Origin of the sequence: Massilia sp. DWR3-1-1, from assembly GCF_049898325.1 — a bacterium.
In the GTDB taxonomy this organism is placed as follows: Bacteria; Pseudomonadota; Gammaproteobacteria; order Burkholderiales; family Burkholderiaceae_D; genus JAFCUW01.
In genome coordinates, this window is sequence record NZ_JAFCXL010000015.1 from 56,877 (window position 1) to 113,185 (window position 56,309).

Genomic DNA, 56,309 nt, shown 5'->3' on the forward strand with positions numbered 1-56,309 from the left:
ATGGCGTCCGAGATCTGGTCGGCGACCTTGTCGGGATGGCCTTCGGAGACGGATTCGGAAGTAAAAAGATAGTCGTTGGACATGGCAATTTCCTGTACTGGATTGAATAAACTGTCGCAGTCAGGGCCTTTGCCTGCGACGCTTTAGCGACATTTATATTCCGCTTCGCAAGTTGTCTAATTAACTCGGCGGTTCCTGCTCGTGGTATTTTACGCTCCTTACGAAATTTTAGCTCGACTAGACGCCCTGTTGCAGGCGCGCCGCACCCCATGCTAGTACTCCTGTTCCGTCTTCTTTCTTTTTTACCATTGCGCCTCTTGCATGCGATGGGCGCCGCGCTCGGCTGGGTCGTGTATGGCCTGTCACCGTCCTACCGGCGGCGCCTGCGCGGCAACCTCGCGCAGGCCGGCTTCGGCGCCGTGCTGCCGCACGCCATCGCCGAGGCGGGCAAGGCCATGTTCGAACTGCCCTTCGTGTGGTGCGCCCGGCCCGAACGGGTAGCGGCCTGCGTCGTCGAAGACAATTACGCCGTGTTCGAGCAAGCGCTGGCGGCCGGCCGCGGGGTGGTGCTGCTCACGCCCCACCTGGGCTGTTTTGAAGTCACCGCCCAGCAGGTGGCGCTGCGCACCCGCTTGACGGTGATGTACCGCCCGCCCAAGCAGGCCGCCCTGAAACCGTTGATCGAAGGCGCGCGCGCGCGCGCCAACCTGCAACTGGCGCCGGCCACCCTGGCGGGCGTGCGGATCCTCGCCCGCAGCCTGAAAAATGGCGAGCCGATCGGCGTGCTGCCCGACCAGGTGCCACAGCACGGTGAAGGTGTGTGGGCGCCGTTTTTCGGTCAGAGCGCCTACACCATGACCTTGCCGGCGAAGCTGGCGCAGATGGGGAAATCGCCGGTGGTGCTGCTGTTCGCCGAGCGCTTGCCAAAAGGACAGGGATACCGGGTGCGCTTTGCCCCGTTCGAAGGCAGCCTCGACGGCACCCCCGCCCAGCAGGCCGCCGCCGTCAACCGTGCCATGGAACAAATGATTGCAAAATGCCCCGCCCAATACAACTGGAGTTATAACCGCTACAAGCAGCCCGACGGCGTGAGCGCCCCGCGGGAGGGCGCATGAGACTGGTCGTTGGCCTGATGTGGCTGCTGCACTGGCTGCCCCTGCCCCTGCTGGGCCGCTTTGGCACACTGGTGGGCACGCTGCTGTTTGCCGTGCTGCGCGCGCGGCGCCGGATCGCCCTGATCAATTTACGCCTGTGCATGCCGGCACTGAGCGAAGACGAACGCATCGCGCTGGCGCGCGGCCATTTTCAGGCCTATGCGCGCAGCATCTTCGAGCGGGCGATCCTGTGGTGGGCGCCACCGGCGCGCTTGCGCCGCCTGATCAAGATCAGCCCCGCGGTGCCGCTGGAACAGATGGCGGCCGGGCCGGTGGTGCTGCTGTGTCCGCACTTTGTGTGCCTCGACGTGGCCGGCGTCGCCGTCGCCATGGTGGCCTCGGCCAGCTCGATGTACGTGGCGCAAAAAAACCGCGTGTTCGACGAGGTCTTGCGCAAGGGACGGTCGCGTTTCATGCCGGTGCGCCTGTTTTCCCGCAAGGACGGTATCAAGCCCATCATGCGCGCCCTGCGCGAGGGCTTGCCCTACTTTATGTTGCCGGACATGGACTTTGGCGACAAGGACGCCCCCTTCGTGCCGTTTTTCGGCGTGCCCGCCGCCACCCTGACCGCCACCGCCCGCATTGCCGCGGCCACGGGCGCGGCCGTGATCCCCGTGGTCGCCACATTCTTGCCCAACTACCAGGGCTGGCAGGTAAAATTCTATCCGGCCTGGGACGATTACCCGGGCGACGACATGCTCGCCGCCACCGGCCGCATGAATGCCTTCATCGAAGAGCGGGTACGCGAAGCGCCGGCCGAATATTTCTGGACCCACAAACGGTTTAAAACACGCCCGCCCGGCGAGACCTCCCCTTACGCCTGACCGACCACGACCATGAAGCTCAAATTCACCAAGATGCACGGCGCCGGCAACGATTTCATCGTCGTCAACGCGATTGACCAGCAGGTCGACCTGTCCGCGGCCCAGTGGGCGCGACTGGCCGACCGCCGCTTCGGCATCGGCGCCGACCAGATCCTGGTGGTGGAACCGGGGCCGGCGCCCGGCATCGATTTTCGTTACCGCATTTTCAATAACGATGGCGGCGAAGTCGAACAATGTGGCAACGGCGCGCGCGCCTTCGTCAAATTCGTCATCGAACAGAAAATGACCAGCAAGCGGGCCATCCGCGTGCAGACCATGAACGGCGTGATCGAGCCGCGCATGGAAGAGAACGGCGCCATCACCGTCGACATGGGCGAGCCCGTGCTCGACGCAGCGCAGGTGCCGTTCGACGCCGCCGGGCTGGTCGCCGTGCCCGAAGGGGCCGACCGCTTGTGGCCCCTGTCGATCGGCCAGCCCGACGGCAGCAGCGCCACCGTGCTGTTTTCGGTCGTCTCGATGGGCAACCCGCATGCCGTCCAGGTGGTCGACGATGTCGACACCGCGCCGGTGCTGGCAACGGGCGCGGCCATCGAACACCACCCGCGCTTCCCCAAGCGGGTCAATGCCGGCTTCATGCAAGTGCTCAACCGCCAGCATGTGCGCCTGCGCGTGTTCGAACGGGGCGCCGGCGAAACGCTCGCCTGCGGCACCGGCGCCTGCGCCGCCGTGGTGGCCGGCATCCGCCGCGGCCTGCTCGACTCGCCCGTGCAGGTCGATGCCCGCGGCGGCACCTTGCAAATCGCCTGGGCCGGCGCCGGCACTGCCGTTTTTTTGAGCGGACCGGCCGAAACGGTCTTCGAAGGCGAAATAACGCTCTAAATTGGTGCAAGCCTGCTGCATTAATGGCATCACTGGTGCATACAATGCACCGCCGCGTTTCATAAAAACAACAGCTTTGTCGGAATTATTGGCTTTCGCCCAAGTGCTTAGCCCATAATTGACCAATCCGGCATTGTTGACGCAGCAAGCATTTAAGGTTCACCACATCGGCGTGCTCAGGAACATGACGCAAGTCGATGATTAAACGGATTCTACCGATTTACTTTTAAAGGATTGATACATGAAAAAATCACTTTTGGCAGTGGCACTTCTGGGCGCATTCGCCGGTGTTGCACAAGCACAAACCGCAGTTCAGATCTACGGCACCGTCGATGCAGGCGTCACCAAGCGTAGCGACCAGACCCTGGCCATCGGCAAACGTGCCAACAACACCCTGGGCTTCAAAGGTACCGAAGACCTGGGCAATGGCCTGAAAGCCCTGTTCCAACTGGAGATTCGTTACGAGCCGGACACCGGCACGATCGAACAAGGCGCCGGTGGCGTTCAGCGCCCCCTGTTCCAGGGCCAGAGCCGCGTTGGCCTGCAAGGCGACTTCGGTATGATCCGTCTGGGCCGTGGCCTGACCGCATTCCAGGAGTCGAGCACCGCCTTCGAACCATGGCACGGTCTGCCAACCCCGGCCGGTTTCCAAACCGACCTGCAAGTGGCTGGCTACACCTCGGACCCACTGGGTTACACCGGCAACTCGACCAACCGTTTCTCGAACGCCGTGTTCTACAACTCGCCTGAGTTCATGGGCTTCCAGGTCAACACCACCATCGGCATGAAAGAAGCCCTGGGCGGTCCTTACGTCGGTCGCGGTACCACCGCTGCACCTCAGTACGCCGCTGGCAAAGAAGCGTCGACCCTGCCATTCTCGGTGTCCGGTACCTACAAAAATGGTCCTGCCGCCCTGATGCTGGCCGCCGAGCGCAACGCCGTCGAAAGCCGCCTGATGTCGATCGCCGGTTCGGTGATGGCCTCGAACGAACTGAAACTGATGGCGTCGTACCAGCGTCAGAACCAGAGCAACACCGTGAACGCCAACCCGATCACCAAAGCATGGATCCTGGGCGCGAACTACACCATGGGCCCAGGCAAGATCCTGGCCGGTTATGGCCAGAAGTCGCCAGACGGCGTCGCCAAGACCAAGCAAGCATCGCTGGGCTATGAGTACAGCCTGTCGAAGCGTACCTACCTGTACGCAGATGCTTCGAAGAAAAAAGGCGGCGTTCAAGTGCCTAGCACCATCAACACCTACTCGCTGGGTGTGAACCACGCTTTCTAATGTGACGCGCGGGTGACCGCGCAGCACGGCGAAGCGACAAGGCGGAGATGAGCAATCATCTCCGCCTTTTTTCATTGGGCGCAATGCTGCACTGCACCGTGTATGTTTTACGCAACCAAGGATGCTCCACTGAATTTGCCGTCTGTACAGGCTTGTGGAACGATGGCATATTGATCTCATACGAATTAGTACGCACGTTCGTTTTATAAAAAATAGACCTATCCTTGGAGACGTAATGAAAACAAAGTTCCTCGCTGTCCTCGTTGCAAGCTGCTTCGCCGTTCCGGCGATGGCCCAGTCCAATGTCTCGATCTACGGGGTGGCAGATGCCGGCCTGATGAAGCAAAGCGGCCAGACCCTGCGCGTGGTCAGCGGCATCGCCGACGGTTCGCGCCTCGGTTTCAAGGGCAGCGAAGATCTGGGCGGTGGCATGCGCGCCATTTTCAACCTGGAAGCGCGCGTCGAACTCGACACCGGCAGCCAGAAGCCCACCCTGCTGTCGGACGAGCAGGGCCTGTACCTGACGCGCGGCATGGGTCCCGGCTTCACCACCGTGCTGGCCCCGCTGGGCGCGACCAATTCGAACGCCCTCTCGGGCGCCCTGCTGCAGCAGATCCGCGGCGGCCTGCAAGTGAAAAACGCGCCGGCCGTCAATCCGGAAGGCGCACTGTTCGACCGTACCGCCTACGTTGGCCTGGTGACCCCGGGCGGCGCCGTCATGCTCGGCCGCATGTACACCCCGGGCTATGAAGTGTTCGCCGCCGCCGATGCCTTCGAAAGTGGCACCGCCGGCACCTGGGGCGGCATCACCGGCGGCACCGCCGGCTTCACCAACCTGGGCGCCGACATCCGCTCGTCGAAATCGATCCAGTACCGCATCGCCACCCCGGCCGGCTTCGGCGGCTCGCTGATGTACGGCGCCAAGGGTTCCGGCTACCTGAACCGCTACAACAAGTTTCTCGGTATTGCCGCCACCTACAAGGCGAACGGCTTCGACGTCGGCGCCGCCCACAACCGCAGCTACGATCAAGGCGACAACGTCAGCCTGGTCACCAGCACCATCGGCGGCTCGTACACGATGGGCGACTTCAAGTTCTTCGCCGGCTACCATGACCAGCGCAACCGCCACTCGGTGCTGATGGCCGACTACACGGCAGCCTACACGACGGCCATCGCGCCGGGTGTGGCGGCCCAGTTGACCGCGGCCGGCTTGCCGGCACCGAACGTGGCTGCGCTCGGTGCGGGTCTGCGCACCGTGTTCCTCAACAATATCGCCGTGAATTCGCAAGTCGATGCCGCCAGCTACCAGCTCGGTCTGCATTACCGCGTGGGCGCCGGTCGCATCATGGCCTCACTGGCGCACCAGAACGACCGCACGGCATCCGACAGCGATGCCAACCTGGCGGCCATCGGCTACGACTACAACTTGTCCAAGCGCACCGACGTCTACGTCGTCTACGCCCACATCAAGAACAACAACGAGGGCCAGTACATCCCGGGTGCGGCCGGTTCGCCGGGCGGCTTTACCAAGACCCCGGGCGAGAGCACCCAGGCCTACCAGATCGGCGTGCGTCACCGCTTCTGATTTTTTCCTCCCGAAAAAAGCCAAGACGCCTTCGGGCGTCTTTTTTTATGCCCCCCGTCGGGTAAAATTGCGCACGAACCACATTCACCAAAGAAATCCCATGATCGACGCCATCGACCCCGCCGCACTTGCCCAGTACCTGGTCGACCATCCGCAGTTTTTCGAACAGCAGGCCGGCCTGCTGGGCAAGGTCAAGCTGTCGAGCCCGCTGACGGGCAAGACCGTGTCGCTGCAGGAACGGCAAATGGAAGTGATGCGCGACAAGTACAAGGCGCTCGAGCTGCAAATGGCCGATCTGATCCGCCTGGCCCAGGAAAACGCCGCCATCGCCAACAAGTTTCATGGCTGGACCCAGGCCCTGCTCAAGGCCCAGCACGGCGCCGACATGCCGCGCGCCCTCATCGATGGCCTGTGCAACCAGTTCAGCGTACCGCAAGCGACCTTGCGCCTGTGGAACCTGGCGCCCGGCCACGGCACCGAGTGGTACGCCCGCGGCATTTCGGACGATGCCCGCCTCTTCGCCAATAGCTTGCTGGCCCCTTACTGCGGCAGCAACCACGACTTCGAAGCGGTGCGCTGGCTCGATGACGCCGGCAGCGTGGCCTCCACCGTGATCTTGCCGCTGCGCAGCGGCGGCACCGCCTTCGGCCTGCTGATCCTGGGCTCGCCCGATCCGCAGCGCTTCCGCGCCGACATGGCCACCGATTTCCTGATCCACATCGGCGAGACGGCCAGCGCCGCGCTGGCCGCCCTGCGCGCCTGAGATGACGGCGCCGGCGCCCTTGCCGCCGGCGTCGGCGGCGCAGCTCGAAGCCTGGCTGGACCAACTGCGCACCCAGCGCAAGATGTCGCCGCTGACGGTGGCCGCCTACGGCCGTGACGTGCGCGAACTGGGCCGGCTGGCCGGCGCCGCCGACTGGGCCGCCATCAGCCACAACGATATCCGCCGCCTGACCGCCGGCCTGCACGGCGGCGGCCTGGGCCCCCGCTCGATCGCCCGCAAGCTCTCGAGCTGGCGCCGCTTCTATGCCTGGCTGTCCACGCAAGTGACGCTGGCGGCCAATCCCGTCGACGGCGTGCGTGCCCCGCGCGCGCCCAAGACCCTGCCCAAAGCCCTGTCGGTCGATGCCGCCGTGCACCTGGTGAGCAGCGTGGCGCCCCAGCGCGCCGCCGAACCTGACGAACTGTGCAACCGCGCCATGTTCGAGCTGATGTATTCGAGCGGCTTGCGGGTGTCGGAACTGGCCGGCCTGGACCTGGCCTACGCGCGCGCACCCGGCGCGCCCGGCCCGCTGGGCTGGCTCGACCGGGCCGCCGGCGAAGTGGTGGTGACGGGCAAGGGCAACAAGATGCGGCGCGTGCCCGTGGGCAGCCACGCCCTGGCCGCCATCGACGCCTGGCTGGCGGTGCGCCCGCCCGCCCGCGACGGCGGCAACGCGCTGTTTCTGTCGAACCGCGCCAGCCGCGTCTCGGCGCGCGTGATCCAGCTGCGCCTGGCCCGCCACGGCGCCGCCAGCGGCACCACCGTCAAGGTCCACCCGCACGTGCTGCGCCACTCGTTCGCCTCGCACGTGCTGCAGTCCTCGGGCGACCTGCGCGCCGTGCAGGACATGCTGGGCCACGCCAGCATCACCTCCACCCAGGTCTACACGGCGCTCGATTTTCAGCACTTGTCGGCCGTGTATGACGCGGCCCATCCGCGCGCCAAGCCAAAGTGAGGTGCTCAGTGTTTGATCCTGATCAATCACAACCATGGTATCCGGATGCATTTTAAGAAATACGGCATAATCGCTCGATTCTTTTCCGACTCCGGCAAGGCGTTTTTTGTAGCGCACTAATTAGGCACACCATGGCATTGATACCCACCACCATCCTGACGGGCTTTCTGGGCGCCGGCAAGACCACCCTGCTCAACCGTATCCTGCAAGAGGATCACGGCATGCGCATCGCCGTCATCGAAAACGAATTCGGTGAAGAGAACATCGACAACGAGATCCTGGTCGAGCGCAGCACCGAGCACATCGTCGAGATGAACAACGGCTGCATCTGCTGCACCGTGCGGGGCGACCTGATCGAAGCGCTGTCGAGCCTGGCGCGCAAGCGCGATGCGGGCGAAATCGCCTTCGACCGGGTGGTCATCGAAACGACGGGACTGGCCAATCCGGGCCCGGTGGCGCAGACCTTCTTTGTCGACGAGGAAGTGGGCGTCCATTACCGGCTCGACGCCGTCGTCACCGTCGTCGACGCGCGCCACGCCATGGCCCAGCTCGACGAACACGAGGAAGCCCAGCGCCAGGTGGGTTTTGCCGACAAGATTCTCATTTCCAAGACCGACCTGGTCGATGCTGCCCAGCTGGCCGCCCTGAGCGCACGCCTGATGCGCATCAACCCGCGCGCCTCGATCGGCCGCTCCGACTTCGGCAAGGCGCCCCTGACGGACGTGCTCGATCTGCACGGCTTCAATTTGAACGACAAACTCGAGATCGACCCCGATTTCCTGGCCACCGAAGAGGCCCACGTGCACGGCCCCGACTGCGGCCACGAGCATGGCCACCACGACCACCACGATCACCACCATGGCCACCACAGCGACGACATCGCCGCCTTCGTGTTCAAGAGCGGGCGCCCGTTTCATCCGGAGCGCCTGGAAAATTTCCTCAACAGCATGGTCAACGTGTTCGGTCCCCGCATGTTGCGTTACAAGGGTGTGCTACTGATGGACGGCGCCGACCGCAAGGTGGTATTTCAGGGCGTGCACCAGATCATGGGCAGCGATCTGGGCGCCAAATGGGGCGAGGCCGAAGAACGTGGCAGCAAAATGGTTTTTATTGGCAAAGATTTACCGAAAGACGTGTTTATCCGCGGCCTGGAGCAATGTTTGGTATAAACTATCCCGGCTTTACGACGCGGCGCGACCAGCAATGCGTATGTCGAACCGGCCAGCTAATTGGCCAGCGCTGCCAGCGCGGCTGCGTGGGCTCCCGGAACACGGGACGGTGCAGCCGGGTTAGCTGATAAATGAAACCTCTGTCGTATCGAAGGTAAGCTAAGTCATGACTAAAACAACGAAATCCACTGCCGCGACTGCGGATACGCCTCTCCTGACCGACGATCAAATCCGGGCGATGGGTGAGAAAGACTACATGAACGCGGCGCAGATGGCCTTTTTCAAGTCCAAGCTGCAGCAGCTCGAAAAAGACCTGCTCAAAAACGCCGGGGAAACCACCGAGCACCTGCGCGAAACCGTGCTGGTGCCCGATCCGGCCGACCGCGCCACCATCGAAGAAGAACATGCGCTCGAACTGCGCACGCGCGACCGCGAGCGCAAGCTGCTCAAAAAAGTCCAGCAGTCGATCGCCGCCATCGATGCGGGCGATTACGGCTGGTGCGAAGAGACGGGCGAGCCGATCGGCATCCCCCGCCTGATCGCCCGCCCCACCGCCACCCTGTCGCTGGAAGCGCAGCAGCGCCGCGAACTCAAACAGAAGCTGTACGGCGACTGATTCGGCGGCCCGCCGGCTGCTTTAAAAAAAGCATGCGTTCGCGCATGCTTTTTTTTCGTCGCCGCCCCGCCCATTTGGGGAATATTTTCCGTTGGGATACACTGTACGGCCGCACCCGCGCTTTGACGCCGCGCACGTGTGCGTGCTCCGGCGCCGACGCCAGCGTGCTAACGTCATGCTTCGGCCGTAAAACGCTTACAGGATGGGCATGGGACTGTTCGGCTTTCTGAAGAAAAAAGAGCGTGCACGCGAGACCGGCGCCGGCCCCGCCACGCGCACGGGCGAACCGTCGCGCCTGGACACCGAGGCCGAACGGGCGCGCCAGCGCGAAATCGCGCGCGCCACCACGGCCAAGATCGACGCCATCGAGTCGGCCATGGCGCACGACATTTTCAATGAACCCGAACCGGCCTGGGGCGCCAGCCTGCGCCGCCCCGCCCGCACCAGCGCGCAACTGGCGGCCGATGCCGGCGCCGGCGCCACCTTGCCGATGCTCGAACTGGCCACCACCGAGCTGCTCAGCGACGACGCCCCCGCCCTGCCAGGCGCCGAGGCCGACGCCGACAGCGCGCCCGTGGTCGACGAAATCGCCATCACGTTCGCCAACGGCGAAGTCGATAGCGCCCGCCAGATGCTGCGCGACAGTCTCGCCGGCGACGGCGGCGCCGACCGCACCGTCTGGTGGATGCTGTTCGACCTGTACCAGACCGGCGCGCACCAGGCCGCCTTCGAGGATTTGTCGATCGACTACGCCAGCCGCTTTGAAACCTCGCCGCCCACCTGGGCGCCGCTGGCCCCGGGCAAGGCCGCCGGCAGCAAGCCGTTCGCGGGCGTCACGCCGACCGAGGCCTTCGGCCCCCTGCTCGACGAGGCCATCGCCCCGCAACTGGCGCGGCTGCTGGCGCTGGCACCCGGCGGCGCCCCCAGCCGCCTCGAATTCGGCCGGGTACAGGCCGTCACCGCCGAAGGTTGCGCGCGCCTGCTGCAAGCCTTGATCGTCCTGCGCGGTGGCGGGCGCGAGCTGATCGTCGCCGGCGCCGCCGACCTGGCCGAGATCGTCCGCGCCAGCCTGGCCATGGGCGAGCGCACGGCGCCGGAAGCGCCCTGGCTGCTGCTGCTCGAATTGCTGCAGCTGATGAACCGCGAGAAAGACTTCGAAGAAGCGGCGATGGATTATTGCGTCACCTACGAGCTGTCGCCGCCCCAGTTCGAAGCGCCGGCCAACGTCGCCACCGCCGCCACCGCGCACCTGCCCTCGCGCGCCGACCGCTTCATGCTGCCGGCCCTGATCGACGGCGACGCCGGCGCCCTGTTCGACGCCATCGACGCCTACGCCGCCCACACCGACCTGGTGGTGCTCGACGGCTCGCGCCTGGGCCGCATCGAGTACGCCGCCGCCACCGTCCTGATCGGGCGCCTGCGCGCGCTGGCCGCCCAGGACAAGGTGATCGAATTGCGCGATATCAATCACCTGGCGACGGTGCTGTTCAAACTGCTCGGCTACGCCGACGTGGCCCGGCTCTATCCGCACAAGTACTGAGCACCGGTTTCATCAGGGTCCGCCATCGTTTAAACGCTTGTGATTTCTCTTATCGTCCCCAGTTTCTGAAAGTTAGAACGTTAAGAGGCAGAACATGGAACAATTTCACGGCACCACCATCCTGTGCGTGCGTCAGGGCCGCCAGGTAGCCCTGGGCGGCGACGGCCAGGTCACCCTTGGCAACATCGTCATGAAGGGCACCGCCCGCAAGGTCCGTAAGCTCTACCAGGGCAAGGTGCTGTGCGGCTTCGCCGGCGGCACCGCCGACGCGTTCACCTTGCTGGACCGCTTCGAAGGCAAGCTGGAAAAGCACCAGGGCAATTTGTTGCGCGCCTCCGTCGAACTGGCCAAGGACTGGCGCACCGACCGCGTGCTGCGCCGCCTGGAAGCGATGCTGCTGGTGGCCGACGCCGAGTCGACCTTGGTGATCACGGGCAATGGTGACGTGCTCGAGCCCGAAGACGGCATCGGCGCCATCGGCTCGGGCGGCATCTATGCCCAGTCGGCCGCCAAGGCCCTGCAGGAAAACACCGCGCTGACGCCGGCCGAAGTGGTCAAGAAATCGCTGACCATCGCCGCCGAGCTGTGCATCTACACGAATATGAACCACATCATCGAAACCCTCGACTGAGCGCCATGAACCTGACTCCTCTGGAAATTGTGTCCGAACTGGACAAGCACGTGGTGGGCCAGGCCAAGGCCAAGCGCGCCGTCGCCATCGCCCTGCGCAACCGCTGGCGCCGCCAGCAGGTGGCCGAGCCCCTGCGCCATGAAATCACGCCGAAGAACATCCTCATGATCGGCCCCACCGGGGTCGGCAAGACGGAAATTGCGCGCCGCCTGGCGCGCCTGGCCGATGCGCCATTCATTAAAATCGAGGCCACCAAGTTCACCGAAGTGGGCTACGTCGGCCGCGACGTCGACACCATCATCCGTGACCTGATCGACATCGGCATCAAGCAAACCCGCGCCAGCGAAGCGGCCAAGGTGCGCCAGCGCGCCGAGGAAGCGGCCGAGGAGCGCATCATCGACATCCTGGTGCCGCCGGCGCGCGACTTCGGTTTCAATGTCGCCGCAGCCAGCACTGACAGCAAGGACGGCGACAGCACCCGCCAGACCTTCCGCAAGCGCCTGCGCGAAGGCACGCTCGACGATCGCGAAATCGAGATCGATGTGGCCGACGCGGGTCCGCAAATGGAAATCATGGCGCCGCCGGGCATGGAAGAAATGACGGAGCAGATCAAGGGCATGTTCTCCGGCATGGCGGGCGCCCGCAAGAAGCCGAAAAAGCTCAAGATCAAGGACGCCATCAAGCTGCTGGTGGACGAAGAAGCGGGCAAGCTGATCAACGAAGACGAGCTCAAGCAGAAGGCCATCGCCAACGTCGAGCAGAACGGCATCGTGTTCCTCGACGAAATCGACAAGATCGCCTCCCGTTCCGAGCACGGCGGCGCCGAAGTGTCGCGCGCCGGCGTGCAGCGCGACCTGCTGCCGCTGGTCGAAGGCACCACCGTCAACACCAAATACGGCATGATCAAGACCGATCACATCCTGTTCATCGCCTCCGGCGCCTTTCACCTGGCCAAGCCGTCCGACCTGATTCCCGAACTGCAAGGACGCTTTCCCATCCGGGTTGAACTCGAATCGCTGTCGATTGCCGACTTCGAACGCATCCTCACCAGCACCGATGCCTGCCTGACGACCCAGTACGCCGCCCTGCTGGCAACCGAAAACGTGCAGGTCGCCTTCGAGCCGGAAGGCATCACCCGGCTGGCCGAGATCGCCTTTGCCGTCAACGAGCGCACGGAAAATATCGGCGCCCGCCGCCTCTACACGGTGATGGAAAAACTGCTCGAGGAAGTCTCGTTCACGGCCAGCGAATCGGGTGGCCAGCAGGTGACCATCGATGCCGCCTACGTCAACGAACGGCTCGACGCCCTGGCCGAAAACGAAGACTTGTCGCGCTACGTGCTGTAAGGAGCGGGGCGATGGCGACAAAGGCACTGCACCCAACGCGGCTGACCGTGGCGCCGTCGCAGCAATTGGGCAAGGTCAGGAACCCGGTGGCGGTCGCCGCCAAGCTGCGCGCGGCAGGCCCGCACAAGAAAGGCGCCACTGCCGCCCGCCAGGCGGAAAAGCGGGCGCTGGCCAAGGCCAAACTGGTGGTGGACGACTGATTGCCGCCCTCCCCTGCAGCAAACAAAAGCCGGCGTCCGCCGGCTTTTGTTATATGGGGTATGGTCGATGGCGGACGCTTATTTGCGTTGCCAGCCCGCATCGGCAGGCGGACAGGTCACTTCGCGCGCCTTGCTGCTGTCGTGCAAGATGCCCGGCACATAATTATGCGTGCTGCTGGTGATGCAATAACTCTTGCCACCGTAGCTCACCCGTTCGATGGTGACGCCGTCGGGCGAGCGGTATTGGTCGATCACGCGGCTGTTCGAGCGGTCGATGTAGGCGCCGCTGGCCACCTTATCGAAGCGCTCGAGGGGCGTTTCGGCGCCGCCGCCGAACACGGGCGCCGGCGCGGTCGGCTGGGGCTGCGCGGCGCGGCGGTCCTTGTCCGCCTCCACCGCCTCGCGCTTGGCTTTTTCGAGGTCGGCCACGCCCTTGGCGGTGGGCGCGACCGGCACGCCCTGGCGGGCGGTGGCAGGGATGAGCACGGCGGCAAGGCACGCGCACAGGATCAGCGAGGGGAGGTTTTTCATGGTGATTTCATCATAGCACCTGGCAGCGCCAGCGCCGGGCCGCCTGCGGGCGCCGCAGCGGCGCCCGCGATCTGGCCATCTGGTAACAGACTGTTCGGGTGGCGCCTCCAGGGCGCCCATGCGAAGCAGTGTCGTCGTTTCCGCCATGGGCGGCCAGATGCTTCGTTCAAGCACCGCCAGGCGCACCGGCTGGTAGCGCCCCGCGCCACCAATGCCCTTAAATGAGGTCGCCTTCGCCCAGCGCGGCGCGCACGCTGCCCGCATGCTGTTCGAGCAGTGCGGTGGCGGCGGCGCTGTCGATGCCCTGGCGAATCATGACGATGGCCACCTTGACGTTGTGGCCGCATGCGGCCAGCGCCGCCGATGCCACCGCCTCGCTGGCGCCGGTGGCGTGACGTGTCAGCGCCACCGTACGGGCGAGCAACTTGACGTTGGTGGGCCGCACGTCGACCATCAGGTTGCCGTAGACCTTGTTCAGGCACACCATCAGGGTGCTGGAAAAGGTGTTCAGGGCGATTTTCTGGGCGGTGCCCGCCTTCAGCCGGGTGCTGCCCGAGATGACTTCGGGCCCCGTGTCGAGGGTGATGCCGATGTCGGCGCCGGCGGTGACGGCCGCGCCCGGGTTGTTGGCCAGGCCGATGGTGAGCGCGCCGGCCAGCCGCGCCGCCTGCAGGGCGCCCAGCACGTAAGGGGTGGCGCCGGAGGCGGCGATCAGCAGCACGACGTCGGCGGCGCCGACGCCACTGGCGGCGAGGTCGCTGGCGCCGTTGGCGTGGCTGTCCTCGGCGCCTTCGACGGCGTCGAAGACGGCGCCCTTGCCGCCGGCCAGGATGCCGATGGCGCGCTCGCGCGGCCAGGAAAAGGTGGGGTGCAGTTCGGCGCTGTCGAGCACGCCCAGGCGCCCCGAGGTGCCGGCGCCCACGTAGATCAGGCGCCCGCCGCGGGCAATCCGCGGCAAGGCGGCGTCGACGGCGGCGGCGATGTCGTCACCGGCGGCGGCCACCGCTTCAGCGGCGCCCTGCTGGTCGGTAATGAAGGCCGCCGTCATGGCCCGGGTGGAATAACGATCGAGCGAGGGATGAAGGGGACTGGGTATTTCGGTGCGCAACATGGACAGGTCCTTTTCGGGGGAACGTTAGCTGGGCAAGGAAATCTTGCCCATCGTGACGGACGGCACGCCCAGGCGCTGACCGAAATCGGCAGTGCCGCCGGCCACGGTTTCATTGGCCAGCACGGCGAACAGCACCGCTTCCTTGGCGTCGCCCAGGATGCCCAGCACATCGGTCGAATGGAAGCGGTAGGGCAGCAACTCGGCCAGCATGCGCACCAGCAGCGGGTTGTGGGTGCCGCCGCCCGACATATACACGTCGAACGGGGCCGCGCCCGGTTCCGCGCTGGCCGCGCCGGTGGCCGCCAGCACTGCGGCGGCGATGGTTTCGGCGGAGAATCGCGTCAGCGTGGCCAGCACATCCTCGGGCGCCAGCTCGGCGGTGTTGCTGGCGGCCTGGGCGTCGAGCACATACTCGACATTGAACAGTTCAGGGCCCGTGGTTTTCGGGAACGGTTCGCGGAAGAACGCGTTGCCCAGCAAGGCCTGCAACAACGCCGGGCTGACCGTCCCGCGCGTGGCGATGGCGGCGTCGCGGTCGAAATCGAGCGCCGGATAAAAACGCCGGGTGAAGGCGTCGAGCAAGGTATTGCCCGGTCCCGTGTCGGTGACGAACACCGCGTGCGGGTCCATGCTGGCGGGCAGAAAGGTGAAATTGGCGATGCCGCCCATATTCATCAGGATGCGGTTCTCGCCCGCCTTGCCGAGAATGTAGTAATCGCCGTACACGGCCAGCGGCGCGCCCTCGCCGCCGCCGGCGATGTGTTTCTGGCGGAAGTCGGCGATGGTGATGATGCCCGTCCTGACGGCGATCTGGTCGCCGTCGCCGATCTGCAAGGTGGCGTTGCCGTAACCGGGGCGCCCGTGCAGGGCCTTGGGCGCGTGCATGACGGTCTGGCCGTGCGAGGCGATCAGGTCGACCTCGGCGGGGGCAATGCCCCACTCGGCCAGGGTTGCCACGACCATGTCGGCGTGCAACTGGCCGATCCATTCGTTGAGCATGGCCAGCAGGGGGAAATCGACTTGCGGCTTGGCGAACACGGCGCGCACGCGCGCCTTCACCTCGGCATCGTAGGGCACGGTGGTGAACTTGAGCACGGCCACGCGGGTGGCGCTGCCGCTGCCGGCCAGCTCGCACAGGGCGATGTCGAGGCCGTCGAGCGAGGTGCCCGACATCAGGCCGACAATGCGGCGCACGGGCTTGGCGGCGATGCGGTACAGGTTTTCTATATTCTTATTCATGGTCTTCTCCGCAATACGGGCCGTCCGCTTCGCCATCGCGGGTCATCTCGGCCACAAAATCAAAATATTCACTGAGGCAGTACGACGAGGTCAGCTCGACGGCCGCGCCGCTTTGCAGGTAGCCGACCCGGCGAATGAAAAACAGGGCATGGCCCAGCGGCACGCCCAGCTTGGCGGCTACGTCGGCGCTGGCGTTGACAGCCTTGAAATGCTGCAGCGCGCGCACGGGGCGGTGGCCGCCCTGGGCCAGGTATTTGTACATCGAGTCTTCGATATCGAGCGGCTGCGGGATGAAACGCGCCGGCACCACGCTCAATTCATAGCTGACCGCCACCGCGTCGTGCATGCGGATGCGTTCGAGCCGCGCCACTTTTTCGCCCGAGGACAGGCCCAGCGCCATCTGCTCGTCGACGCGGGTCTTGTCGAGCGTGCGCGAGAGCCAGCGCGAACTGGGCTGGTAACCGCGCTTGCTCAAATCTTCCGAAAAGCCCGACAGGCGCGACAGCGGCATCTCCAGCGGGGCGATGTAATTGCCCGACCCGCGCACCCGGTTCACCATGCCGTTGCCGGCCAGGTGGGCCAGCGCCTTGCGGGCGGTCACGCGCGACACCCCCAGCGCCTCGGCCAGGGTGCGCTCGGACGGCAGCGCATCATTGACCCGGTAGTGGCCGGCCCGCACGGCGTCGCTCAGGTGACGCGAAATTTGCAGGTACAGGGGGGTGGCGTCAACCGGGTCGAGCTGGAACGGCAGCAGCGGCGGGCACTTCATGGCGCCACCGCGGATGCCGGCGCCGCGCGCGGCGTGCTGATGGCCACCAGGCCCAGCCAGGTGAGCGCGCCATTGATGGCCAGCATTTCCAGGCCGATGCGGTAGGTGCCGAACAGCTGCGCCTGGTACTGATCGAGCACAAAGCACAGCAGCGGCACGCTCAGCACCACCAGCGGCACCTTGCGGTCGGCCACCGTGCGCCGGCTCAACACGGCAAAACAGAACAGCCCCAGCAGCGGCCCGTAGGTGATCGCCGCCAGGCGCAGGATCAGGTTGACGATGCTGTTGCTGTCGATCAGTTTTAACACCACCAGCAGCAGGAACAGCATCACCGCGAAGGCCAGTTGCACCTTGCGCCGAAACGCCAGGCGCTGCGCTTCGCTCCAGCTGTGGCGCTGGTCGAGGCGGGCGATATCGATGCAGTAGCTGGCCGTGAGCGCCGTCAGGGCGCCGTCGGCGCTGGGAAACAGGGCCGAAATGAGGGCGATGACGAACACCAGTTGCAGCGCTTCGGGCATGTGCTGGAAGACGATGGCGGGAAAGATGCGGTCGCCGCCCAGTTGCAGGCCGTGGCTGTCCGCAAACAGGCGCAGCAGGCCGCCCAGGAACAGGAACACGAACACGACGGCGGTCATGGCCAGCGCCATGCTGATGATGTTTTTCTGCGAGTCGCGCAGGGATTTCACTGAAATATTCTTCTGCATCATCTCTTGGTCCATGCCCGTCATCGCCACCGAGATCAGCATGCCGGCCAGCAATTGCTTGGGCCAGAAATAACTGCTGTCGACATCGTGCGAGAAGATACGGGCCAGTCCCGCGCTGTGCATCTGGCGGTAGCTGTCGGCCACCGACAGGTCGAGCGCGTGCAGTAGGTAGGCGGCAGCAGCCACCAGGCCCGTGAGCATTAGCGCCGTTTGCAGCAAATCGGTCCAGATGATGGTCTTGACCCCACCCTGGTAAGTGTACAGCACGATCAGGGCGATGGCGGCGGCGGCGCTGAACCAGTACGACACCCCCAGCGCACCGAGGATCGACTCCTGCAGGATGATGATGACCAGGTACAGGCGGGCGGCGGCGCCGATGCAGCGCGACACCAGGAACAGCCAGGCGCCGCAGGCGCGCGAGACGGGGCCCATGCGGATGCCCAGCACGGCGTAAATCGACACCAGCTTGAGGCGGTAAAACACGGGCAGCAGCACGAAAGCGACCACGAGGTAGCCGATCAATTGCCCCAGCAACAGCTGAAAATACAGGAAGCCGCTCTCGCCCACCAGCCCGGGCACGCTGACGAAAGTAACGCCGCTGAGCGAAGTGCCGATCATGCCGATGGCGACGACGACCCAGTTGCTGTTTTTGTTACCGTTGAAAAATGATTCGCTGGTGGCATTGCGCGAGGCTAGCCGGGCCACCGTCAGCAGCACGCCGAAGTAGGCGAGCACGACGAAAAACAGCAGGGTGGGAGACATGCGGAACCCGGTCGTAAGCGTGGAGGAACCGGGCGGCACAGGCCGCCCGGTTGTTTACCCAGGGTGGATCAGAGCTTGTAGTTGACGCTAAAGCCGATCGCCCGGCCCAGCACGTTGTAGGTGTCCGGGTAGGTGTTGAAGATCGACGCATTGGTCGGCGTCGGCGGTTGCTTGTCGAACAGATTGTCGATACCGACGTTGACGGTCAGGCCGGCAATGGCGGGACGGAACGCGAAGTTCAGCTCGAAATAATCCTGCGCGGCGATCGATTCCTTGCTGCCGACGGTGCTGTCCTTGACCTTGCCCACGCGTTTCCAGCCCAGCTGGGCGGTGACCTTGTCGAAGTCCCAGGCCAGCGTGGCGCGGTGGCGGTAAGCGGGCGCCACCAGCGAGACCGCATCCGACGAGCAGCGGAAGCCATACGTGCCCTTGCAGTCGATGGGATCGAGCACGGGGTTTTTCTGGATCGTGTAGCTCTTGACGATGGCCGCCTGGTAGCCCCAGTTGAGTTTCTTGCCTGGCAGGCCGAACGGCACGTTCTGGCGGTAGCTGGCGTCGACATCGAAGCCGGACTGGCGAATTTCAGCCAGGTTGCGGTCGACCGGGTAGGCGTCCTTGATGCGGCCGGTGGCCGGATCGCGGGTGACGGCCTGGCACAGGGGATTGTCGGCGCGCGGGTCGGTGATGTAGCAGCTGGTGAGGGCGTCGACGGGCTGCACCTGGCCGACCGCATCCTTCAGCTTGATGTCGTAGTAATCGACGGTGATCGACAGGCCCTTGGCGAACGCGGGCGTGAGGACCAGGCCGAGGGTGCGGGTATCGCCCTTTTCGGCGCGGATGGCGGGATTGCCGCCGTAGTAGTAACCGCCCGTGAGCAGCGCCGGATCGAGTGAATTGTAGGAGCCGGCGGCCGGCGCGCCGAAGCGGGCGCACTGGGCCTTGTCGCCCGTGCCCAGCGCGCACGGATCGCCCTGGTAGCGCGGCTGCAGGCGCGCCGTCGTCACCAGCGCATTAAATGGCAGCGAGAACACGGGATTGGCGTACTCGCCCATGTTCGGCTCGCGGATCACGCTTTGCTTGGTGGCGCGCAGACGCAGTTGCTCGTCGACCGCCCACGAGGCGCCCAGCTTGTCGGTGGTGTAGGCGTTGTCGCCGCCCAGCGACTTGCTGTAGAAGGAACGGCGCACTGCCCCTTCGACCGACAGGTTGTGGATCAGCGGCAGATTGCGCAGCACCGGCACCAGCACCTCGGCATAGATTTCCTTGGCGCGGAACGACGGCGGCGCGGCGGGGCCGGCCACGGTGGCCTGGTTGAACGACTGCGCCAGCGACGGGCTGTACGAGAATTCGCCCGTTTCGCGACGCGCCTCGGCGCCCACGGCGAAGCCGAGCGGGCCGGCCGGCAGCTTGAAGACGTCGCTGCTGTCGCCCGACAGGGTGGCGGCGGTGACGACCTGCTTGCGCACCCGGTCGCCGTAGTCGAACGGCCGGGCGATCGAGGAAACGTCGGCACCTGGCCCGAAGATATTGGTGGCGTTGACGAGCGCGGCGGCGCCGGCCTTGCTGGCGTCGCCGTTGACGATCAGCGACTCGGACGAGCGTCCGCTCTGCACATACACGTCCCAGTTGATATGGCTGGTGAGGGGCCCGCGCAAGCCGGCCTGCAACTGGTAGGTGTCGCGCTTGTTGTCGATGGTGATGACGCCCAGTTCGCCCAGCGAACGGTCGACCTGGACGCGGGCGACGCCGTTGACGAACGTGAGCTGATTGCGCACGGCGGCCGGGATGTACGGGTTGTTTTGGTTGATGGCAAACACGCCCGAGAGCACCGGCGGGGCCTGGCCCGTGGTGGGCGCGCCGGTGGTGTTGGTCCGCGAGAACATCGCGCGGCCGTAGGCTTCCACGCCCTCGCTCAGTTCGTAGGTGAAGAACGACGAGGCATTGAAACGCTTGAGCGGCTGAATCAGCGTGTAGTCGGGCGTGTAGTCGGTGGTCTGCTTGGTGCTGCTCAGTTGCCCGCCATCGGTGTACGAAAAGGCGCGGCCGCTGGCGACATCGACGAAGTTGCCGCCGGCGCCAGGGCGCAGCGTGGGCTTGACGCGGGCAAAATCACGGTCGCCCGCCATCAGGCCGTCGCGCCTGGTCAATTCCAGGTAGCCGACGATGTGGCCTTTCTCGCCCAGCGCGGTGCCGCCGGTCACGTTGACGCCCTTCTGGGCGCCGCCGTCGGCGCCGGTGCGGTAGTTGGTCGACGCTTGCAAGCCATCGAAACGGTCGTTGATGATGAAGTTGACCACCCCGGCGATGGCGTCGGCGCCATACACGGCGGCGGCGCCGCCGGTGAGCACATCGACCCGCTTGAGCAGGGGCGCGGGAATGAAGTTGACATCGACGGCGTTACGGAAGCCGAACGGCACGGCGCGGGTGCCGTTGATCAGCACCAGGGTGCGGCTCTGGCCCAGGTTGCGCAGGTCCAGCGTCTGCGCGCCGAAACCGTCGCTGCCGGCCGAGGTGCCGTTGACGCCACCGGCCAGCTGCGGCACCTTGACGGAGAAATCTTCCACCGTGATGGCGCGGCCAATGGCAATGTCGGCGGCGCTGTACTGGCTCACCGGGCTCGTTGCGGTCAGGGCGGCGGCGCGGATGCGGGTGCCGGTCACGGCCACCTGTTGCATCGGGCCGCTGTCGGCGGCCGCCGCGGGGGCGGCAGGTGCTTCGGCCTGCTGGGCCTGGGCAATACCGTGGGCCAGCGCGAGCACCGCCAGGCAGATCGTCGTCCGTGAGGTACGGCACACCGTTGCGTTCATTGTTTGTCCCTTGCTTATTAAATAGTCTGACTACTTGAATGCGATCACATCAACCCGCCGCCCACGATTACTGGCATCTTTTTGGTATGCATCAGGTCTGACAAGAAACATACCGTATGCAGCACACCCCCGGCAATGGGAATCCGGGTCCGTCCGGCAGCGATGGTGACGCAAGCGGGGGGCTGATGAGACCACTTTGCACACGCTGCCGTCAAGCGCGCGAATTGGTATTACAAATAAAATGGCGCCGGGCGCCGCCGCCGTCGGGTTTACGCCACAACTGCCGCCCGGCCCCCGCCGCTTGTGCCCGGTACGAAATCACGGTACATTCGGTAGCGTATTTCGATACGTCTCCCCTTCGCCACCACAAGGACTTCGATGAGCTCACCCGAGCTGGTATTACAAGTGTTGCGCGCCGAACTGCGCGCAGCCAACATCACCTACAAAACCCTGGCCGAGCGCATCGCCATGAGCGAGTCGAGCGTCAAGCGCATGTTCGGCCAGAAAGACATGACGCTGTCGCGCCTGGCCCAGATCTGCAGCGCCAGCGGGATTGCGCTGGAAGACGTGCTGCGCCGCGCCGCCGACGTCCAGCCGCACGCCGACACCCTCAGCGCGGCGCAGGAAAAAGCCCTGATCGCCAAGCCGAAACTGCTGCTGGTGGCGATCTGCTGCCTGGGCCACTGGAGCATGGAGCAGATCCTCGAGACCTATGCCATCAGCGAAACCGAATGTATCGGCTTTCTGGCCGAGCTCGACCGCCTGGGCGTGATCGAACTCAAGCCCATGAACCGCTACAGCCTGCGGGTGTCGAACGCGTTTCACTGGCTGGGCGACGGCCCCGTGCAGCAGTACGTGCGCCAGCACGTGGTGGGCGATTATTTCAGCGGGCACTTCGACGGCCCCGGCGAGACCTTGATGTGCCTGCCGGCGCGCCTGTCGCTGCCCAGCGCGCGCGAACTGGTGCAAAAAATCCAGCAGCTGGCGGCCGAACTGGCCCGCCTGCACCAGCACGACCGGCGCTTGCCGACGGCGGACAAGGATGGCTTTACCTTGCTGCTGGGGTTCAGGTCGTGGGAGTTTGCCGCGTTCACGGAGATGCGCCGGCAAGCGCCGGGCTGAGACCCTACCAGATGGGGCCGAGGAACAGGTACAAGGTGCGGTTGCCGTCGCGGGTGGCGCCGGCGCCCAGGTAGGCGGGGCCGAAGCGGGTGTCGACCGCCAGGAAGGCGCTGCCGGCCTGCTTGCGCGAGGCGCTGTTGAGCGAGGCCGACAAGGGCTGGTCGAAGCCGCCGCCCGTCTCCAGCGAAAAGCCGGCGCGCAGGGTGCCGCCCAGGGTGAGCGGCAAGGCGCCCACGCGGCGCGCCAGCACCAGCCGGGCAAATGCGATGGTGCGGCCCTGGATCGAGTCGGCCGGGGTGCCCGACAGGCGCAGGAAACCGCCCAGGCTCAGGGGCGCGGCGCCGCTTTGCGCATGCGCCCACTCGCCGTACAGGTGGCCGGCCCAGTTATCCGTGTGCACGGCGGCCATGCCGATGATGGAGGAACGGGCCAGCGAGGCGGTGCCGTCGGCGCCGGGCGAGCGCTCGAGCCCCGCGTCGAGCAGCACGCCGCGGCTGGCAAAGCCCAGCGAATCGAGGGTGTCGACGCGATAGCGCACGAACTGGGTCGAGTCGAACGTCTTGGTGCTGCCGTCCTGCTGGGGCACCACGACGCGCGTGCTGGCGCTCTGGCGCCGCACGCCCACTTGCAGGTCGCCCCAGTTGCCCAGTTCGCGCCCCAGCACCAGGCTGGCGCTGCTGACGTTATAGGCGTTGCGCGCGAGCCGCCGGCCGCCGGAGAAAATGTCGCCCGCCGAGGCGCCGTATTGCAGCGACGGCGCCACGTACCATTTCGATCCCGCCCCCAGCGGCTGCCAGAACTGCACGCCGATGTCGCGCTTGTCGCCGATGCCCATCACGGCGCGCACCTCGGCGTCCCAGGCATTGACGGAGGTGCGCACATACATCAGCTTCATGGCGAAGCTGTTGGCCTCGTTGAAATCGCTGGCCAGCTCGAGGCCCACGCGCAGCCGGCTGGTGGCCCACGCCGCCTCGCGCGCGATGATGTCGATGTGGCGCTTGCCGTCGGTGTCGACGACGTCGGTCTCGACGCGCGCCAGGTCACCGCGGCCGTACAGGGCGTCGCCCGCCTCGCGCACCTGGGCCAGGGTGGCCGCCTTGCCGGGCACCAGGTTCGATTGCGCCACCAGCACCTGCGGATTGATGCGCCCGGCCGTACGCGCCGTCACCGTGCCGATGGGGATGGCGGCATCGGCCAGCGCGGGCGGCGCCAGCCGGCGGTTTTCGAACTGTGCGTAGGTCGCTTCGTCCAGCGCCAGCGCGGCCAGGCGCGGCGCCAGCGCGCGCGCGGCCGCTTCGCCGGCGGCGATGGCGCTTTGCACGTGGCTGAAATCGAGGAAGCTGACGTCGGCCAGCAGCGGGGCGATCAGGATGTCTTTCGGGCCCAGTTCGCGCAGCGAGCGCTGGACGTTTTGTTCGGTGAGGATATTGAGCATCTGCTGGGCCACGCCGAGCGCGCTGCCGAGCGACTTTTCCGGTGCCAGCGGGGTGCCAACGTTGACGGCGATGACGATGTCTGCGCCCATCGCGTGGGCCATGCCGACGGGCAGATTGCGCACCAGGCCACCGTCGACGACGAGGCGCTGCTGGACGCGCACGGGCGCGAACACCCCGGGCACGGCCAGCGAGGCGCGCATCGACAGGAACAGCGGGGTGTCGACCAGTTCGACCGCTTCGCCCGTGAGCAGGTCCGAGGCCACCGAACGAAACGGCAGCGACAGCTGGTCGGACGGCAGATCGCGGGTGCCGGCCGGCAGCAGGCGCCCCAGCGCCTGCTCGAGGGCGGCATTACCGGCCGCCGACGGCGGCAAATTGACGCCGTCGCGGTGCACGCCGAATTCGATGCGGGACGGCAGCAGCACGTCTTCTTCGCGGCGGCGGTAGGCCAGCGCGTCGCGCGCGGGGCGGTCGGCCACCACTTGCTCCCAGTTGGTCTCGCGCGCCATGCGCGCCAGGTCGTCGACCGAGGCGCCGGCGGCGTAGGCGCCGCCGACGACGCTGCCCATGCTGGTGCCGACGACGATATCGACCGGCACCTGCAGTTCGCGCAGCACGCGCAGCACGCCGATATGGGCAAAGCCGCGCGCACCGCCACCCGACAGCACCAGCGCGATGCGGGGCCGCGCGGGCGCGCTCGCGAGCGGCTCGCCGGTGGCGGCGCTGCTGGCGCCAGCGAGCAGCTGCAGCGGCAGCACCAGCAGCGCCAGGCAGGCGCGCAGGGTGCGTCGATCCGGCGCGGCGCGGCCCACGCGGCTTATTGCGACGCCGGCGGGTTGATGGTGGGCGCCCCCCGCACGGGCGGCGCCGTCGGGATGGCGTTCGGCGGCGGCGTGTTCGGCATCGGCGCGCCCGTCATCGACGGCTGCGGCAGCTGGATTGGCGCCGCCTGCGGAGGCTGCTGGACTGGCTGCGGCTGCGGCTGCGGCATTGGCTGCGGCGGCGGCTGCACCGGCTGCGCCTGGCCCGGCTGGCCGGCCGGCGTGCCGACGCGGCTCTCCTGGGCGATGTCGATGCGGCGCCCGTCCGACAGCAGCACGTAGCGGGGAAACACCTGCTGCACGCGCAGGCCGTTGACGACTTCCTTGCCCACCTTCAGGGCCATCGGCGCGCCATTGTCGACGACGAGGATGGCGGCGCTGTCGCGCCCCGCCGCGACCACCCCCACCAGCTGGTAATTGCTGGCGCTGGCGGCCGGCTGGCCGCCGAACAGGCTGGCGGCGGCATCGATGGCGGGGTCGGGCATCGACGCCGCCGGCGCCGCCGCCAGCGGGCGCTGGGCCGGTTTGTAGAGCTGCATGGCCCAGTAGGCGGCCGACACCACCAGGGCGATCAGGGCCAGCAAGGTCATCAACAGGGGCATTCGCTTCATGGTTTCCTTCGTTGGTGCGCGGGTTTAGCGCACCAGCTGGTTAATTTCAATGATCGGCATGAGCACGGCCAGCACGATCAGCAGCACCACCACGCCCATCGCCAGGATCAGGGCCGGTTCGAGCAGGCCGGCAATGGTCAGCGCGCGCCGTTCCAGGTCGGCCTGCTGGGTGGCGGCCGCCCGTTCCAGCATGGCCGGCAGTTCGCCGGTGATTTCGCCGGCGCGGATCATGTGCACGAGCATGGGCGGGAAGTGCTTCTGCGCCGACAGCGCGCGCCCCAGGCCCACCCCTTCGCGCACGCTGGCCGAGGCTTCCTCGACCAGCGCCTTCATGGCCACGTTCGACAGCGTGGCGCGGCTGGTCTCGAGCGCGCGCAGGATCGGCACGCCCGAGCCGGTGGTGATGGCCAGCGTGCTGGCAAAGCGCGCGGTGTTCATGCTGCGCTCGAATTTGCCGTACACGGGCGCCGTCAGCAGCCAGGTGTGAAAGCGCTTTTTCAGTGCCGGATTGCGCAGCGCGCGGCGCCAGGCGAGCGCCGCGCCGATCGCCGCGATGGCCACGAACATGCCGTAGCTGCGCACGAAGTCGGACACGGCCAGCATCATCACCGTCAGCAGGGGCAGCTTTTGCTTGGTGTTGGCGAACACCGAGACGATCTGCGGCACCACGTAGGTGAGCAGGAAAATCACGATGGCGAAGGCGACCACGGTGACGATGGCCGGATAGATGAACGCCAGCCGCACCTTCTGCACCAGCGCGTTGCTGCGCTCGATATAGTCGGCCAGGCGCGACAGCACGCGCGCCAGCTGGCCGATCTGCTCGCCGGCAGCGACCAGCGCCCGGTAGATCTCGGCGAAATCGCGCGGGTGGCGCGAGAGCGCGTCGGAGAACGCCACGCCGCCCATCACCTCGGCGCGAATCGAGGCCACCAGGTCGCGCACGTAGGCCCGTTCGGCCTGTTCGAGCAGGGCCGTCAACGCCTGTTCGAGCGGCAGCCCCGCTTCGAGCAGGCTGGCCAGCTGGCGCGTGAACAGGGCCAGCTCGACCTGCGAGAGCTTCTCGCCGAAGCCGCGGCTCCTGGCCACGCCGGCGGCGTCGAGCTGGCTGGCGATGGCGTCGACGGTGATCGGCGTGAGGCCCTGCCCGCGCAGGTCGGAGCGGGCCGAGCGGGCGGTGTCGGCGTTGACCACGCCCTTGCGGGTGACACCGCCTTCATCGACGGCTTCATAGCGAAATGCGGGCATCGGTGCTTAGTCCTTGGTCACGCGCAGCAGCTCGGCCTGCGTCGTCACGCCGGCCACCAGGAAGCGCTCGCCGTCTTCGCGCATGGTGCGCATGCCGGCCTTCTGGCCCGCCACGCGGATGTCCGCTTCGGAGGCCTGGTTGTGGATTTGCGCGCTGATGGCGTCGTTCGTCTCGAGCAGTTCGTAGACGCCGACGCGGCCGTGATAGCCCGTGTGGCCGCACTTGTCGCAGCCGACGGCGCGCCAGTATTTGCCGTCGGGTTCGGGCTCCTTGCAAAATTCGCACAGCTTGCGCACCAGCCGTTGCGCCATCACCCCCAGCAGCGACGACGACAGCAGGAACGGCTCGATGCCCATGTCAAGCAGGCGCGTGACGGCGGCGGCGGCGTCGTTGGTGTGCAGCGTGGCCAGCACCAGGTGGCCCGTCAGGGACGCCTGCACGGCGATCTGCGCCGTTTCCAGGTCGCGGATCTCGCCGATCATGATGACGTCCGGGTCCTGCCGCAAGATGGCGCGCAGGGCCTTGGCAAAGCTCATGTCGATGCGGGCGTTGACCTGGGTCTGGCCGACCCCGGCCAGGTCGTACTCGATCGGGTCTTCCACCGTCAGGATGTTGGTGGTCGAGGCGTTCAGGCGCGACAGGGCCGCATACAGGGTCGTGGTTTTGCCGGAACCGGTGGGACCGGTGACGAGCACGATGCCGTGCGGCTGGCCGATCATCTTGTCGAACTGGGGCAGCAGATCCGGGCTCATGCCCAGGTGCGACAGGTCGAGCCGGCCCGCTTCCTTGTCCAGCAGACGCAGCACGGCCCGTTCGCCATGGCCGGTGGGCAGGGTCGAGACGCGCACGTCGACCGGCTTGCCGCCCACCCGCAAGGTGATGCGGCCGTCCTGCGGCAGGCGCTTTTCGGCGATGTCCAGTTGCGACATGATTTTAATGCGCGAGATCAGCGAGGCGTGGATCGCCTTGCGGGGCCGCACCACGTCGCGCAGGGCGCCGTCGATGCGAAAGCGCACCACCGAGGTTTGTTCGAACGGTTCGATGTGGATGTCGGAGGCGCCCTCGCGCAGCGACTGCGTGAGCAGCGCGTTGATCATGCGGATCACGGGCGCGTCGTCGGAGGACTCGAGCAAATCTTCGATGGCCGGCACGTCCTGCAGCAGCTTGGTCAGATCGAGGTCGGCGTCGAATTCGTCGACCACCTGGGAGGCGTCGCCGCCAGCGCCGGCATAGGCGGTGGCGATGGCAGCTTCCAGTTCGGCCCGTTCCATGCGGCGCAGCGCGATGCGGCCGAAACGGCGCGACACCTCGGCGATCGCGGCCGGCGCGGTGGCGCCGGAGACCCAGACTTCGACCGCATCGGCGCCGCCGTCGACACTTCTGGCCAGCACGCCGAAATCGCGGGCAAACGCGTAGGGCAACAGGTTACTCATCTAAAATCCATCCCTTATTTCTGCACCGGGCGGTACAACGGCGTATCGGTGGTGTCGGGCTGGGTCGGCACGGTGCTGTCCGGACGCGTGGGCGCGGCCGTGTCGCCGGGACGGGCCAGCGTGGAGGCGCCCGGACGGGCCGGCGCCGGCAGATTTTTCTTGATCGGCACGGCGGCCATCGAGCTGCCCACGGGTGGCTGGCCATCGGACAGGGGCGGCAGGATCGGCGCGCCCAGTTCCTTGACCAGCACCGTGTTGTCCTTCGGCTGGGCCTGGGTGCCGGTGGCGCGCATGTACTCGTAGCGGTTCATGGCCAGGGTGGCGCTGTCTTCCTTGCTGCGCACGATGACGGGGCGCAGGAACACCATCAGGTTGGTCTTGGTGCGCTTCCTCGACTGGTATTTGAACAGGTTGCCGACGATGGGCAGGCTGCCCAGGCCCGGCACTTTTTCTTCGGTGGCGCTGGCATCGTCCTTGATCAGGCCACCGAGCACGATGATCTGGCCGTCGTCGGCCAGCACATTGTTTTCGATGATGCGGATGTCGGTGGTGACGCCGGCGGCGTCGGTGCGGCTCGACTGCACCACGCTCGAACTCTCGTTGTAGATGGCCAGCTTGATGGTGCCGCCTTCGGAAATTTGCGGGCGCACCTTCAGGGTCAGGCCCACGTCGCGACGGTCGATGGTCTGGAACGGGTTGGTGTTGGTGCCGCCCGTGGTGGTGAACTGGCCGCTGATGATCGGCACGTTCTGGCCCACCTTGATGGTCGACAGTTCGTTGTCGAGCGTGAGCATGTTCGGCGTCGACAGGATGTTGCCGGCGTTGTCGTTCTCGAGCGCGTGGGCGATGGCGCCCAGGCCCAGCGCGCCGTTGATCTGGCGGAACAGGCCAATCGACAGGCCGGCGCCCGGCGCGGCCGAGCTGCCGCTGGCGATCAGGCTGGCCAGGCCATTGCCGCTGGTGGCATTGAAATTCTGGATGCCGCCGACGCGGTACTTGCTGGTCGAGTCGCCGCTGGCGGCGAGCCACTGCACGCCGAATTCGGAGGCCTTGTCGGAATTGACTTCGACCACCAGCGCTTCGATGTAGACCTGGGCGCGGCGCACGTCGAGCTGGTCGATGACGGCGCGCAGGTTGCGGTACACCGCTTCGCTGGCGGTGATGATGAGGGTGTTGGTGGACGCGTCGGCCTGGATGAAGCCGGCGCCGGTGGCGCCGCTGCCGCCGCCGAGCGTCTGACCGGGGCTTTGCGCGCTCAGCGTGCCGCCGCCCTGCCCCTGGTTGCCGCTCGACTGCTGGCCGGCCAGGCCGCCCGAGCCGCCCGCATTGGCGCCGCTGCCGACCGAGCCGCCGCTGGTGCCCTGCTGGGTTTGCGGCAGCGAGGTGTCCGACGACACCACCGCGCGCAGCGTCTGCGCCAGCTTGGTGGCGTCGGCGTTCTTCAGGTACACCACGTGGACGTTGCCCGCTTCCGCGGTGGGCTGGTCGAGCTTGGAAATGAGCGACTTGGCCAGGTTGGCGCGCGCCGCCGAGGGCGCACGCACCACCACCGAATTGGTGCGCGGATCGGCCAGCACCGACACCCGGCCGGAGTCGCCGCCTGGCGCCGGCTCCATCAGGCGGCTGACCATGGCGGCGACATCGCTGGCGACGGCGTAACGCACGGGCACCACGTCGAGGTCGGCCGAGACGGGGGCGTCGAGCGCGGCGATGATCTTCGACAGGCGATTGAGGTTGTCGGCGTAGTCGGTGATGACCAGGCTGTTGTTGCCCGGGTTGGCCATGATCGAATTGTTCGGCGAAATGAGGGGGCGCAGCACCGCCGTCAGGTTGGCCGCCGACTCGTAGCTCAGGCGGAAAATCTGGGTGGCGATCTGGTCGCCGCCGATCGGCCGCGCGCCCACGCCGACGCGGGTGGGCGACGATTGCAGTTTCGCTTCGGCTTCCGGCACCACCTTGGCAAAGCCGTCGCCGGTGACGACGGCGAAGCCTTGCAGGCGCAGCTGCGAGGTGAGCAGGGAAAACGCCTGCGACTTCGACAGCTGGCGCTCCGACACCAGCGTCAGCGTGCCCTTGACGCGGGGGTCGATGATGAAGGTCATGCCCGTGTAATGGCCGACCGCCTTGATGACGGACTCCATGTCGGCATTGACGAAGTTGAGGGCGGCGCCGTTGTCCTGGGCCGAGACGGGCACAGCGGCGACGGCGCAGGCCAGCATGACGCCGGCGGCAAGGCGGCGCAGGGCCGGCGTGGAACGAGTGTGTGCTGCCAATTTTGTCTTCATTTGAACTCTAACGCGATAATGTTCTTGCCGCCTACCAAACGGCGCTGGCCCAGCAAATTGAGCATGTTGCCCAGCGTCTCTTCATATCCATCGGCCGCTTCGGCCTGCCCGGCAAAGCGCAGCCGGCCATTGTCGAGCGCACCGCTGCCAGACAGCAGCAGGGCGCCCCGCAGCGTCGTCAGCACCAGTTGCGCCTGGGCGCCTTTCCAGTCCATCAGCAGCTGGTAACTGCCCAGCGGCTTGACGGGCGACATGCGCGAGCCCATGTCGCTCATCGTCAGCACCGTGCGGCCGTTGACGCTGACCGTGCCGCTCTGGCGCACCAGCTCGAGCGTGGTCCACGACAGGCGCAAGATGCCGCTGGGCGCCAAGGTGTTCAGGGGCGCCCCCAGGCCGGCCAGGCCGGCTGCGGGCAACAGCAATTCGGACGGACTCAACTGCCACTGCGACCAGTTGCCTTCGACGTGGACGCTCTGCGAAAACGCCTGCGCATTGGCCAGGTCCAGCGATACATGGCCCACCAGCACCAGCGGCGACAAGCGCCAGCTGAAACGGCCCGGCAGCAAGGGCGTGACCGACCCGCCCTCGCCCGGCGCGCCGCCGATAAAGGCCGAACCGCGCCACAGCGTACCTTGGGCATCTCCCAGAGTCAAACGGCCGCCCGTCTGCTGCTCGACGATGGGGGCGAGCCAACTGGCCGGCAGGCACACCAGCACGGTCATCACGGCGGCGAGCAGGGCGGCAAGACACCATAGCACAGCGCGCTTCACCGGGCGCCCGGTTCCTGGCGCAGCGTCAGGGTCGCATCAACCTTGCCGCCCTCGCCCGCCGCGCCGATGCTGGCGTCCTGCACACTGATGCGGCCTTCGCGGCGCTGATTGTCGAGCCAGCCGACCAGGCTGGAGAACGGCACGGCCGACAGCTGCACCTTGGCAAATTCGCCCGTCATCGTCAGCGATTGCGGGGTAATGCCCATCGCCGTCAGGCTCGCCAGCAGGGTTTCCCGGGCCATCGGTGCGCCCTGGGCCGGCGCCTGGCGCGACAGTTCGCTCGCTTCGAGCGCCATGCTGCGCAGTTGCGCCGCTTCCTGGCGCAACTGCGGCAAGGCTTTTTCCAGCTGCGCGCGGCCGCTCACGGCGGGGCTGATGAACAGCAGGTAGACCAGGGTGCCCAGCACCACGCCGGCGCCGATGGTCAGGAATTTGCGCTCCTGCTCGGTGCGGGCGATCCAGCCCAGCGCCAATTGCGATTTGATATTAGAAAAGCTGCTGGCGGCGCTCATGGTTTAACTCCCGGTGTGGGTTTGATCAGCCAGACGGCCGGCGCCGTTTCCGTCAGCGACAGGTTGCGGAGGGCCAGCGCGCTCTTGAGCTGGGCCAGTACGCCCGGGTCGCTCGTTTCTGGTTTGACCTTGACGGTGAGCGATTGTTCCTTGAACTCGAGGCCATTGATGGCCAGCGGGCGCGGCAGGCCGCGCGCGGCCTCGCCAAAGGCCGCCGCCAGCCAGGTAAATTCGGTGGGACCCACCTGGCCGACGGCGACCCTGGCGCGCGCATTGTTCATGCGCATCTGCGCCATCGGGTCCTGGATCACCGTGTCTTTCGGATAGGCCGCGCGGAAGGTTTGCAGCATCGACTGGCGGATGCCGTCCGCCTCGCGCTTCATGCGCAGCCATTCGATGTTCAGGCCCACCAGGTTGACGATGAGGGCCAGCGCCGCCAGCGCCAGCGGCCAGCGCCAGCGGCCCCAGTCGGTGGCGCGGGCGCCGGCCGCGCCCAGCGCGGGCACCATGTCGAGCGTGGTGGTCTTGGCGCCGGCGATCCAGTGGGCCCAGGTGTCGGGCTCGACGGCGATGGGCGGACTCGACAGCTGCCCCAGCGCCTGGTAGGTGGTCAGATCGGCGCCCGGCACGTACAAGGTCAGGGGGGCGTCGCCGGCCAGCGCGCGCGCCGTTTGCACGGCCACTTCCGGGCTCGCGTCCAGCGCCAGGCCCATGCCGTGGTACAGGCCGTCGCGCAGGGACAGTTCGTGGGCGCCAATGACGCCGCTGACCTGGCCGGGAGAAATGGGCAGGCACAGCTGGGCGGGAATGGCCGTCACGGCGCGCGCGCCCAGCGCCAGCATGGCCCGCACCAGCGGCTCGAGCAAGGCGCGCTGCACCACGGCTACGCTGCGCACGCCGTCGGCCGATACCACCGGCGCCGGCGCGAGCACGCAATCGTGCGGGTCGCCCAGCACCTGTTCTTCGACCAGGCCCGGCAAGGCCGCCTTCAGGCGCGCGCCCGACAGGGGTGGCGCCTTCACGTGCAGCATCGTCACGTCGGCGGCGGCCAGCAGCAGCACCACGCGGCGCACGTTGTTGACCAGGTCGCCCAGGCCGCGCAGGGCGCCTTCTCCCTGCTGGCCGATCAGGCCGCTGTCGGCGACCATGGCGTAGCGGGCCAGGGCGGCGTCGCCGTCCGCGCGTGCCGGCAGGCGGATATATAAAGTGCTCAAACGATCTCGCTTTCTGCTGTGTGACTTTTCATATTAATTCTGCCGCGTCCATAGTACCGTGGTCTGGCTGCCCAGGTTCGACTCGATCAGCGATTCGGCGTCGAGCGCGGCGCGGTCGAGGCGGATCCGGCTGCGCGCCAGAAAATAACTGCTTTTGACATCGACGGGGGCGTTGGCCATGAAGGTCATGCCCTGGTTGAGGACGGTAAAATTGGCCGGGCTGAGGGCGGGCACCTGCTTGCGTTTCTCGACAATCGCGCGCGCCTGGCTGACCGAGCAATTTTGCAGCAGGGCGCTGAGCACCTCGGCCGATGCCGTGTTCAGGTTGACCTGGGCGGTGGCGGGCAAGACGATGACGAACTCGCGCAGGCGGTCGACGGTGTCCTTGGTGATGCCGGAAATGGCCAGCAGGTCGTCCACCTGCACCAGCCCCATCGGCACGTTGCTGGCCACGCGCGCCGGCGGGACCGGTGCGGCCGGATTGGCGCTGGCCACCATCTGCGCAATTTTCACGGCCAGCGCGGGGTCCAGTTGCAGATTGCTCAGCAGGCGCTTGAAAATGGCCTCCTGGTCAGGATCGCGCACGCCGTTGGCCGCCAGCAGCGTCAGGTTGTAGCGGGCGGTGGCGTCGCTCATGCCACCCGATAAGGTGGCGTCGAATACCTCGTTTTGCACCCGCTCGCGTTCGATGTACTGGTCAAGCCGGGTTTCGGCCAGCGGCGTGGTCCACACCTGGTCCAGTGTGGTGATTTGGGCGGCCTGCCCCGTGCGGCTTTTGAGAATCAGGCTCGACAATTCCAGCGCGCCCCGCAGGATCCACTTCGTCTGCAGGTGCAAACGCTGGTTTTCCATCGAGCGCACCTGCACCTGCTGCTGCCAGAACAGGCTGGCGACGATGGTCACCGCCAGCGTGGTGAGCAGCAAGGCGGTGATCACGGCCACGCCCTGCTGGCGGGCCAGTTGCCGGCGCGCCATCAGGCACCTCCCAGCAGGAAGGTCTTGACCATGGGCGCGGCCAGGGTGCGCGTTTGCAGCACCACTTGCAAACCGTAGGTGACGCCGGGGGCGGGGATGCTGGGCGCCACCAGCGGCGCCTGGATCATTTGCCACGAGTTATTCGCCCAGTTCTGCACGCCGATGCCCGTCACCCCCGTCTGCAGCGCCACCGGGGCGGTGGTGTCGGCGTCGCTGGTGGCGGCCTTCCACATCACATCGAGTTCCGTCATGTTGCGCGTGGCGTTCGACTCGCGCCGCAGCAGCACCCCTTCGCGCACCCGGTACGACACCACTTGCAGGCGGGTGGGCTCGTTTTCCACCATCGACAGGCGCACCAGGGTCAGGCGGTCGTCGTCGAACAGCAGGTAGGGACGGCTGCCCAGCAGGGCGCCGTCGACGGGGATGTGCTCGCAGTCGCTCTGCATTTGCGCAAAAGCGAGCTGCATGCCGCGCGTGACTTCCATCTGCTCGGTGAGCGAGACGCGGGCGCGCACGATGCCGTCCAGGCCGCGCCAGCCCAGCACGGCGACCATCGCCAGGATGCTGATGGCAACGAGCAATTCGACCAGCGTGAAGCCGCGCGCCTTGACGGTGTTCATGGCGCCACCAGCTGCACCAGCTTGACGATGCGGCGCTCGGGATTTTTCAGGTCGTACACGCTCACTTCCACCCGGCGCAGCAGGGGATTCGGGCTGACCAGCACCTCTTCGTCGCAGACGAGTTGCAAATCGCCCTGCGGACAGTCGAAGCGCTGCTTGCCGACGGCGGGAAAGACGTGATTGAGGCGCACCTGCACCAGGCGGTTTTCCGCCGACCAGGTGGCCATCATGGCGCTGCGCAGGCCGGCGCTGTTGGCGGCCAGGCTGCCCACCGCGCGCAGCGACGCGCCCAGCGCGGTGCCGACGATCACCAGCGCCACCAGCACCTCGAGCAGGGTGAAGCCTGCCTGGGAAATTACTTGCGTACGCAAATTGTTAGGTGGCCGCGTCATCATTCCACCGTGAAGTGGCCGACGCCATCAGCGCGGATGGCCACGCGGGCGTTGCCGGCGACCAAGGTCAGCACGAAGGGCTTGTCGACGGGTTCGCGGCCGAAGGTGATGCGCAGGGGCGCGCCCGGCAGGGTGGTGGTGGGATCCATCAGCAAGGTCACGGGGCCGTCCTTGAATGCGCGCTGGCGTAACAGATCGTCGTCGACGATGGGGTCCCAGCGGGTGTCGTTGCGGACAATAAAGTGGTATTGCAGCTCGTCGGCCTCGAAGGCGACCAGGCGGTTGCGCACGATGGCTTCATCGCGCGCCAGTTGCAACAGCAGGGCCAGCCGGCTCGCTTCGCTTTGCAGGTGCTGCTGGGGGCTGGGGATCGCGTTGAGCGACACCAGGCCCAGGGTGATGCCGATGATCACCATCACCACCATCAGCTCCACCAGCGTGAAGCCGCGGGCGGCGCGGGGCGATGCAGAAAGCATGACAGGCACGGTGGCCTCCGCAGAATAAGGTCGTCTTCGGTGCGTCCGCGATAACGCTTAATTGTCCCAGGAACCGATGTCGGCATCTTCGCCGACGCCGCCGGGCTGGCCGTCGGCGCCCAGCGAAAACAGGTCGACTTCGCCATGTACGCCCGGCTGCATGTATTGGTAGGCATTGCCCCACGGGTCTTTGGGCAGCTTGTCGATGTAGCCGCCCGCTTTCCAGCCGTTGGCGGCAGGACCGGCGGTGGGCTTGGTCACCAGCGACACCAGGCCCTGCTCGGTGGTGGGATAGCGCTGGTTGTCGAGCTTGTACAGTTTGAGCGCTTGCATCAGGGTCGAGATATCGACCTTGGCGGCGGTGACGCGCGACTCGCCCGTGCGCCCCATCAGCTTGGGCACCACCAGGGCGCCGAGAATGCCGATGATGACCACCACCACCATGATTTCCACCAGGGTGAAACCGCGCGCACGGCGCAGCGAGGCGGGAGACTTGTTGCGAAAAGCAATTTGCATGATGTCTGTCGTCAGTTCCGAAAGGAGAGAAGTATAAGGGGGTTTGGATGCAGACGGCGCGTTCGCGGCGCTTTTACACTGGTAACGCATTGTAAGCGGCGAGATCGCGCAAAGGCGATGGCGAAGCGCTATCGTCTTGTGCTGGCGCTAACTACTTAGCTTGACTTTGTCCATCTACGCCGCACACGGCGCAGGCGCGATCGCGGGCGATGCCGATACTGGTCCACTCCATGTTACGCCCATCGAGCAGCAACAGGCGCCCGGCCAGCGGTGCGCCGATGCCGACGATCAGTTTCATCGCTTCGGCCGCCTGCATGGCGCCGATCACCCCCACCAGCGGGGAGAACACGCCCAGCGTGCTGCAGGCGGCGTCTTCGAAGCGGGCGTCCTCGGGGAACAGGCAGGCGTAACAGGGCGAGGCGGCGCTGCGGGGATCGAACACGGACAACTGGCCGTCGAAGCGGATCACGGCGCCCGCCACCAGCGGCACGCCGGCAGCGACGCAGGCGCGGTTGACGGCGTGGCGGGTGGCGAAGTTGTCGCTGCAGTCGAGCACGACCGTCGATGCCGCCACCAGTTCGGCCAGGCGCGCGCCCGCCACCCGCTCGGGCAGGGCGACGATGTCGAGGTCGGGATTGATCTGCAACAGCGCGGTCCGCGCCGAGGCCACCTTGGCCTGGCCCACCCGCTCGGTGGTGTGGAGGATCTGGCGCTGCAGATTGGTCAGGTCGACGCTGTCATCGTCGACCAGCACCAGCTGCCCCACGCCGCTGGCGGCCAGGTACAGGGCGGCCGGTGAGCCGAGACCACCGGCGCCGATGATCAGCACGCTGGCCGCGAGCAGGCGCTGCTGGCCCTCGATGCCGATCTCGTCGAGCAGGATGTGGCGCGAGTAGCGCAGCAGCTGGTGGTCGTTCACGCGCGTGCCGCCCTTACTTGACGGGCTTGCCCTTGAGGTCGGCCGGCTTGGGCGCTTCGTCGCCCTGCTTGCCGTCGAAGGTCGAGACGGGGGTGGGCAGCAGTTTTTGTGCATCGACCACTTCCACCGCGGGCGCCGGCGCCAGTTTCACGGGCAGGCCCTTGAAATGATTCAAGGCCTGCAGCAGTTGAAAATCATCCTTGCTGCCAAACTCGACCGGTTTGCGGTTTTTCAGGACCGCGGCGCGTTTTTCCAGTTCGGCCAGGTCGATCTTCGACTTGGCTTCGCCCTTGGCCTTGTCGCCCTCGCTGCCCAGGTGGCGTTCCAGGTCCGCTTCGTGTTCGCGCAGGGCGTTAAAACCGTCATCGTCGGCCGTTTCGTCGACCATCAGGTCGGGCATGATGCCGCGCGCCTGGATCGAACGGCCCTTGGGCGTGTAGTAGCGCGCCGTGGTCAGCTTGACGGCGGTGTCGGCGGTGAGCTGGCGCAGCGTTTGCACGGAGCCCTTGCCGAAGGTCTGGCTGCCCATGATGATGGCGCGCTGGTAGTCTTGCAGGGCGCCGGCGACGATCTCCGAGGCCGAGGCCGAGCCCGTATTGACCAGCACCACCATGGGCACGGTTTTCAGGCCGGCCGGCAGTTTGGCCAGCGGATCGACGCCGTTACGGCCCACGTAAAATTCGCGGCGGCCATAAAAGCGCTGGTTCGAATCGGGCAACTGGCCCTTGGTCGAGACGATTTCCTGCTCTTTCGGCAAGAACGCGGCCGACACCCCGATGGCGCCCGGCAGCAAGCCACCCGGGTCGTTGCGCAGGTCGAGGATGAGGCCCTTGATGTGCGGGTCCTGGGCGTACAGGGCGGTGGCCTTGGCCGCCAGCTCGTCGAGCGTCTGCTCCTGGAACTGGCTGATGCGCAGCCAGGCGTACCCGGGCTCGACGATTTTTCCCTTGACGCTCTTGACCTGGATTTCCTCGCGCACCAGGTCGATGGTGCGCGCCTTGTCCTCGCCCTTGCGGGCAATGGTGAGCAACACCCGGCTGCCGGGGGCGCCGCGCATTTTCTTGATCGCTTCGTCGAGCGTGAGCCCCTTGATGGCGACGCCGTCGATGCGGGTGATCAGGTCGCCCGACTTGATGCCGGCGCGCCAGGCGGGCGAATCTTCGATGGGCGAGACGATCTTGACGTAGCCGTCTTCGGTGGACACTTCGATGCCCAGGCCGACGAAGCGCCCCTGCATGCTCTCGCGCATTTCCTTGAACGCTTTTTTGTCCAGGTAGACGGAATGGGGATCGAGCGAGGCGACCATGCCGCCGATCGCTTCGGACAGCAGTTTCTTGTCGGTGACGGGCTCGACGTAATCGGACTTGATGAGGCCGTAGACATCGGCCAGCTGGCGCAATTCGTCCAGCGGCAGGGGCGAGCCGGCCGCCTTCTGGGCGACGGCGGGAAACTGGAACGACAGGGCCACGCCGGCGAGTACGCCGACGCAAATCAGGCCGGCAGTGCGTGCGCGCTCGCGCGTTTTGCTCTGCCCGGCGCAGGGTGCTTGATGGGTCATGCCTTGCCTTCGCGATATGCTTAAAATTTGATCCAGGACGCGGGGTCGAACGCCTGCCCCAGGTGCCTGAGTTCAAAGTATAGACCCGATTCTTCGCGCCCGCCCGTGTTACCGGCACTGGCAATGGTCTCGCCGGCCTTGACCACTTGTCCGGCCTGCTTGAGCAAGCTTTGGTTATTGCCGTAGATTGACAGGTACTGGCCGCCGTGATCGACGATGATCAGGTTGCCGAAGCCCCGCATCCAGTTGGCCCACACCACCCGGCCGCCGGCGACGGCGTGGACGTCGGCGCCCTCGCCGGCCTGGATGAACACGCCTTTCCAGGTGGCATCGCCCCGCTTGGCGCCGAAGCGGGCGGCCAGGCGCCCGGCCACGGGCGCGCGCAGCTGTCCTTTCAGGCTGGCAAAGGCGCCGTCGGGGGCGGCCGGGGCCAGCGCCACGTCGGCCGGCCGGGCGGCGGGCTCCGGCTTCGGCTCCGGCTTCGGCTCGGGCCGTTGCGCCACCCGTGGCGGCTCGTCGTTGTCGATGGGGTCGGGTTTGAAAGCGGGTTTACCGGGCGGCTTCGGCTTGCTCGCCTCGCGCGCGAGCCGCTCGCGCTCGGCCTTGCGGCGCGCTTCGGCCAGCAATCTCGCGTCCTCGGCCGCCTTGGCGCGGGCGGCCGCCAGCGCGGCCAGCCGGCGCTGCTCGGCGGCGGCCGCTTCGGCCTGCTGCTTGATCAGTTTCGACAGATTGTCCACCAGCGCGCTCATGCGTTGCTCGTCGCGCTGCAGGTTGCCCACTTCCTTGCGCTGTGCCGTCAACTGGCTCGACAGGGAACTGAGCAACTGCGCCCGCCGGCCCTTTTCTTTCTCCAGCTGGGCTTTCTTTTGCTGCTGTTCTTCGGCAATTTCCAGCAATTCGTCGCGCGCATTTTGCGCCGCCGCCTGGTTCGTCTCGACCGCCGCCAGGTTGCTGCGCAAGGAGTCGAGCAGTTTCGCCTGCGCCTGCGACAGGTAGGCCATCAATTGCAGGTCGCGGTTGATGCGGTTCGGGTTGTCGCCCGACAGCAGCAGCTTGATGCGGTCCTCGTTGCCGGCCACATAATGCTGGCGCAGCAGCTTGGCCAGTTGCTTTTTCTGGGCGTCGATGGTGAGCACGAGCCGTTCGCCGGCCGCAGCGAGCTCGCCGATCTTGACATTCGTCGCCTGCTGTTCGCCGCCCAGGTCGCGCAGCGCCCGGTTGGCGTCGGAAATCGCTTCTTCCGAGGCCGCCAGGGTGTCGGCGGCATTGTCCTTCTCGCTCTCGGTCTTGCTGATGTCTTTCTTGAGCGCCTGCAGCTTTTGCACGATGCCGGCGCGGTTCGCTTCGGCGACAGCTTTTTGCTTGCTGCGCTCGGTCGGTTTGGCGGGCGCCACGGCCGCGGCGGTGGCGCAACTGGCCACGAGCAGCAGCGCGGCCGCCGTCGCCAGCCGGTTGACAGAAAAGTGAAATGACAAAATGCTTACTTCGCCTTACCCTGGTTCGCCACGGCCGCGGTGGCGGCAGCGATGGCGGCCGCGTCACCCAGGTAGTAATGGCGAATCGGCTTGAGATCGGCATCGAGCTCGTAGACGAGCGGCTGGCCATTGGGAATGTTCAGACTGACGATGTCGGTGTCGCTGATGCCATCGAGCATTTTGATCAGGGCGCGCAGGCTGTTGCCGTGGGCGGAGATGAGGATCTGGCGGCCGGCGCGGATGGCCGGGGCGATCTCGTCCTCCCAGGCCGGCATGACGCGCGCCACGGTGTCTTTCAGGCACTCGGTCAGGGGGATCGCGGCCTTGTCCAGGCGCGCGTAGCGGGGATCGGCGAACGAGGTGCGCTCGTCGTCGGCGGCCAGCGGCGGCGGCGGCGTGTCGTAGCTGCGGCGCCACACCAGCACCTGCTCGTCGCCGTACTTGGCGGCCGTCTCGCCCTTGTCGAGCCCCTGCAGGGCGCCGTAGTGGCGCTCGTTGAGGCGCCAGTCATTGACCACGGGCAGCCACATCATGTCCATTTCGTCCATCGTCAACCACAGCGTGCGGATGGCGCGCTTGAGGACGGACGTGTAGGCCAGGTCAAAGGTAAAACCGGCGTCCTTGAGCACCTTGCCCGCGTTTTTTGCTTCCAGCACGCCCTTGGCCGTCAGGTCGACGTCGGTCCAGCCGGTAAAGCGGTTTTCCAGGTTCCAGGTCGATTCGCCGTGGCGCATGAATACGATTTTGTACATAGAGTCTTTAGTAAAAGGCAAGTGGATCGGGGGCGCGCGGCGACAAAAACAGCTTGGTCCGTTTCGCTTTCGCCTTCTATTTTATAATGCGCAGATTAAGTTAACCCACTGGATGCTTCGTGAAATTCATTCTTGACCATATTTTTACCATTGTCATCGTGCTGGCATCGGGCGGCTACCTGCTGTTTGCCGGGCTTGGACGGGGTGGCCGGCGCGCTTCGCCCCTCGAGGCGACCCAGCTCATTAACCGCGGCAAGACCACCATTGTCGACGTGCGCACCCCCGAAGAATTTGCCGCAGGGCATTTGCGCGACGCGAAAAACATTCCGCTGGCAGACTTGGGCACCCGCATTGGCGAGCTCGAGAAATCGAAAAGCCGTGCCATCATCGTCGTTTGCCAGTCCGGCGCCCGCGCCGACAAGGCAGTGCGCCAGCTGGCCGCGGCCGGTTTTGCCGACGTCGTCCGCCTCGACGGCGGCATCGCCGCCTGGCAGACCGCTGGTCTGCCAGTCGCCAAATAACATTTTGAGGAACTTACCATGAGCACCCAGGCCCACGTCGTCCTGTACCACACTGCCAGCTGCCCCTATTGCGTGCGCGCCGAGCGTTTGCTCGAAGCCAAGGGCGTCACCGCGATCGAACGCATCCGCGTCGATCTCGACCCGGAACAGCGTACCATCATGATGCAAAAAACGGGTCGCCGCACGGTGCCGCAAATTTACGTGGGCGACACCCACGTGGGCGGTTTCGACGACTTGTATGCGCTCGATCAGGCGGGCCGGCTTGAACCCTTGTTAAATGGGGTGACACCAGCCTGAATGCGCCATGGCGGCGCCGGCAGCGGTGGCGCTATTGTTCACAGGGTTGTTTTGATACAATTGCCGTCGCATTTGCGAACACGCATATACGGGACGGCGACCTGCCCTCCCCCTTATCTCTCAACGAAAGCGTTCCATGTCTGACGAAAATCTGCAACCCGTATTCCAAATCCAACGCGTCTACCTGAAAGACATGTCGCTGGAACAGCCGAATTCCCCTGGCATTTTCCTCGAGCAAGAAGCGCCGACCATCGAAGTGTCCCTCGACGTGGGCGCCGAAGCCATCGCCGACGGCATCTACGAGTCGACCGTGACGATCACCGTCACCGCCAAGGTTGGCGAAAAAGTCGCTTTCCTGGTCGAAGGCAAGCAAGCCGGTATCTTCGAAGCGCGCAACATCCCTGAAGACCAGCTCGACCCACTGCTGGGCATCGGTTGCCCGAACATCGTCTACCCTTACCTGCGTGGCAACATCGCCGACGTCATCACCCGTGCCGGCTTCCCGCCCGTGCACCTGGCTGAGATCAACTTCGAAGTGTTCTACCAGCAGCGTCGCGCCGCCCTGGCCGAGCAAGCGGCCTCGCCGGAAGCGCCTACGCTGAACTAAGTCAGCGCAGCCGTTTTTGCCCGAACGGGACAGGTCAACAGCCTGTCCCGTTTTCGTTTTCGCTTCTTTGCTGGACCAGCTTTTCCGGGATTGTCGATGCCACGTTCGCGTTTTGCTGTTTTAATTGCCCTGCTGCTGGCGCTGCCGGTGGCCGCTGCCGTCGACTTCAAGAGCATCGGCGCGGCGCCCGCCATTTTGTACGATGCGCCATCGACGCGCGGCGGCAAGCTCTACGTGGCGCCACGGGGCATGCCGGTCGAGGTGGTGCTCAGTTATGGCGCCTGGGTTAAATTGCGCGACATGAACGGCGACATGGCCTGGGCCGAGGCGAGCGCGCTCAGCCCGCGCCGCACGCTGGTGGTGCGCAGCGCCAACGCCAAGGTGCGCGCGGGCGCCGAGGACAACGCCGCCGTCGTCATGACGGCCGACCGCGGCGTGCTGCTCGAGCTGGTCGAGCCGGCGCCGGCGTCCATCTGGCTCAAAGTGCGGCACAAGGATGGCATGACGGGCTTCGTCAAAGCAACTGACGTCTGGGGAATCTGATGGCAAACATCACCGTATTAGGGGCGGGCGCCTGGGGCACCGCCGTCGCCATTTCGCTGGCAGCGCGCCACCAGGTGCTGCTGTGGGGCAGAGATGCGCAGGCGATGGCCGAGATGGCCGCCGCGCGCGAAAACCGCAGCTATCTGCCGGGCTGCCCCTTGCCCCCGGCCTTGCAGGTGACGGGCGACTTCGAGGCGGCACTGGCCCATCTCCAAGGGGACGCGACGCCGCTACTGATCGCCGCCTGCCCGGTGGCGGGCTTGCGCCCCCTGCTGACGCAACTGGCCGGCCGGCCCATTCCGAACGTGGTGTGGCTGTGCAAGGGCTTCGAATACGGCAGCGGCTTGCTGCCACACCAGGTGGTGGCCCAGGTGCTGGGCGACCGTGTGCCCGGCGCGGCCCTGTCCGGTCCCTCGTTCGCCCAGGAAGTGGCGAAAGGCTTGCCGTGCGCGCTGACGGCGGCCTCGGCCTCGAGCGAACTGCGCCAGCGCGTGGTGGCGCTGGTCCACGGCGGCACGATGCGCGTCTATTCGTGCGACGACCTGGTGGGCGTGGAAGTGGGCGGCGCCGTCAAGAACGTGCTGGCCATCGCCACCGGCGTGGCGGACGGCCTGGGCCTGGGCTTGAATGCCCGCGCCGCCCTCATTACCCGCGGACTGGCGGAAATCACCCGCCTGGGGCTGGCCCTGGGGGGCCAGGCCGGCACCTTCATGGGTCTGACGGGCATGGGCGACCTGATCCTCACCTGCACGGGCGACCTGTCGCGCAACCGCCGGGTCGGTCTTGAACTGGCGCGCGGCAAGAAACTCGAGCAGGTAGTCGCCGAACTGGGCCACGTGGCCGAGGGCGTGCCGTGTGCGCGCGCGGTGCGCGAGCTGGCCAGCAAGATGGGCGTGGACATGCCGATCACCCATGCGGTGGCCGGCGTGCTGTTCGATGGCGACGACCCCAGCGCCATGGTGGCAAAGCTGCTGGCGCGCGATCCGCGCGGAGAGCTGTGAACTAGGCTGCCGGCGTCGGGCCGGCGCCGCGCACGATCAGGATCGTCATCAGGGCCACCGCGTCCTGCACGGCGCGCACCGCGTGTGGCACGCCGCCGGCCAGGTACAGCATCTCGCCCGGCAGCAAATTGACCACCCGGTCGTGGGCCTCGACGTCGATTTCACCCTCCAGGCACTGCAAGGTCACTTCGCCGTCGACCTTGTGCAAGGGCATGGGCCGCTCTTTCGGCAAGACCAGCCGGATCAGTTCCATGTGCGGCGTCTTGGCCAGCGCGACCGAAGTAAAAAAGGCGATGTCGTCGTCGCCACGCGAGAGCGCGATCTTGTCGCCCGATGCGGCGTGTTGCAATGCCATGGTGTCCCCTTGGTTGAGATGAAAGTCGATACGCCGTTCAGGGCGCCGCGGTGTCCGCCGCCAGCTCGGGCACGCTGCGCAGCCAGCTCACCAGGGCGAACGCATCCTTGAAGCCAGCCACCAGTTGCGGCACCAGCCGGTCCGGATCGTTGAGCACCAGCGGCACCGTGGTCCACACGAAAAAACCCTTCATTTTGAGGTGCTCGATGTGGACGTGGGATGGATCGAAGCCTTTCGGCGGGCGCTGCAGGCTGTGCTCGACGTCGAAACCGCCGAAGGTCTGGCGCAGGGCTTTATTTTTCATCAATTTTGCAAACCCTGTCGCATCGTTGACCACGTGCTGGCGGATCGCTTTCAGGCGCTCCGGTGGCGGCAGGTACTCGCCGGCGCCGATGCCCAGCGTGCCGTCGCCCTCGATGTGAAAATAATAGGTGGGGCCGCCACCGGCGCTGGGCCGGCGCCGGTCGAGCGGCGTGATGCCGGCCGAAAAGCGGGTTTTATAGGGGCGCTTGTCGTGCGAAAAGCGGATGTCGCGGTTGATGCGAAACATCGCCTTCTTCGGATTGCACGCCACCACCTGCGGGTCGAATGCGCCCAGTTCGGCGATCAACTGGGTGACCACGGCCAGAAATTCTTCCCGCAAAATATCGTAGCGGGGCTTGTTCATGATGAACCAGGGACGGTTGTTATTGTCTTTGAGCTCGCTCAGGAACTGGGTCAGGTCGCGCAGATGCATGGGGTCCTATCGAGTCGATTCATGGAAGGGGAAGCGGGCGGCGCTCATTCGGCCTCGGCGCTGGGCTGGGGCCGCGGACGTTTGCCGACCAGCACCTCGAGCGTCGATGACTGATTCTTGCGGATCACCGTGAACGGGGTCTTCTGCCCCGGTGGCAGCGCGGAAATCAGGGTCAGCATCTGGTTGGTGTCGCCCACCGGCTGGCCTTGCACGGCCGAGAGAATATCGCCGGGACGGATGCCGGCGCGGTCGGCCGGGCCGCCACGTACCACGCCGGCAATGATGGCGCCGCTCTTGCGGGCCAGGCCGAAGCCTTCGGCCAGTTCGGGGGTGATGTCCTGGGTTTCGATGCCGATCCAGCCGCGCACCACCTGGCCATGCTTGATGATGGCGTCCATCACCGTCTTGGCGGTGCTGACGGGAATGGCAAAGCCGATCCCCACCGAGCCGCCCGATTGCGAATAGATGGCCGAATTGATGCCGATCAGGTTGCCGGCCGTATCGACCAGGGCGCCGCCCGAATTGCCAAAATTGATGGCGGCATCGGTCTGGATGAAATTTTCAAACTGGTTGATGTGCAAATTGTTGCGCCCCACCGCAGAGACGATGCCCATGGTAACTGTCTGGCCCACGCCGAACGGATTGCCGATGGCCAGCACGACGTCGCCCACCTTGGCCTGGTCGGAATTGCCCAGCACAATCACGGGCAAGCCCCGCTCCGCGATACGGATGACGGCCAGGTCCGTTTCCGGGTCCGTCCCCACCACCTTGGCGGGCAGCTTGCGGCCGTCGGCCAGCACCACCTCGATCTCATCGGCCGCTTCGACGACGTGATTGTTGGTCAGAATGTAGCCTTCCGGGCTGACGATCACGCCCGAACCGAGGCTGGCCTGCTGTTCGCTGCGGGGGGCGCGGTCGCCGAAAAAGCGGCGAAAGAAGGGGTCGCGCAACAGCGGGTGGTTTTGCGGCAGCGCCTTGCTGGTCAGAATATTGACCACGGCGGGCATGGCCCGTCCTGCCGCCTCGCGGTAACTGCCCGAACCGGCGCCGCCCCGGCCCTGCGCGGGCGCCTGCAGCACCGGCACGGCGCTCGACGGCGTCACCCCCTCCATGCGCGGCGACGACCGCTGCAACCACTCCGGCCGCATCGCCTGCAGCACCATGTACACGGCCAGCGCCACCGTGATGGCTTGGGCGAACAGCAGCCACAGTCGTTTCATGCAAGCTCCTTAGCGGCGCAGTGCGTCGCGGATTTCGCGCAGCAACAGCACGTCTTCGGGCGTGGCCACGGCGGCCGGCGCGGCCACGGGAACGGGCTTTTGCAGGCGGTTGATCATGCGGACCATCTGGAAAATGATGAACGCCAAAATAAGGAAATTCAGGGCCACGGTGAGGAAATTGCCGTAGGCGAGCACGGCGCCCCCTTTTTTCGCTTCGGCCAGCGCCAGCCCGTAGGCCTGGCCGTTGAGCGGCAGGTAATAATTGGCGAAATCGAGGCCGCCGAACAGCTTGCCGATGGGGGGCATGATGATGTCCTGCACCAGCGAATCGACAATTTTGCTGAAGGCGGCGCCGATGATCACGCCGACCGCCAGGTCGATCACATTGCCCTTCATGGCAAACTGCTTGAACTCGCCCATCATGCTCATACGACCTCCGGAAACAATTGTTAAAAGTGAGACATCATCATACCCCGAAGCTGGCGCAAACGACATCGCCGCCCGCCGTTGGCAGGGCTGGCGAGCGGGGCCGAACGTGTCGGGCGGCGAAGGGGCGCAGCGCATTTCGCTGCATCGCAGCACGCGCTTGGCGAATTTATGGTAAGAAGCTTGCAACTTTTTGTTTAATTCGCTAGACGCTTACCTTATAATTTAAGGTTGCTAGAAGTTCAGCACGGCTTCTGGAGATTTCGTGTTTTGACTAAACTTGGGGTTGGTTATGAGTAACGAAAAACAGGTCGATCCAGGTCGCCGAGGGCTGATGGTGGCCACGTGCGCAGCTGGTGGAGTTGTTGGTTTGGCCACGGCAGGTGCCCTGGTCAGTACGTTCCAGCCATCGGAGCGCGCCAAGGCGGCGGGCGCCCCGGTTGAAGTCGATATCTCCGATGTTGCCCCCGGCACCATGAAAGTGGTCGAATGGCGCGGCAAGCCCGTGTGGATCCTGCGCCGCACCCCCGAAATGATGGCCTCGCTGGCAAAGAACGACGACAAAGTCGCCGACCCCAAGTCCGATAAAATCTACCAGCTCGACATGCCGGCCTACGCCAAGAATGAAGAGCGCGCCCGTGCCGAGCACAAGGAAGTGCTGGTGGTGGTGGGCATCTGCTCCCACCTGGGCTGTTCGCCGTCGTCGCGCTTCGCCGCCGGCGCCCAGCCGAGCCTGCCGGACGACTGGACGGGCGGCTTCCTGTGCCCCTGCCATGGCTCGACCTTCGATTTGTCCGCCCGCGTGTTCAAAAACAAGCCGGCGCCGACCAATCTCGACGTGCCCCGCTACATGTACCTGTCCGATTCGCGGATCGTGATCGGCAAAGACGAGAAAGGCGAGGCATAACATGGCAGCGTTCAAAGAAACCAAGTTCCCCGCCAATGCCCCCGTGGCCCAGAAAGCCGTCGGCTGGATCGATGACCGCTTCCCCCTGACGAAGCTGTGGAATGACCAGTGGGGCAAGTATTACGCCCCAAAAAATTTCAACTTCTGGTACATCTTCGGCATTCTCGCCACCTTCATCCTGGTGCTGCAGATCGTCACCGGCATCTTTTTGACCATGCACTACAAGCCGGACGCGGCGCTGGCCTTCAACTCGGTCGAACTGACCATCATGCGCGACGTGCCATGGGGTTGGCTGGTGCGCTACATGCACTCGACGGGCGCGTCGGCTTTCTTTATCGTCATCTATCTGCATATGACGCGGGGATTGCTGTACGGCTCCTACCGCAAGCCCCGTGAACTGCTGTGGCTGTTCGGCTTCGCCATCTTCCTGGCGCTGATGGCCGAAGCCTTCTTCGGGTATTTGCTGCCGTGGGGCCAGATGTCGTACTGGGGCGCCCAGGTGATCGTCAACCTGTTCGGCGCCATCCCCCTGATCGGGCCGGACCTGTCGCTGTGGATCCGCGGCGACTACGTGGTGTCGGACGCCACCCTGAACCGTTTCTTTGCGTTCCACGTCATCGCCATTCCGCTGGTCATCCTCGGCCTGGTGGCGGCGCACCTGATCGCCCTGCACGAAGTGGGCTCGAACAATCCGGACGGCATCGAGGTCAAAGACACCCTGGGCCCGGACGGCCATCCGCTCGACGCCGTGCCGTCGCACCCGTACTACACCTTCCACGACCTGTTCGGTGTGTCGATCTTCCTGCTGGTGTTCAGCGCGGTCATTTTCTTTGCGCCGGAAATGGGCGGCTACTTCCTGGAATACAACAATTTCATTCCCGCCGATTCGCTCAAGACGCCCACCCACATCGCGCCGACCTGGTATTTCACGCCATTTTATTCGGTACTGCGGGCCACCACGGCCGACTTCATGTACGTGCTGATGGGCGTGGTGGCCGCGTATGTCGTGTTCCTGTGGCTCAAGTCGCAACTGGCGTTCCTGACCAAGGTCGTGGTCGCCATCATCGGTCTTGTCCTGATCATCGGCATGCTGCCATCGGTGCTCGACGCCAAGTTCTGGGGCGTGGTGCTGTTCGGTTCCTCCGTCGTCATCATCGCCCTGCTGCCGTGGCTGGACCACTCGCCAGCCCGTTCGATCCGCTACCGTCCCACCTGGCACAAGTATGTGCTGGCCGTGTTCGGTTTGTCCTTCGTCATCCTGGGCTACCTGGGCACGCAGCCGCCCAGCCCCATCGGTGGCGTGGTGTCGCAGGTGTGCACCCTGCTCTATTTCGGCTTCTTCCTGCTGATGCCATGGTGGAGCACGATGGGCACGTTCAAGCCCGTGCCCAAGCGCGTCACGTTCCATGCGCACTAACCGCCGACACCAGAGACGAGGACCGACCATGACTTTTGTGAAAAAACTGATTGCAACGCTGTCGCTGGCCCTGTTGCCCGTCCTGGCCGTGGCCAGCGAGGGCGGTTTCACCCTCGACAAGGCGCCTGAACGGCCCAGTCTGTCGTCCCTGCAACACGGCGCCAAATTGTTCGTCAACTATTGCCTGAACTGCCATTCGGCGTCGGCCATGCGCTACAACCGCCTGAAGGACCTGGGCCTGAGCGAGGAGCAGATCAAGGGCAACCTGCTGTTCTCGGCCGATAAAACGGGCGACCTGATGACCACCGCCATGCGCCCGGCAGACGCCAAGGCCTGGTTCGGCGCGGTACCGCCGGATCTGTCCGTCATTGCCCGCGCCAAGGCGTCCTCGGGCGGCACCGGCGGCGACTATCTGTACACGTATCTGCGCACCTTCTACAAGGACGACACGCGCCCGACGGGCTGGAACAACATGGTGCTGCCCAATGTGGCAATGCCCCATGTCATGTGGCAACTGCAGGGCGTGCGTACCGTCAAGATGGTGGAAGAAAAAGACCCGCACGATCACAGCAAGATGGTGCACAAGTTTGCCGGTTTCGAACAAGTTACGCCGGGCACCATGACGGCCACCGAGTTCGACACGGCAACGGCTGATCTGGTGGGCTATCTCGAGTGGATGGCCGAGCCGGCCCAGAACACGCGCAAGCGCCTGGGCGTGTGGGTGTTGTTGTTCCTGTCGCTGTTCGTGCTGCTCACTTGGCGTCTGTCCGCGTCATACTGGAAAGAAGTCAAGTAATTACCGTATACTACCGAGCCAGCATTTCTCGCCCGCGGACTGTCGCGGGCGATCATTTTGGGGTGAGCGCTTGCGTATCACCCCCTTTGTTTCTAAGGAACTATAAACCATGATGGTTCTCTATTCGGGCACTACCTGCCCCTTTTCCCAACGCTGCCGCCTGGTGCTGTTCGAAAAAGGCATGGACTTTGAAGTCCGTGACGTCGACCTGTTTAACAAGCCGGAAGACATTTCCACGATGAATCCGTACGGCCAGGTCCCCATCCTGGTCGAACGCGAATTGATTCTGTACGAATCGAACATCATCAACGAGTACATCGACGAGCGTTTCCCCCACCCGCAGCTGATGCCGGCCGATCCGCTGATGCGTGCGCGCGCCCGCCTGATGCTGTTCAACTTTGAAAAAGAGTTGTTTGTCCACGTCCACGTGCTCGAAAGCGAACGCGCCAAGGCCAACGACAAGAGCCACGACAAGGCCCGTGCGGAAATTCGCGACCGCCTGACCACGCTCGCCCCCTTGTTCCTCAAGAACAAGTACATGCTCGGTGACGAGTTCTCGATGCTTGACGTGGCCATTGCGCCATTGTTGTGGCGTCTGGACCACTACGGTATCGAACTGTCGAAAACGGCGGCGCCGTTGATGAAATACGCCGAGCGCATTTTCTCGCGTCCGGCCTACATCGAGGCATTGACGCCTTCCGAGAAAGTCATGCGCCGTTAATTCGCGGCCCGCACGACGCTTGCACGCCGCTCTGCGACGCCAATTGGCGATTCAACGTAGACTGGCGTGCAATCCTGCATCCTTCGCACTTCCTGTTTTTGCTGAAAATTCAATCATGGCTGACATTTCGACCAAACCCTACATGCTGCGCGCCATCTACGAATGGTGTACCGACAGCGGCTTCACGCCTTACCTGGCGGTGAAGGTCGACGCTGGCACCACGGTGCCGATGGAATACGTCAAAAAGGGCGAGATTGTCCTCAACATCAGTTTCGGCGCCACCTCGGGCCTCAAGATGGACAACGACGCCGTCCACTTCCACGCCCGTTTCGGTGGTGTCTCGCGTGAAATTTACGTCCCGGTCAACAATGTGCTGGCCATCTACGCCAACGAAAACGGCCAGGGCATGGCCTTCGAAGTAGGCGCCCCCGGCACCGAAACGGCGGCAGCAACCAGCACCGAGGCCACCGGCCCGGCGCTCGCCTCGGTACCGAGCATCAACACCGACAAGCCGGCGCCGGCGCTGTCGACGGTCCCCGACGACAACGACGAGCCCCCCAAAAAAGGCGGCCGTCCCACGCTGACCGTCATCAAATAGCGGTATAATTTCGCCCACGCCGACTTAGCTCATTTGGTAGAGCAGTTGATTTGTAATCATCAGGTGGCCAGTTCGAAACCGGCAGTCGGCACCAAAAATATTCAATAAAATCAAAGGGTTACAGCGAAATCGTCTGTAGCCCTTTGCCGTTTTTGGAGTATTTGCTGCATTTCTGCTGCAATCATCCTCTCTCGGTCTAGCTATACCTCTGCTCCTCACCTCAACTATGGAGCAAGACATGGCAAGTATTCTGAATCGCGGTCCCCATCAATGGCAAGTCACCATACGTCGCAAGGGGTATCCACCCCAAACGAAAACTTTCGAAACGAAGAAACGGGCTGAAGCATGGGCCACTATCGTCGAATCCGAGATGGCTAGAGGGGTTTTCGCCGACCGGACTGAAGTGGAGCGCACTACGTTGGGCGACCTAGTCAAACGCTATAGCGAAGAAGTATCACCCACCAAACTCTCGTGTCGTACGGAACTGGTGACATCTCGCAGGTTATTGCGTCATCCCCTTGCACTCCGCCCACTTGCAACGCTGCGAAGTGTGGATTTTGCGCGGTACAGGAATCAGCGGTTGTCGGAGGGCGCAGCGAATGCCAGTGTAAGACTTGAACTGGCATACCTTTCTACTATGTTCAACACTGCCCGCAAGGAATGGTCAATTGAGGTCCGCAATTTTCTTGAGCAGGTGCGCAAGCCACCAGCGACACCAGGCCGAAAACGTCGCCTACTCGGTGACGAGGAAAGCAGGTTGCTAGCGGCGGCTCGTAAATCCAAGGCGCCAGCGTTCGAATTGTGCGTTATCTTAGCCATCGAGACGGGTATGCGCGCTGGAAATATCATGGAATTATGCTGGGAGGACGTCGACTTCGAGCATCATCTAATCTATGTGGAGCGAACGAAAAACGGTGATGAACTGGTTGCGCCGCTTTCAGAAAAAGCAGAGGCCTTTCTTAAGTCCTATCAGTGTCCCAGCAAGACCGGAAGAATCGCGACATTCTACGATTCAGCAGCATTGAGCGCCGCGTTCAGGGTAGCATGCGCGAAAGCTGGTATTAAAGGGTTGCACTATCATGATTTGCGACATGATGCCGCTACCCGCCTGGCCCCGCATGTAACGACAGCCACGTTAGCAAAGTTACTGGGCTGGAAAACGCTGCAGATGGCCATGCGGTACTACAATCCAACCCCAGCGGAACTCGTGGCTGAGCGCCGGGCGGCCGAATCTGCACGCGCTGTTGTTTAGCCGCCTAGGTGCGAAGTGTCCTACTAGGACACTTTTCCGGGTAGCCTTCGATGTGTGTGTAACCTGAGCACGTTGTTGGGCAAAGCGCCATGTTTTACTGGAAGCCTTAGGCTCTCGCAAAAAGTGTCCGACCCGGACACTTTTTACAGCGCTTAAACGTTAGAGACGTTATACCCAGTTATCCTTCGACGTTATAACCATTGGCTGCGTCATCGGTGAGCCCAATCGGTCAACAGCCCTACAACGAACCCGACGACTATGCCTCTTCGAGCTGTTAGTGAAACCGGTAATCTCCATGCATTCGAGTACGATGCGAGTGATTGGGAACACCTCAAGAAGTCATACCGTTCGATGGGGTTGCGGATGCCCTGTTGCCCGAGTTCGGCAATTCCCAAAACAAGCCAGTTAGGAACGCAATTTTTCGCACACTCCCGCGCTGGAATCTGCTCGACGGCGGCAGAAACGCCTGAACATCTTTACTGCAAGAAGCTTATTGCGCAAGCCGCCCAAGCAGGGGGATGGACCGTCATCACTGAAAAACCCGGCGCCAGCCCCACTGGTGAAGCATGGGTAGCGGACGTGTTTTGTGAAAAAGGTGCCGCTAAGGTTGCATTTGAGGTCCAGATGTCGCCGCAGACCCACGACGAAACGGTGCGCAGACAGCGTCGTTACTACGCATCAGGGATAAGAAGCGCTTGGTTTTATGGGAAAAAATTACGTCGGGATGCCGTTTTCTCCAATGTAGACACCCCGATATTCAGCCTGTCCGAAGTTGAGCTCAACAAAGAACCCACTATTGATAAGTATGGTGCCACGCTGTCTGAATTTGTAAGCGCGATGCTGACCAAACGGTTGGTTTGGACCCCAGTTGACTGGTCGCCGCCGTTCTACGTCGGCTACTTTCAAGGCGTTTGCGGAAAGTGCAAACGGCCGAACAAACTGACCTACGGGTATTCGGAATCGCTGGACGACATCGCGCATCGGTTTTTCTCTGGTACCGTCACTGCGGAGAGTATCGGCATCGCGTTGGCGCGTTTGCGGGACACCATCACAAATGATGAGCTCGAATATCGCGGACTAAATGGCGTTGTTACGGTTCACAAAAACCGTGGCCAAGTTGAGTACGTAAATTCTTATTGCCAGCAATGCAGGATGATTTTGTCCAACGAGAACTTGGCGAAACGAGTCAACGTGGCCCGACGCAGTGCCCCGTCGTGTATCGTTAGCGCTGACGGCGAACTGAATGGTCACCCTCTCGAGTTGGTAATAATTGACCGAAATACCGATAACAGCGGCTGCTGGACCCTAATCCCACAGACATCGAAATCCTAGTTTTTGTGGGCGCTTTTCGCGATGATGCCTCGTCAGCCGAACTAACTCGTCCCTTGCCCTTTGCGCGCCCATTAAATGCGCGGGCTTTTCGCCCACCACCGTTGCGACTACTTGGCCCGCGCCAAGATGGCCGGACTGACGTTGCCGTTGCCGTTGCCCCCGCCTGCGCCGACGCGTCCCTAAAGAGGCTCCTGTTTCCGGCAAGCGAACCATCGTCGGTGCTGCAACCGGCGACCTGCGCGACCGTGCACAACGCACTGCACGACAAGTGCGCCACACTGGCTATTTATTGACTAAACCGGCCAAGCTGCCGGCGTCACCGACGGCAGCACTGGCTAATCCGCACCTAGCAAATGTTCGTGTCCGTGCTGGTCGCCTCGAACTACGCCTACCTCGACGAGGCGACCTAGAGCCAAAAATTGCCGGAGTGAATATGCGGACACGTGCGCGCGCTCGATGTCGGTGGTTGCACCGAATTGTTGGTACCTGAAAATCTGCGCAGGGCATAACGAACACAACGGTTGCCTCGAACATGCCGCCAGCCCACCGCGAAGCGGCCGGCTGAACCACCCAGGCCTGACCGCGCGGGCAGAGGCCGCGGGCCCGCGCTGCCCGCTGCTGGTGGAACGTCTGATTGGCCGGGCGGCAGCATCCACAGAACGCGCTCCGTACGCTGTCGCTGTGCGATGCTCCGGCCTCCAACAGAATGTTCTGTCTTTGCGATAGCACTGACCGGCCAGCAGTCGTTCGTACAGCGCCCAGTCGAGTCCGCGCGCTGCCCGCGCAGTGCCAGCACTTTCCATTGCGCTCGCTTACCTCGTGCTCGACCAGCAGGTCAAGCCGTTCTTTGAAGCCAGGGTGGTCCAGGTCCAGCACACTCTGTTCGGCGTAGGTGCTAGCTATGCCCAGCGGCTTCAGGTGGGTCAGTTTGTCGTAAGTCGTGACTGGCCGGACCTGCGTGGGCGAGACCTGGCTGACGTGCGCGCTGGCCTATCAAGCCTGCTGTCAAGGAGACAGCGTTTTGTTACGTCCGGTTGCCCGTTTGCCGGATGAACTCGGCATTGGCCGCGCCGGTGGCCGCTACATGAAACTGCTCAAGCAGCTGACCAAGATAGTCGTGCTCTCATGCCAAGCCGTTAATGCATCGCCTAAAAGCGCCCCAAAGTAATTCTATAGACAAAAAACCGCCGCGGATTTTAAGGATGCTTTGTCCCGTCTGAACCAGGAAGCATCCCAAAATCCACGGCAATTCACATACGAGCAAATGCGGCGTCCAGCACAGCGTGTACGAAAGAGCCTCCGTCGGAGCTGCGCAGATGGGCGTAGTGCGCTTTTACCGTATCGACTTCATCATGAAGAACAGCTGCAGCGGCATCCCATGCGCCAGGAGCCTTTTTGAGAGTAGCGGTGCCCATGATGTAACGAAAACCATGTGCTCCAATACCGGGACAATCCCACAAGTATCGGCGCGTGACATAGAAAATTCGCCGGTTTAGATTTTTCCAGGTCCCAACGTAGCCAGCAGGCTTCTCGTCCAACGAGGACAAGAATACAAAATCCACCTTGTCCGCGTCCGGTAACATCGGACGATATACATTCAGGTACCGTTCGATGTCAACGGCCACAACGCGATTTACTGGCATATCGTAATCACGGCTCTTCGCCGCGCCTTTGGCGTTTTTGAACGCACGCTTGTCAATCCTGATGTACCAACTTCCATCGGGGCGACGATAGAGATTGCCAGTGTTGTTCGCGCAGTAAGTGAGCAACTTCATGTTCTTGGCGCGCAATGGGTTTGACGCCAGCAATTTGACGAGCAGGAGGTCTCGTGCCCAAATTGCCTCATCAATGCCGCCCGTGACCGGACGGCAGCTCTTCATTCGAGCGACCATGTCAGCAATGGCCTCCAGCGGGTCGTCAAGTTCGAGCACAGACTTGATGGGCGCCATTGGCTCTCTCGAATGCTCGATACCGGCCTCGCGCAGATTCTTTTTCATTTCCGATGCCCATGCATAAGCCTCACAACAGGCCTCATGCCAATCCCGAAGACTATCAACCGGCGGTAGCCTCAGCTGAAGTTCGGGCGTCTGCGTAAAGTAGCCATGTTCGGGGTGGTTGAGCGCTGCGACAAGTTTTGCAAAGTCGAGCACTCCGCCATGTACTTTGTCGCCGGCACGGGCAATCATCCATTTCATGTAACGATGAGCCATTCGTTTATTCGATAACCAAGCAAGAGTTTGGACGTCTGCACTGGCGATTTCGGCTCCGCCTTGCTCACATGGGCGCTGAAGCCACCCGAGGAAAGAGGTAACATGCCCCCAAACAATGCTTGCAGTAGGAACGTATTTTCCCTTGATGAAACAGTACCAGTTCCGGTCCGTTTGTCCCTCGGTAATTAGGTCCGTCGTAACCCACACTCCACGCGAATGCCGTCGTAGCTCCGGCAATTTTTCCGTCTTGTGTTCGACGAGATTTGTCCATTCTTGCACCAAGGTTTTGGAGAAGAGCTTTAAGCGATAGACGTCCTTGGTAGCGCAAGACAACCTCTTCCGATATGCAATTTCCACTGACGGTAGTTGTGCGGCAGGCTTAAAATACTGGCGCTCAAATGCCAATGTTGCAAGCGTATTAGGTTCCAAAGCAAAAAACCGTTCAAGGCGCTTCAGTGAGGGAACCGCGCGGGGATTGGGTAACGCTCCTCTTACCCATCCGCCTAACGTCCCCTTAGATATGCCGGCGGCGCGTGCTAATGCGGCTACTGTCGTTTCGCTTTTCGCGAGCAGTTCGTTCAAAGCAGACTGAAATGGAGACACGCTATTTGACGTAGCGGCTGCGATGCGGTCAAGGTGCGTGACGAGGGAGCACCACTTCCCCATCAGGCTTTTACGATTGGCGATGTAGCCTTTTTCCCGGCCTTCAGCTTGGAGCTTTTCAACATGAAGTCGCAGGTTTCGGTAGTACGAGCGACGCAACAACGAGCCGATAGTGCTTTCCTCACGCACATCGAAGCTCGCCAGAAAAGCCCGAAGGGCGGATTTAAGATTGGGCAAAATGGCGAGCGAGACTTCCCCATTCGCCGCACGCTGGTCCATTCTCTCCGAGAGCTCTCGGAACGTAAGTGTTGAATCTGCAGACATACATTTTCTTCGTGTGCCTGCCCGAGCTCCTTGGATTGGTCGCCGCTGCGAGTTATTAAGAGCGACTGGTATGAGCAAATTATCCACTATCGTAAGCCGTTGAAAAGTAAAGAATAAACGCTAACTCTATCAGACATCTCCTTGGTAAGAGATATGCTCTATCGTTCATTATTTTCCAAATTCATACCTTAATCCGGAGCCGGGCATCGTTGACTCGCACACCGTATAGCTCCAATACAGGACCATGAAAGGCTCGGTACTTGCGGACCTACAAAGCTTGGAGCAGCACCAAAGCCGCACAGACATTGCGGCGAACCGAATTCTATAAGGGGTTGTACCTTGCAAGCGCCGGACGCAGCTGCCGGCTCCTTTAACGGCATCGCGTTAAAGGGAGGGAGCAGATAATAATTTCCGAGTATCGCTACTGGCCCTCCTTG

The 56,309-nt window shown here is 64.4% G+C and carries 56 protein-coding genes and 1 tRNA gene (1 of these 57 only partly in view); 28 read left to right on the forward strand and 29 right to left on the reverse strand.

Annotation, left to right across the window (positions count from 1 at the left end; genetic code table 11):
• Positions 1-83: the 5' end (the start) of a methionine adenosyltransferase gene (metK, locus tag ACP7EY_RS16375; RefSeq protein WP_426195424.1), read on the reverse strand. 1,084 nt of this gene lie to the left of the window's left edge; the window shows 83 of its 1,167 coding nt (coding positions 1-83); its start codon is at positions 81-83; its stop codon lies beyond the left edge, outside the window.
• A gap of 186 nt (positions 84-269) precedes the next feature.
• Here metK and ACP7EY_RS16380 point away from each other — a divergent pair, with 186 nt between their 5' ends.
• From ACP7EY_RS16380 to ACP7EY_RS16440, 13 genes are all read left to right on the forward strand, one after another.
• Complete coding sequence (locus ACP7EY_RS16380) at positions 270-1,115, forward strand: lysophospholipid acyltransferase family protein (RefSeq protein WP_426195426.1); 846 nt, start codon at positions 270-272, stop codon at positions 1,113-1,115.
• Complete coding sequence (locus ACP7EY_RS16385; protein ID WP_426195427.1) at positions 1,112-1,978, forward strand: lipid A biosynthesis acyltransferase; 867 nt, start codon at positions 1,112-1,114, stop codon at positions 1,976-1,978. The genes ACP7EY_RS16380 and ACP7EY_RS16385 overlap by 4 nt, the downstream gene beginning before the upstream one ends.
• Before the next feature lie 12 nt (positions 1,979-1,990).
• On the forward strand, positions 1,991-2,857 hold the full coding sequence (gene dapF / locus ACP7EY_RS16390) for a diaminopimelate epimerase (RefSeq protein ID WP_426195429.1): 867 nt from the start codon (positions 1,991-1,993) through the stop codon (positions 2,855-2,857).
• Positions 2,858-3,098: 241 nt separating this feature from the next.
• On the forward strand, positions 3,099-4,145 hold the full coding sequence (locus ACP7EY_RS16395) for a porin (protein WP_426195431.1): 1,047 nt from the start codon (positions 3,099-3,101) through the stop codon (positions 4,143-4,145).
• A gap of 235 nt (positions 4,146-4,380) precedes the next feature.
• Positions 4,381-5,730 (forward strand): porin, encoded by a 1,350-nt coding sequence (locus ACP7EY_RS16400; RefSeq protein WP_426195433.1) that lies wholly within the window; start codon positions 4,381-4,383, stop codon positions 5,728-5,730.
• 100 nt (positions 5,731-5,830) lie between these two features.
• The gene (locus tag ACP7EY_RS16405; RefSeq protein WP_426195434.1) at positions 5,831-6,493 is read left to right on the forward strand and encodes a DUF484 family protein; all 663 of its coding nucleotides are present in this window, start codon (positions 5,831-5,833) and stop codon (positions 6,491-6,493) included.
• A gap of 1 nt (position 6,494) precedes the next feature.
• Positions 6,495-7,448, forward strand: coding sequence for a tyrosine recombinase XerC (locus tag ACP7EY_RS16410; RefSeq protein ID WP_426195435.1), 954 nt, complete (start codon positions 6,495-6,497; stop codon positions 7,446-7,448).
• A gap of 131 nt (positions 7,449-7,579) precedes the next feature.
• A complete protein-coding gene (locus tag ACP7EY_RS16415; protein ID WP_426195436.1) occupies positions 7,580-8,617 on the forward strand; it encodes a CobW family GTP-binding protein in 1,038 nt (345 codons plus the stop codon).
• A gap of 166 nt (positions 8,618-8,783) precedes the next feature.
• Complete coding sequence (gene dksA / locus ACP7EY_RS16420; protein WP_426195437.1) at positions 8,784-9,233, forward strand: RNA polymerase-binding protein DksA; 450 nt, start codon at positions 8,784-8,786, stop codon at positions 9,231-9,233.
• A gap of 208 nt (positions 9,234-9,441) precedes the next feature.
• Positions 9,442-10,773: an STAS domain-containing protein gene (locus tag ACP7EY_RS16425; RefSeq protein ID WP_426195438.1), complete on the forward strand. Its 1,332-nt coding sequence runs from the start codon at positions 9,442-9,444 to the stop codon at positions 10,771-10,773.
• 94 nt (positions 10,774-10,867) lie between these two features.
• Positions 10,868-11,404 (forward strand): ATP-dependent protease subunit HslV, encoded by a 537-nt coding sequence (gene hslV, locus ACP7EY_RS16430; RefSeq protein ID WP_426195440.1) that lies wholly within the window; start codon positions 10,868-10,870, stop codon positions 11,402-11,404.
• A gap of 5 nt (positions 11,405-11,409) precedes the next feature.
• Entirely contained in the window at positions 11,410-12,750 is a 1,341-nt protein-coding gene (gene hslU, locus ACP7EY_RS16435; RefSeq protein WP_426195442.1) for an ATP-dependent protease ATPase subunit HslU, read from the forward strand.
• 11 nt (positions 12,751-12,761) lie between these two features.
• On the forward strand, positions 12,762-12,950 hold the full coding sequence (locus tag ACP7EY_RS16440; protein WP_426195444.1) for a hypothetical protein: 189 nt from the start codon (positions 12,762-12,764) through the stop codon (positions 12,948-12,950).
• 78 nt (positions 12,951-13,028) lie between these two features.
• On the opposite strand, the gene ACP7EY_RS16445 is transcribed toward ACP7EY_RS16440, so the two are convergent.
• The 6 genes from ACP7EY_RS16445 to ACP7EY_RS16470 form a co-directional block, all read right to left on the reverse strand.
• On the reverse strand, positions 13,029-13,481 hold the full coding sequence (locus ACP7EY_RS16445; protein ID WP_426195446.1) for a hypothetical protein: 453 nt from the start codon (positions 13,479-13,481) through the stop codon (positions 13,029-13,031).
• A gap of 217 nt (positions 13,482-13,698) precedes the next feature.
• Positions 13,699-14,592 carry an N-acetylmuramic acid 6-phosphate etherase gene (gene murQ, locus ACP7EY_RS16450; protein WP_426195448.1) on the reverse strand — a complete coding sequence of 298 codons (894 nt, stop codon included), beginning with the start codon at positions 14,590-14,592 and terminating at the stop codon, positions 13,699-13,701.
• 24 nt (positions 14,593-14,616) lie between these two features.
• Positions 14,617-15,831 carry an anhydro-N-acetylmuramic acid kinase gene (locus tag ACP7EY_RS16455; RefSeq protein WP_426195450.1) on the reverse strand — a complete coding sequence of 405 codons (1,215 nt, stop codon included), beginning with the start codon at positions 15,829-15,831 and terminating at the stop codon, positions 14,617-14,619.
• A complete protein-coding gene (locus ACP7EY_RS16460; RefSeq protein ID WP_426195452.1) occupies positions 15,824-16,600 on the reverse strand; it encodes a GntR family transcriptional regulator in 777 nt (258 codons plus the stop codon). Before ACP7EY_RS16460 ends, ACP7EY_RS16455 begins: the two co-directional genes overlap by 8 nt.
• Positions 16,597-18,066, reverse strand: a complete 1,470-nt coding sequence (locus ACP7EY_RS16465; protein WP_426195454.1) for a sodium:solute symporter — start codon at positions 18,064-18,066, stop codon at positions 16,597-16,599. The genes ACP7EY_RS16460 and ACP7EY_RS16465 overlap by 4 nt, the downstream gene beginning before the upstream one ends.
• 68 nt (positions 18,067-18,134) lie before the next feature.
• On the reverse strand, positions 18,135-20,873 hold the full coding sequence (locus tag ACP7EY_RS16470) for a TonB-dependent receptor domain-containing protein (protein WP_426195456.1): 2,739 nt from the start codon (positions 20,871-20,873) through the stop codon (positions 18,135-18,137).
• Between the two features lie 378 nt (positions 20,874-21,251).
• Here ACP7EY_RS16470 and ACP7EY_RS16475 point away from each other — a divergent pair, with 378 nt between their 5' ends.
• Positions 21,252-21,995 (forward strand): helix-turn-helix domain-containing protein, encoded by a 744-nt coding sequence (locus ACP7EY_RS16475; protein WP_426195458.1) that lies wholly within the window; start codon positions 21,252-21,254, stop codon positions 21,993-21,995.
• 4 nt (positions 21,996-21,999) lie between these two features.
• Here ACP7EY_RS16475 and ACP7EY_RS16480 read toward each other — a convergent pair whose 3' ends face one another.
• The 17 genes from ACP7EY_RS16480 to gpmA form a co-directional block, all read right to left on the reverse strand.
• On the reverse strand, positions 22,000-24,243 hold the full coding sequence (locus tag ACP7EY_RS16480; protein ID WP_426195460.1) for a patatin-like phospholipase family protein: 2,244 nt from the start codon (positions 24,241-24,243) through the stop codon (positions 22,000-22,002).
• Between the two features lie 5 nt (positions 24,244-24,248).
• Entirely contained in the window at positions 24,249-24,863 is a 615-nt protein-coding gene (locus ACP7EY_RS16485; RefSeq protein ID WP_426195462.1) for a type II secretion system protein N, read from the reverse strand.
• Between the two features lie 24 nt (positions 24,864-24,887).
• On the reverse strand, positions 24,888-26,108 hold the full coding sequence (gene gspF, locus ACP7EY_RS16490) for a type II secretion system inner membrane protein GspF (protein ID WP_426195464.1): 1,221 nt from the start codon (positions 26,106-26,108) through the stop codon (positions 24,888-24,890).
• 6 nt (positions 26,109-26,114) lie between these two features.
• Positions 26,115-27,542: a type II secretion system ATPase GspE gene (gene gspE, locus ACP7EY_RS16495; RefSeq protein WP_426195466.1), complete on the reverse strand. Its 1,428-nt coding sequence runs from the start codon at positions 27,540-27,542 to the stop codon at positions 26,115-26,117.
• 14 nt (positions 27,543-27,556) lie between these two features.
• Entirely contained in the window at positions 27,557-29,827 is a 2,271-nt protein-coding gene (gspD, locus tag ACP7EY_RS16500; protein WP_426195468.1) for a type II secretion system secretin GspD, read from the reverse strand.
• A complete protein-coding gene (gene gspN, locus ACP7EY_RS16505; RefSeq protein WP_426195470.1) occupies positions 29,824-30,597 on the reverse strand; it encodes a type II secretion system protein N in 774 nt (257 codons plus the stop codon). Before gspN ends, gspD begins: the two co-directional genes overlap by 4 nt.
• The gene (gene gspM, locus ACP7EY_RS16510) at positions 30,594-31,109 is read right to left on the reverse strand and encodes a type II secretion system protein GspM (protein WP_426195472.1); all 516 of its coding nucleotides are present in this window, start codon (positions 31,107-31,109) and stop codon (positions 30,594-30,596) included. The genes gspN and gspM overlap by 4 nt, the downstream gene beginning before the upstream one ends.
• Positions 31,106-32,323: a type II secretion system protein GspL gene (gspL, locus tag ACP7EY_RS16515; RefSeq protein WP_426195473.1), complete on the reverse strand. Its 1,218-nt coding sequence runs from the start codon at positions 32,321-32,323 to the stop codon at positions 31,106-31,108. Before gspL ends, gspM begins: the two co-directional genes overlap by 4 nt.
• A 33-nt stretch (positions 32,324-32,356) precedes the next feature.
• Positions 32,357-33,298: a type II secretion system minor pseudopilin GspK gene (gene gspK / locus ACP7EY_RS16520; RefSeq protein WP_426195475.1), complete on the reverse strand. Its 942-nt coding sequence runs from the start codon at positions 33,296-33,298 to the stop codon at positions 32,357-32,359.
• Positions 33,298-33,918 (reverse strand): PulJ/GspJ family protein, encoded by a 621-nt coding sequence (locus ACP7EY_RS16525; protein WP_426195477.1) that lies wholly within the window; start codon positions 33,916-33,918, stop codon positions 33,298-33,300. Before ACP7EY_RS16525 ends, gspK begins: the two co-directional genes overlap by 1 nt.
• On the reverse strand, positions 33,915-34,289 hold the full coding sequence (gene gspI, locus ACP7EY_RS16530) for a type II secretion system minor pseudopilin GspI (RefSeq protein WP_426195479.1): 375 nt from the start codon (positions 34,287-34,289) through the stop codon (positions 33,915-33,917). The genes ACP7EY_RS16525 and gspI overlap by 4 nt, the downstream gene beginning before the upstream one ends.
• A 20-nt stretch (positions 34,290-34,309) precedes the next feature.
• Positions 34,310-34,786, reverse strand: coding sequence for a type IV pilin protein (locus tag ACP7EY_RS16535; RefSeq protein WP_426195480.1), 477 nt, complete (start codon positions 34,784-34,786; stop codon positions 34,310-34,312).
• Between the two features lie 57 nt (positions 34,787-34,843).
• Positions 34,844-35,302: a type II secretion system major pseudopilin GspG gene (gene gspG / locus ACP7EY_RS16540; protein WP_426195482.1), complete on the reverse strand. Its 459-nt coding sequence runs from the start codon at positions 35,300-35,302 to the stop codon at positions 34,844-34,846.
• Between the two features lie 151 nt (positions 35,303-35,453).
• Entirely contained in the window at positions 35,454-36,221 is a 768-nt protein-coding gene (locus tag ACP7EY_RS16545; protein WP_426195484.1) for a HesA/MoeB/ThiF family protein, read from the reverse strand.
• 13 nt (positions 36,222-36,234) lie between these two features.
• Entirely contained in the window at positions 36,235-37,779 is a 1,545-nt protein-coding gene (locus ACP7EY_RS16550) for a S41 family peptidase (RefSeq protein ID WP_426195486.1), read from the reverse strand.
• A 20-nt stretch (positions 37,780-37,799) separates the two neighbouring features.
• Entirely contained in the window at positions 37,800-39,209 is a 1,410-nt protein-coding gene (locus tag ACP7EY_RS16555) for a murein hydrolase activator EnvC family protein (RefSeq protein WP_426195562.1), read from the reverse strand.
• Between the two features lie 50 nt (positions 39,210-39,259).
• Positions 39,260-40,006, reverse strand: coding sequence for a 2,3-diphosphoglycerate-dependent phosphoglycerate mutase (gene gpmA, locus ACP7EY_RS16560; protein WP_426195488.1), 747 nt, complete (start codon positions 40,004-40,006; stop codon positions 39,260-39,262).
• A 119-nt stretch (positions 40,007-40,125) separates the two neighbouring features.
• Here gpmA and ACP7EY_RS16565 point away from each other — a divergent pair, with 119 nt between their 5' ends.
• The 5 genes from ACP7EY_RS16565 to ACP7EY_RS16585 all read left to right on the forward strand — a co-directional run bounded on the left by ACP7EY_RS16565 (position 40,126) and on the right by ACP7EY_RS16585 (position 42,975).
• On the forward strand, positions 40,126-40,527 hold the full coding sequence (locus tag ACP7EY_RS16565; protein WP_426195490.1) for a rhodanese-like domain-containing protein: 402 nt from the start codon (positions 40,126-40,128) through the stop codon (positions 40,525-40,527).
• 18 nt (positions 40,528-40,545) lie between these two features.
• Positions 40,546-40,824 (forward strand): glutaredoxin 3, encoded by a 279-nt coding sequence (gene grxC / locus ACP7EY_RS16570; RefSeq protein WP_426195492.1) that lies wholly within the window; start codon positions 40,546-40,548, stop codon positions 40,822-40,824.
• Positions 40,825-40,960: 136 nt separating this feature from the next.
• Positions 40,961-41,431 carry a protein-export chaperone SecB gene (gene secB, locus ACP7EY_RS16575; protein WP_426195494.1) on the forward strand — a complete coding sequence of 157 codons (471 nt, stop codon included), beginning with the start codon at positions 40,961-40,963 and terminating at the stop codon, positions 41,429-41,431.
• A 96-nt stretch (positions 41,432-41,527) separates the two neighbouring features.
• Complete coding sequence (locus ACP7EY_RS16580; protein WP_426195496.1) at positions 41,528-41,974, forward strand: SH3 domain-containing protein; 447 nt, start codon at positions 41,528-41,530, stop codon at positions 41,972-41,974.
• Positions 41,974-42,975, forward strand: a complete 1,002-nt coding sequence (locus tag ACP7EY_RS16585; protein ID WP_426195498.1) for an NAD(P)H-dependent glycerol-3-phosphate dehydrogenase — start codon at positions 41,974-41,976, stop codon at positions 42,973-42,975. Before ACP7EY_RS16580 ends, ACP7EY_RS16585 begins: the two co-directional genes overlap by 1 nt.
• A 1-nt stretch (position 42,976) precedes the next feature.
• Here the strand turns inward: ACP7EY_RS16585 and ACP7EY_RS16590 are convergent, their stop codons facing one another.
• Genes ACP7EY_RS16590 through mscL form a run of 4 tightly spaced genes read right to left on the reverse strand, consistent with a single transcriptional unit; the run spans position 42,977 to position 45,715 of the window.
• Positions 42,977-43,330, reverse strand: a complete 354-nt coding sequence (locus tag ACP7EY_RS16590; protein WP_426195500.1) for a cupin domain-containing protein — start codon at positions 43,328-43,330, stop codon at positions 42,977-42,979.
• 37 nt (positions 43,331-43,367) lie between these two features.
• The gene (locus ACP7EY_RS16595; protein WP_426195502.1) at positions 43,368-44,066 is read right to left on the reverse strand and encodes a DUF2461 domain-containing protein; all 699 of its coding nucleotides are present in this window, start codon (positions 44,064-44,066) and stop codon (positions 43,368-43,370) included.
• Positions 44,067-44,110: 44 nt separating this feature from the next.
• Positions 44,111-45,286: a Do family serine endopeptidase gene (locus tag ACP7EY_RS16600; protein WP_426195503.1), complete on the reverse strand. Its 1,176-nt coding sequence runs from the start codon at positions 45,284-45,286 to the stop codon at positions 44,111-44,113.
• Positions 45,287-45,295: 9 nt separating this feature from the next.
• Positions 45,296-45,715, reverse strand: a complete 420-nt coding sequence (mscL, locus tag ACP7EY_RS16605; protein ID WP_426195505.1) for a large conductance mechanosensitive channel protein MscL — start codon at positions 45,713-45,715, stop codon at positions 45,296-45,298.
• Positions 45,716-46,004: 289 nt separating this feature from the next.
• Between mscL and petA the strand changes: the two genes are divergently transcribed.
• The 9 genes from petA to ACP7EY_RS16650 all read left to right on the forward strand — a co-directional run bounded on the left by petA (position 46,005) and on the right by ACP7EY_RS16650 (position 53,903).
• Positions 46,005-46,619: a ubiquinol-cytochrome c reductase iron-sulfur subunit gene (gene petA / locus ACP7EY_RS16610; RefSeq protein WP_426195507.1), complete on the forward strand. Its 615-nt coding sequence runs from the start codon at positions 46,005-46,007 to the stop codon at positions 46,617-46,619.
• A gap of 1 nt (position 46,620) precedes the next feature.
• Positions 46,621-48,036: a cytochrome b gene (locus ACP7EY_RS16615; RefSeq protein ID WP_426195509.1), complete on the forward strand. Its 1,416-nt coding sequence runs from the start codon at positions 46,621-46,623 to the stop codon at positions 48,034-48,036.
• 28 nt (positions 48,037-48,064) lie between these two features.
• Positions 48,065-48,832, forward strand: a complete 768-nt coding sequence (locus ACP7EY_RS16620) for a cytochrome c1 (protein WP_426195511.1) — start codon at positions 48,065-48,067, stop codon at positions 48,830-48,832.
• A 109-nt stretch (positions 48,833-48,941) separates the two neighbouring features.
• Positions 48,942-49,553: a glutathione S-transferase N-terminal domain-containing protein gene (locus ACP7EY_RS16625; protein ID WP_131424820.1), complete on the forward strand. Its 612-nt coding sequence runs from the start codon at positions 48,942-48,944 to the stop codon at positions 49,551-49,553.
• A gap of 115 nt (positions 49,554-49,668) precedes the next feature.
• Complete coding sequence (locus tag ACP7EY_RS16630) at positions 49,669-50,151, forward strand: ClpXP protease specificity-enhancing factor (RefSeq protein WP_426195513.1); 483 nt, start codon at positions 49,669-49,671, stop codon at positions 50,149-50,151.
• Between the two features lie 18 nt (positions 50,152-50,169).
• A tRNA-Thr gene (locus ACP7EY_RS16635) sits at positions 50,170-50,245 on the forward strand.
• Between the two features lie 144 nt (positions 50,246-50,389).
• Positions 50,390-51,403 (forward strand): integrase, encoded by a 1,014-nt coding sequence (locus ACP7EY_RS16640; RefSeq protein ID WP_426195515.1) that lies wholly within the window; start codon positions 50,390-50,392, stop codon positions 51,401-51,403.
• 258 nt (positions 51,404-51,661) lie between these two features.
• Positions 51,662-52,735: a hypothetical protein gene (locus tag ACP7EY_RS16645; RefSeq protein ID WP_426195516.1), complete on the forward strand. Its 1,074-nt coding sequence runs from the start codon at positions 51,662-51,664 to the stop codon at positions 52,733-52,735.
• A gap of 940 nt (positions 52,736-53,675) precedes the next feature.
• Positions 53,676-53,903: an ATP-binding protein gene (locus tag ACP7EY_RS16650; RefSeq protein WP_426195518.1), complete on the forward strand. Its 228-nt coding sequence runs from the start codon at positions 53,676-53,678 to the stop codon at positions 53,901-53,903.
• Between the two features lie 82 nt (positions 53,904-53,985).
• Here ACP7EY_RS16650 and ACP7EY_RS16655 read toward each other — a convergent pair whose 3' ends face one another.
• On the reverse strand, positions 53,986-55,827 hold the full coding sequence (locus ACP7EY_RS16655) for a hypothetical protein (RefSeq protein WP_426195520.1): 1,842 nt from the start codon (positions 55,825-55,827) through the stop codon (positions 53,986-53,988).
• Positions 55,828-56,309: the final 482 nt, after the last annotated feature.

Bases quoted from the DNA above. Each gene is read 5' to 3' on its own strand.
- ACP7EY_RS16630 (WP_426195513.1), top strand. From the start codon at position 49,669: ATGGCTGACATTTCGACCAAACCCTACATGCTGCGCGCCATCTACGAA.
- ACP7EY_RS16585 (WP_426195498.1), top strand. From the start codon at position 41,974: ATGGCAAACATCACCGTATTAGGGGCGGGCGCCTGGGGCACCGCCGTC.
- gpmA (WP_426195488.1), bottom strand. From the start codon at position 40,006: ATGTACAAAATCGTATTCATGCGCCACGGCGAATCGACCTGGAACCTG.
- ACP7EY_RS16600 (WP_426195503.1), bottom strand. From the start codon at position 45,286: ATGAAACGACTGTGGCTGCTGTTCGCCCAAGCCATCACGGTGGCGCTG.
- gspM (WP_426195472.1), bottom strand. From the start codon at position 31,109: ATGAGCGCCGCCAGCAGCTTTTCTAATATCAAATCGCAATTGGCGCTG.
- ACP7EY_RS16645 (WP_426195516.1), top strand. From the start codon at position 51,662: ATGCCTCTTCGAGCTGTTAGTGAAACCGGTAATCTCCATGCATTCGAG.
- ACP7EY_RS16410 (WP_426195435.1), top strand. From the start codon at position 6,495: ATGACGGCGCCGGCGCCCTTGCCGCCGGCGTCGGCGGCGCAGCTCGAA.
- ACP7EY_RS16595 (WP_426195502.1), bottom strand. From the start codon at position 44,066: ATGCATCTGCGCGACCTGACCCAGTTCCTGAGCGAGCTCAAAGACAAT.
- hslV (WP_426195440.1), top strand. From the start codon at position 10,868: ATGGAACAATTTCACGGCACCACCATCCTGTGCGTGCGTCAGGGCCGC.
- ACP7EY_RS16385 (WP_426195427.1), top strand. From the start codon at position 1,112: ATGAGACTGGTCGTTGGCCTGATGTGGCTGCTGCACTGGCTGCCCCTG.
- gspD (WP_426195468.1), bottom strand. From the start codon at position 29,827: ATGAAGACAAAATTGGCAGCACACACTCGTTCCACGCCGGCCCTGCGC.
- gspE (WP_426195466.1), bottom strand. From the start codon at position 27,542: ATGAGTAACCTGTTGCCCTACGCGTTTGCCCGCGATTTCGGCGTGCTG.
- ACP7EY_RS16380 (WP_426195426.1), top strand. From the start codon at position 270: ATGCTAGTACTCCTGTTCCGTCTTCTTTCTTTTTTACCATTGCGCCTC.
- ACP7EY_RS16405 (WP_426195434.1), top strand. From the start codon at position 5,831: ATGATCGACGCCATCGACCCCGCCGCACTTGCCCAGTACCTGGTCGAC.
- ACP7EY_RS16400 (WP_426195433.1), top strand. From the start codon at position 4,381: ATGAAAACAAAGTTCCTCGCTGTCCTCGTTGCAAGCTGCTTCGCCGTT.
- ACP7EY_RS16620 (WP_426195511.1), top strand. From the start codon at position 48,065: ATGACTTTTGTGAAAAAACTGATTGCAACGCTGTCGCTGGCCCTGTTG.
- ACP7EY_RS16525 (WP_426195477.1), bottom strand. From the start codon at position 33,918: ATGAACACCGTCAAGGCGCGCGGCTTCACGCTGGTCGAATTGCTCGTT.
- dksA (WP_426195437.1), top strand. From the start codon at position 8,784: ATGACTAAAACAACGAAATCCACTGCCGCGACTGCGGATACGCCTCTC.
- ACP7EY_RS16440 (WP_426195444.1), top strand. From the start codon at position 12,762: ATGGCGACAAAGGCACTGCACCCAACGCGGCTGACCGTGGCGCCGTCG.
- ACP7EY_RS16590 (WP_426195500.1), bottom strand. From the start codon at position 43,330: ATGGCATTGCAACACGCCGCATCGGGCGACAAGATCGCGCTCTCGCGT.
- ACP7EY_RS16425 (WP_426195438.1), top strand. From the start codon at position 9,442: ATGGGACTGTTCGGCTTTCTGAAGAAAAAAGAGCGTGCACGCGAGACC.
- ACP7EY_RS16535 (WP_426195480.1), bottom strand. From the start codon at position 34,786: ATGCTTTCTGCATCGCCCCGCGCCGCCCGCGGCTTCACGCTGGTGGAG.
- ACP7EY_RS16485 (WP_426195462.1), bottom strand. From the start codon at position 24,863: ATGAAGCGAATGCCCCTGTTGATGACCTTGCTGGCCCTGATCGCCCTG.
- ACP7EY_RS16580 (WP_426195496.1), top strand. From the start codon at position 41,528: ATGCCACGTTCGCGTTTTGCTGTTTTAATTGCCCTGCTGCTGGCGCTG.
- ACP7EY_RS16615 (WP_426195509.1), top strand. From the start codon at position 46,621: ATGGCAGCGTTCAAAGAAACCAAGTTCCCCGCCAATGCCCCCGTGGCC.
- ACP7EY_RS16470 (WP_426195456.1), bottom strand. From the start codon at position 20,873: ATGAACGCAACGGTGTGCCGTACCTCACGGACGACGATCTGCCTGGCG.
- ACP7EY_RS16475 (WP_426195458.1), top strand. From the start codon at position 21,252: ATGAGCTCACCCGAGCTGGTATTACAAGTGTTGCGCGCCGAACTGCGC.
- ACP7EY_RS16445 (WP_426195446.1), bottom strand. From the start codon at position 13,481: ATGAAAAACCTCCCCTCGCTGATCCTGTGCGCGTGCCTTGCCGCCGTG.
- mscL (WP_426195505.1), bottom strand. From the start codon at position 45,715: ATGAGCATGATGGGCGAGTTCAAGCAGTTTGCCATGAAGGGCAATGTG.
- dapF (WP_426195429.1), top strand. From the start codon at position 1,991: ATGAAGCTCAAATTCACCAAGATGCACGGCGCCGGCAACGATTTCATC.
- secB (WP_426195494.1), top strand. From the start codon at position 40,961: ATGTCTGACGAAAATCTGCAACCCGTATTCCAAATCCAACGCGTCTAC.
- ACP7EY_RS16395 (WP_426195431.1), top strand. From the start codon at position 3,099: ATGAAAAAATCACTTTTGGCAGTGGCACTTCTGGGCGCATTCGCCGGT.
- murQ (WP_426195448.1), bottom strand. From the start codon at position 14,592: ATGTTGCGCACCGAAATACCCAGTCCCCTTCATCCCTCGCTCGATCGT.
- gspG (WP_426195482.1), bottom strand. From the start codon at position 35,302: ATGCAAATTGCTTTTCGCAACAAGTCTCCCGCCTCGCTGCGCCGTGCG.
- ACP7EY_RS16465 (WP_426195454.1), bottom strand. From the start codon at position 18,066: ATGTCTCCCACCCTGCTGTTTTTCGTCGTGCTCGCCTACTTCGGCGTG.
- ACP7EY_RS16415 (WP_426195436.1), top strand. From the start codon at position 7,580: ATGGCATTGATACCCACCACCATCCTGACGGGCTTTCTGGGCGCCGGC.
- grxC (WP_426195492.1), top strand. From the start codon at position 40,546: ATGAGCACCCAGGCCCACGTCGTCCTGTACCACACTGCCAGCTGCCCC.
- ACP7EY_RS16625 (WP_131424820.1), top strand. From the start codon at position 48,942: ATGATGGTTCTCTATTCGGGCACTACCTGCCCCTTTTCCCAACGCTGC.
- ACP7EY_RS16640 (WP_426195515.1), top strand. From the start codon at position 50,390: ATGGCAAGTATTCTGAATCGCGGTCCCCATCAATGGCAAGTCACCATA.
- ACP7EY_RS16455 (WP_426195450.1), bottom strand. From the start codon at position 15,831: ATGAATAAGAATATAGAAAACCTGTACCGCATCGCCGCCAAGCCCGTG.
- ACP7EY_RS16655 (WP_426195520.1), bottom strand. From the start codon at position 55,827: ATGGACCAGCGTGCGGCGAATGGGGAAGTCTCGCTCGCCATTTTGCCC.
- gspF (WP_426195464.1), bottom strand. From the start codon at position 26,108: ATGCCCGCATTTCGCTATGAAGCCGTCGATGAAGGCGGTGTCACCCGC.
- hslU (WP_426195442.1), top strand. From the start codon at position 11,410: ATGAACCTGACTCCTCTGGAAATTGTGTCCGAACTGGACAAGCACGTG.
- ACP7EY_RS16460 (WP_426195452.1), bottom strand. From the start codon at position 16,600: ATGAAGTGCCCGCCGCTGCTGCCGTTCCAGCTCGACCCGGTTGACGCC.
- gspK (WP_426195475.1), bottom strand. From the start codon at position 33,298: ATGGCGCGCCGGCAACTGGCCCGCCAGCAGGGCGTGGCCGTGATCACC.
- ACP7EY_RS16550 (WP_426195486.1), bottom strand. From the start codon at position 37,779: ATGACCCATCAAGCACCCTGCGCCGGGCAGAGCAAAACGCGCGAGCGC.
- petA (WP_426195507.1), top strand. From the start codon at position 46,005: ATGAGTAACGAAAAACAGGTCGATCCAGGTCGCCGAGGGCTGATGGTG.